The sequence below is a fragment of the Sphingobium sp. KKT206 genome (assembly GCF_055640555.1).
Genome location: NZ_CM145765.1, coordinates 1 through 57427, shown reverse-complemented (window position 1 = coordinate 57427; position 57427 = coordinate 1). Strand labels below are relative to the sequence as shown.

Below are 57427 nucleotides of genomic sequence, written 5' to 3'. Positions count from 1 at the left end.
GCGCGCTGGTCGAACATTCGCCCGTCATCTTCCTGTCGGGTCAGCGCGCCCGCGTCACTGAACAGCGCGTCCGCCGCGGCCGCATCCAGTTCGTCAAGCAAATGCCGCTGTTCGAAAATTCGGTGAAATATGCGGCATCGATCGAATATGCCGATCAGACCGACGAAGTGATCCGCGAAGGCATCCGCAAGGCGATGGGCGGCACCCCTGGCCCCGTCTATATCGAATATCCCAGCCACATCATTCTGGAAGAGCTGGACCTGCCCGCACCGCTGGTGCCGGAACGCTATCGCCTGGTCAATCAAGGCGCGGACATCGACCGGGTCCACGAAGCCGCCAAACTGATCCGCGAAGCCAAGAACCCGATCCTGCTGGTTGGCCATGGCGTCCACACGTCACGTACCGGCGCAGCGGTCAAGCAACTGGCCGATCTGATGAACTGCCCCGTCATCCAGACGTCGGGCGGCACCAGCTATATCAAGGGTCTCGAAGACCGCACCTTCCAATATGTCTTCTCCAAGGCCTCGATCGAGGCCGTCACCGAGTCCGACCTCGTGCTGGCGCTTGGCACTGAACTCGGCGAGCCGGTTCATTTCGGCAAATGGCGCTACTGGCAGAAGAATGAAGCGATCCGCAAATGGATCTATGTCGAACAGGATGCCTCGGCCATCGGCGTCAACCGCCCGATCGACGTGCCCTTGGTCGGCGATCTGCGCGGCGTCGTCCCGCAGCTTGTCGCCGCGCTCAAGGACACACCGCGCGTGCCGGCCCCGATGCTGGAAGCCTTCATGCGCGACGGCCAGGCGGAACTGGATGAACTGGCGGCGGAATCGCTGACCAAGAGCGATGGTACCGGCGATCTCGCCATCCATCCCGCGCGCCTCGCGGTCGAAGCGACGCAGGCCTTCCCCAAGGACGGCATTATGATCCGCGACGGCGGCGCGGGCGTCATCTTCCAATGGACCTATTCGCAGTGCAAGCCGCATGACGTGATCTGGAACCAGAATTTCGGTCATATCGGCACCGGCATCCCCTATGCCACCGGCGCGATGCTGGCGGACAAGGCGGCAACCGGCATATCGCGCCCGGCGATGCTGCTGACCTCGGACAGCAGCTTCCTCTTCCATATCGGCGAACTGGAAGTCGCCGCGCGCTGCAAGCTGCCGTTGGTCTGCGTCGTCGGCGTCGACAATGCCTGGGGTCTGGAAGTCGGCGTCTACAAGCGCACCTTTGGCCAGGGCACTGAAGAAACCGGCACCCACTGGAGCAAGGATGTTCGTTTCGACAAGATCGGCGAAGGCTTTGGCTGCCACGGCGAATATGTGACCCGCGCCGAAGACATCAAACCCGCGATCGAACGCGCCTACGCCAGCGGCAAGGTCGGCGTCGTCCATGTCGTCATCGACCCCAAAGCCAATTCGGAAGAGATGCCCAAATATGCCGAATTCCGCACCTGGTACGCGGAAGGCACACAGTAAGCCGGATAAATTCCTCCCCTTGCAGGGGAGGGGGACCGCCGCGTAGCGGTGGTGGAGGGGCGTCACCCTATCGAGAGCATGACACCCCTCCGTCAGGCCTTCGGCCTGCCACCTCCCCCGCCGGGGGAGGATCAATGACGGAGACACCCATGCGCGACCATCTACACTTCTACATTGACGGCCAGTGGGTAGACCCGGTCGCGCCCAAGACGGCCGAAGTCATCAACCCCGCAACCGAAACCGTCGCAGGCCATATCGCGCTTGGCTCCGCGGCGGACGTGGACAAAGCTGTCGCCGCCGCCCGCCGTGCTTTCCCCATCTGGTCGGAAACCACTCGCGAACAACGGCTCGACCTGCTCAAAGCCATCCAGGCTGAATATCAGCGCCGCATGGCGGACTTGGGCGAGGCGATCCGCGAGGAAATGGGCGCGCCATCGGGCCTCGCCAACGGCTTCCATGTCGGCCTCGGCGCAGGCCATCTCCAGACCGCCATCGAATTGCTGGAGACATTCCCGTTCGAGGAACTGCGCGGACCCACGCTGATCCGCCGTGAACCCATCGGCGTCTGCGGCCTCATCACGCCCTGGAACTGGCCGATGAACCAGACCTGCGTCAAGGTCTTCCCCGCGCTCGCCACCGGCTGCACCATGATCCTCAAACCCCCACAGCTCGCGCCTTTCTCTGCGCAGATCCTCGCCGAAATCATCGACGCAGCAGGCGTACCTGCGGGCGTGTTCAACATGATCCAGGGGCAGGGCAGCGTCATCGGCACCGCGCTTTCGACCCACGACGATGTCGACATGATCAGCTTCACCGGCTCCGAACCCGTCGGCGTCCAGATCCAAAAGGACGCCGCCACCACGGTCAAGCGCGTCGGCCTCGAACTCGGCGGCAAGAGCGCCTTCATCGTGCTGGATGACGCGGCGCTGGCTGAAAACGTCACCGGCGCGACCGCAGGCATGATGGGCAATAGCGGCCAGACCTGCAGCGCCGGATCGCGCCTGCTCGTCCCCGCATCCCGCCTCGACGAAGCGCTCGCCGCCGCCAAGGCTGCAGCACAAGCCGTCACCGTTGGCGACCCGGCAGGCGACGTCGCCATGGGGCCGGTCGTGTCGAAGGCGCAATATAATATCATTCAGGACTATATCGCCAAAGGCGCCGAAGAAGGCGCCACCCTCGTCGCAGGCGGCCCCGGCCGCCCCGAAGGCATCGAGAAGGGCTGGTTCGTTCGCCCCACCGTCTTCCTCGGCACCAACGACATGCTCATCGCCCGCGAAGAGATTTTCGGCCCCGTGCTGGTCATCATCCCCTATGACGACATCGACCATGCCGTCGCCATCGCCAATGACAGCCCCTTCGGCCTCGCGGGATACGTCAACGGTTTGGACACCGCCCAGGTCCACGCCGTGGCCCGTCGCCTGCGCACCGGCTGGGTCAGCATGAATGGCGGCTTCGATTTCCACGCCCCCTTCGGCGGTTACAAGCGCAGCGGCAATGGGCGCGAATGGGGCGAGTATGGCTTCCACGAATATCTCGAAGTCAAATCCATGCTCGGTTACGCCTGACATGGCCCAAGGCGCTTCTGCCCGCATCGCGCCCAGCGGCATGGCGGCGGCGGAAGGGTGGAGCCTCGAACGCCTCACACCCCCCAGCCGCCTCTACGGCGCGAACGGCCTCGCCACCGGCCCGGACGGCCGCCTCTATGTCGCCCAGGTCGGCGGCAGCCAGGTCAGCGCGATCGACGTCGATACAGGCACCATCTCGACCATCAGCCCGATGGGCGGCGCGATCGTCGCGCCCGACGATCTGGTGTTCGATGATGCTGGCAATCTCTACCTCACCGAAATCACCGAAGGCCGCGTGTCGATGCTCACGCCCGACGGGAAATCGCGCGTCCTCTATGGCGACATGCCCGTCGCCAACCCGATCACCTGGCATCAGGGCCGCCTGATCGCGGGCGAATGCCGCATGGGCGCGCGGATCATGGAACTGGACCGCGACGGCGGCGCGCCCCGCCTGATCCTCGACAATATCCCCATGGCCAACGCCTTTCAGGTCGGCCCTGACGGCAAACTCTATGTCCCCGTCATGGGCGCCAATGAAATCTGGCGCGTGGACCTGAAAACCGGCGCGCATGACGTCGTCGCAGGCGACCTTGGCGTGCCGGACTCGGTCAAGTTCGACAGCAAGGGGCGCATCGTCACCACCCAGGTCGCCAGCGGCCAGGTGCTGCGCATCGACCCGGTCAGCGGCACCCGCGAAATCCTTGCCGATCTTGGTCCCGGCCTCGACAATGTCAGCTTCATCGGCGACCGCATCTTCATCTCCAGCATCCCCGGCGAAATCACCGAATTGCTGGGCGATGGCAATATCCGCCCGGTCGTCCCCCGCGCGCTGCAATGGCCGCTCGGCCTCGCCATGGGTGCGGATGGCGCGCTGTTCGTCGCGGACGGCACGTTCGGCTACACGCTCCGCCCCGGCGGCGCGCCCCAACTGGCGGGCATGATCTTCCATCCCGGCTGTCCCGGCTATATGCGCGGCGTCGCAGCGGGATCGCAATCGGGCGAATGGATCATCACCACCGGCACCGGCGGCGTCGCACGCTATCGGCCGGGCGAGGGGGCCAGCGACTTCCTCTCCCACGGCCATGACCGCCTCATGGGCGTCGCGCTCGCCCCGGACGGCGCAGTCGTCTTCGCCGAACAGGGCAGCGGACGCCTATTATCGGCCAGCAACGGTTCGGTTGAAACGCTCACCGAAGGCCTGGACCAGCCGATGGGCGTCGCCATCGACGCCAACGGCATCCTGTACGCCTCGCAAACGGGCAAAGTGATCAAGCTGGTCGGCGGACGGATCGAAACAGTTGTCGACGGGCTGGAAAAACCCGAAGGCATCGCCATCATCGGCAACCGCTTGTTCGTGGTGGATACCGGCACCAAATCACTGATCGGTTGCACCCTGTCGGGCGGAGACCGGAACGTGCTGGCCACCAACTTGCCAGTCGGCGCGCCGATCGGCATCACGCCGCATTATCTCGGCCCGATCGGCGACATGGCTGGCCCGATGATCAATTTCTGCGGCCTGACCGCAGGACCGGACGGCACGCTCTACCTGTCGGGCGACGCCGAAGGCAGCGTCCTGGCCCTAAGGCTGACTGCATAAACCTCCGTTCGTTTCGAGCGAAGTCGAGAAACCTGCGCGCTCCGTTTCTCGACTTCGCTCGAAACGAACGGATATATATTACGCCCCACCCAATTGCCCCGACAAAGCCCCCGCCGCCTCCACCAGCGCTTCCTGCAACGCTCCCAAGTCGCGCCCCAGCGCCGCGCCGATTCCGATCGCCACCAGCGCATGAACTGGCCGCCCCGCGCCCTTCCACACCGGCGCGGATACGACCGTCACGCCCGCGATATATTGCCCCTCATCCACTGCAAAACCCTGCGCGCGGGTCTGGCGCAACTGCGCCATCCAATCATCGAACGCAGGCGGATCGTCCCATCGCAACTGGTCGAACCGCGCCTTCAACACCGCCTCAGGATAATCGCCGAACGCCGCGATGCAGCGCCCCGTCGCGCTGATCAGCGCAGGGAAGCGACTACCGACCTGGGTGCTGAGCTGAAACCCGCTGCCCGACTGCGCCATGGCGACGACGATCATATGATCCAGGCCCACGGCCTGCACCCCCAACATGGTCAGCCCAAAACGCTGCGCCAGCCGGTCGAGCAGCGGTTGCGCCAGATCATTGAACGGATCACGCCGCAACCAATGCCGCGCCAGCGTCAGCACGCCCGCCTCCAGCGCATAGCGTTTGGTGTCCGCGTCGAACGACACCAGTTCCTCCTCCGCCAGCGCGCGCAGGACATAGAGGCAGGTGGACGGCACCAGCCCCAATTCCTTGGCGATTGCCTGAACGCCCAAAGGCCGGTCGCTCCGTCCCAGCAGCCGCAGGATCGCCGCCGCGCGGGTTATCGCCGGAGCCTTACTATCCTTCACCGCCGCCGCGACCTTGCGGACGGGGGAGGGGGAACGCGCGCGGATCGGGTCATTCATGCAACAAGCCTCCATCGCTCCGGCGATGGAGCCAAATGTTCAATATATAGAACATCGTTCGTGATTTACAATGAATGAGTCGCCATGACATGCAGGGGTCATCATGACGAAGGCGGCTCTTCCGCCATTCGACAGAGTGAATGGACGGGACGGATGGCCAAACTCACCGACTATAGCAGCTATGCCGATGCGCAGGCGCATGCGACGTCCGACGCGCCCTGGGGTCTGTTCGACGGCGACCGCGATCATCTCAACATCGCGCATGAATGCATCACCCGCCACGCCGATGGCAGCGACCGCGCCGCCGTCCGCATCGCCCATGCCGATGGCCGCGATGAAATTCTCAGCTTCGACACGATCGCCGCCGGTGCCGCACGCTTCGCCTATTGGCTCGATGCAGAGGGCGTTCAACCCGGCGAACGCATCGCCTTCATGCTCGAACCCTCGCTGCCCTTTTATGTCTGCCTGTTCGGCGCGATGCAGACCGGTGCGATCTCGGTGCCGCTCTTCACCCTGTTCGGTCCCGATGCGCTGCGCTTGCGCGTCGATGACTGCAAGCCGACCATCCTGATCACCAATCTGGAAAAGGCCGACCTCGCCCGCAGCATGAACGGCCCCCGCGTCGTCATCGCCGACGACGGCCTGCTGGACGAAATCGAAAAATATTCCGCGACCTATACCCCCAAGACCAGGGCGAATGACCTGGCCGTATTCCAGTATACGTCCGGCACCACCCGCGAACTACCCGAAGCGGTCAAGCACAGCCACCGCGCGCTGGTGACGCTGATGTTCGCCGCGCTCTACGGCACCGGCATCCGGCCGGGCGACGAATTTTTCTGCCCCTCCTCGCCCGCTTGGGGGCATGGCCTGTGGCATGGGACGCTCGCCCCGCTGGGGCTGGGCGTGACCACCGGCACCTTTGCTGGTCGCTTCGATCCCGTCCGCCTCATGCAAGCGCTGGACGATTACCAGATCACCAACATGTCGGCCGCCGCAACCCATTACCGTATGATGAAGAATAGCGGCAAGGCGGAGGAATTTGCCTTCCACTTCAAGAAGCTATCCTACACCGGCGAACCGATCGACCCGGCGACGCTCGACTTCATCGAAACCTATTTCAAGGTTCCCGCCTGCTCCATGTACGGCACGACCGAAATCGGCGTCGTGCTGGTCAATTATCCGGGCGCAGACGATTTCACCGTCAAGCCTGGCTCGCTCGGCAAAGCCGTGCCAGGACAGAAATTGCAGGTCCAGCGCCCCGACGGCACACCGTCCGCCCCCGGCGAGATCGGCGAACTGATGCTTTGGCGGCGCGACAAGTGGGAAACTACCAAGGACCGCGCGAAAATCGACGAGGACGGCTATTTCTATCATTGCGGCCGTGCCGACGACGTCATCATTTCGGCCGGCTGGACGATGAGCGCGGTCGAGATCGAAAACACCCTGCTCAAACATCCCGTGGTGCTGGAATGCGCCGTGATCGGCGTGCCCGACCCGCAACGGGGACAAGTCGTCAAGGCCTTCGTCATCGCCAATGTCGACGGTAGCGATGCCTTGGTAAAGGAACTCCAGACCTTCACCCGCGAAAAGCTCGCCCAGCATGAATTTCCCCGCGTCGTGGAATTCGTAACCGACCTGCCCAAAACCCCGGCCGGCAAGGTCCACCGCAAAATCCTTCGAGAACGCGAGGCTGCGAAAGCGGCCGAACTCGTCAACTGACCTTTAGGAGAAAAGACATGGCAACATTGGCGGAAGCCCCCACCAATAAATTCCCCAAGATCACCGAAGAAGGCCTGGACGACCTGCGCAAGCGCATAGGCGTCAAGATCGAGAATACGGTCGAACCTTGGAATTATGAAGCGACCCGCGACGCGATCCGCCACTATGCCCACGGCATCGGCGACGATAATCCCTTGTGGTGCGATCCGGCCTATGCCGAAAAGACCAAGTACGGCGCGGTCGTCGCGCTACCCAGCTTCCTGTTCACGACCAGCCGGATCATTTCGGGCTATTGCGGTGGCCTGTCGGGCGTTCATGCCATGTGGGCGGGTGCCGACTGGACCTGGCACAAGCCGGTGCTGCGCAACGACACCATCCGCACCGAAGCTTATCTCAAGGATTTGGTCGAGCATAACACCAAGTTCGCCGGGCGCAGCTTTCAACAGATCTACCATGTCGACTTCTTCAACCAGTCGGGCGACAAGGTGGCCGAAGGCGATAGCTGGGTATTCCGCACCGATCGCGACGAAGCCCGCGAACGCGGCACCAAATATACCGAAGCACGTGGCCGCGTGGAGCAATATACCGAGGAAGAACTGGCCGAATTTACCCGCCTGTATCAGGAAGAGGAAATTCGTGGGTCAACGCCCCGCTATTGGGAAGACGTGAAGGTTGGCGACGAACTGCCGCGCATGATGAAGGGGCCGATGACGGTCACCGGCTTCATCTGCTACGCGCAGGGCTGGGGCGGCCTCTACATCCGCGCCAACAAGCTCGCCAACCAGATGCAGCAGGCGCATCCGGGCCTCGGCATCCGCAACCGCTTTAACGTGCCAGACTGCCCTGAGCGCGTTCACTGGGACGAAGCCTTCGCGCTCGAAGTCGGCGCACCGGGGGCCTATGATTATGGCCCGGAACGGTGCAGCTGGCTGACCCATCACATCACCAACTGGATCGGTGACGATGGCTTCCTCACGCGCAGCAAGTGCCAGATCCGCCGCCACAATCCCGATGGCGATGCGATCTACATCGACGGCAGCGTGATCCGCAAGTTCGAGGAGAACGGCAAGAAGTTCGTCGAGATCCAGCAGCAGGCGACCACCCATCGCGGCGAAGTTTCCGCCTTCGGCACCTCGATCGCCGAACTGCCCAGCAAGCCAGCCTAACCCCGCAAGCGGGTAGGAGACGAGGGCCGCCGCCGCAGCGATATGCGGCGGCGGCCCTTTTGCGTTGCGCCCGCATCGCTAGGATCGGCCGAGACGATAAGAGAGGACTGCAGAATGGATGAGATGCGCTTCGACGGCCGGGTCGCCGTTATCACCGGGGCAGGCCGGGGCTTGGGCCGCGCCTATGCGCTACTGCTGGCGTCGCGGGGCGCAAAGATTATCGTCAATGATCCCGGCGTATCGATGCAGGGGGAGGGCACCGACGCTGCGCCTGCCCAAGCACTGGTCGAAGAAATCCGCGCCGCCGGGGGAGATGCGATCGCCTCGACCGACAGCGTCGCAACGCCGCAGGGCGGCCAGGCGATCATCGACACCGCCATCACCCATTATGGCCGCATCGACATCCTTATCCACAATGCGGGCATCGTCCGGCGCGGATCGCTCAATGACCTCAGCTACGCCGATTTCGAGACGGTCCTCGACGTCCATATGCGCGGCGCCTTCCATGTCGTGCGCGCCGCCTTCCCGCACATGACCGCCGCCAACTATGGCCGCATCGTCCTCACCGGCTCCCTCAACGGCCTTTATGGCAATGCAGGCGTGGTCAATTATTCCATGGCAAAGGCCGCGATGACCGGCCTGTCCAACGTCGCCGCGATCGAAGGCGCAGCGCACAACATAAAGAGCAACATCATCCTGCCCGGTGCCGTCACCCGCATGGCCGATGGCCTCGACACCAGCGCCTACCCGCCGATGGACCCGGACCTTGTCGCGCCCACCGTCGGCTATCTCGCCCATGAAGAGTGCGCGGTGACCGGCGAAATGCTCATCGCCATGGCCGGCCGCGTCGCCCGCGCCTACACGATGGAAACCAAAGGCGCGTTCCGCCCCGACTGGACCATCGAACAGATCGCCGAAAATCTCGACACCATCCGCGCCACCGACAACGCCCTCCACTTCGCGCCAGTGCCGGACGGCCATATGGACCATCTCCGCTATTGTTTCGCCATGGCGCGAGCGGGGTAAACGCATCTTCGCTTTACGGAGGCGTTCGCCGATTCACCTCAATCCCTTCCTCCGTTCGCCCTGAGCTTGTCGAAGGGCCGCACTTCTTGAACAGAAGGGCAAGGCTTCGACAGGCTCAGCCCGAACGGGATAGATAGGACCGGTTATCTATGCTCGACACGCAATCCCGAACCGTTCCGTATAATCCCTGAAATGCGCGTGAACGCCCGCGCGATCCAGTCCGTAATCCGCCAGATCATAGCTATGCTTGCCATGTTTCCCCTGCGGATTGGCATCCAGCATCGCCTGCATCGCGGCTTCCGCCTCCGCCGTCAGCGCCGTATCGAACCGCGCATAGAGCCGCCGCATCTCGCCGATCGAGTCGCGCACCTGCGCGTCATAGTGAATGTCATGGATCGAATCCCAGCCATGCTTCTCCCGATAGGCCAGCATCCGTTCGATCATCAGGTCGAAGGTGCGCAGCTGCGACTTGCCGACCTCGACCGGATCGACGTCGTCGCTAAACATCTTGCGCACCTGATAAACAAGGCTGCACGCCGACGCGACGACATCGGCGGGATCGCGATGCGTCATCACCAATTGCGCATCGGGATAGACGGTCGTCAGATCATCCAGAAACAACGGATGCCAAGGATTTTTCAACGTCCATTGCCCGCCCTCATTCTCCTGCAACATCTGGAACAACCGCTTCTGATAGCGGAAGGAAGGCAGGTAGCTCGTGGAAAACAACCACTTCTGATAGCTCGGAATATTGAGCACCGAGTCATAATATTGTGCGCAGAAGGACGGTGCCATCGAAAATTGGCACTCGGTCGGGCTGTCCGCATCCTCATGGTGCATCGCCGAAATATGCGGCGCATATTTGAGCATCATGTCGAGCCGCGCCTGTTCCGTAACATAGCGCGGATCGCTGCTGAGCGCACCTTTGGCGACTGGCGGCACGCTGTTGAACGCTTCCCAGCGCAGGAAGCACCGTCGTGCCGGGTCAGCGTTCAGCAAATTGATCGTCAGCGTCGTGCCCGTGCGCGGCAGGCCGAAAACGAACAGCGGCTTGTCGACCGGCGCATCCAGCAACGCAGGATGCCGCGCCAGATAATCCTCGACCTGCAACCGGTTCGCCAGCGTAGCGGTGATCTGCTGCGCCCAGCGCCCCTGCGCCGCCTCGGTCAGCTTCGCCTCGCCGTTGATGGCGTCGACCAGGACATGCAGCCCTTCCAATATCGCCTCATCGCCCAAATCGGTCAGCCCCGTCTGTTCGCGCGCCGCGGCAATCAGCGCGTCAGCGTCCAGGCCTGCGGTGGTAGTGGTCATCATCCTTCTCCCTTTTCTGTTTGGCTGGCGAGGCGCTTCTCCGTCTCGGCGATCTCCGCCTTCAGCCACATGGTTTCCGACAGGTTCGTGCTGCCGCTCACCGCCAGCAATTGCGCCAGCGCCGCCTTGCGCACGCTCAATCCCGCTTTATGATCGGGCACGACAGCCAGCCCGATGTCCAACAAATGCAGCGCTTCCAATGGCCGCCCCGCCGCCACATGCCCATGCGCACGACCCACGATTGCGCCAGCCCCGCCCGCCAACTCGACCAGGTCGGCACTCACCGCCGAACGCGGCACGCCATAGAGCGCGGTCGTGCCATCGGCATAATGGAACCAGCCGCCATTTTCTTCCCAGATGGCGCGCACGACCCAGCTGGTCTTGCCATGAAATTCGCCGATCTTCAGGTCATCGGGCAATGCAATTTCGCGCATCAATTCCTGCACGGTCTTGCCCGCATTCATCCCCGCGATCGTCTCGCGCTCCAGATAGCTGACCGCCGCGTGCATCGCGTCCAGATCGGCGCGGATGCGCGCCGCCCCTCTGATCGGATCGCCATGGCCGCCAATCACCAGCTCCGCGCCCAGCGCCCGCACCTGCTCGACCGAGCGCAAGTAAGCGCGCACCAGCCGGGGCTTGTCGCCGCGCATCGTCACCAGATTGGGCATCGCCCGCCACACCGGGCCGAACAGATTGCCGGTAAAGACGGTCTTTTCCTGCGGCATCCACACGAACACCGAATCCAGGCTTTCACCCCCCGGCGTCTTGACCACCTCGAACGCGCGCCCGCCCTGCGCGAAGGCAAGGCTGGTCGCGACCTCCACATCCGGCACGATTACCGGCGGCTTGGGCGGCGGCCCGTCGCGCCGCGTCATCGACGCCCACAGCTTGCCCGACCGGCGGCCCAGAAAAGGGGCCAGCCGCTCGAAATAGTCCACCGTCTCGCCAAAGCCCGACCCGACAATGACTTGCGTGCCGTCCTCCATCTGGTCGGGCAGCGCGCCATAATGGTCGGCATGGGCCTGCGTCACGATAATGCGCTTGAGCGGCCCGTGGCGATGCGCGGCAAACAACGCCTTGTTGCGCGCGCCATTGCCCAGAAAGCCGGTATTGATGAGCAAATCCCCATCGCCCGTCGTCACCAGATAGGCGTTGGAAATATCCTTCACCATGAAGATGCCCTCGCCGATCCGCTCGGCGTCGGTCTGCCCCTGTCCGCCCATGACGAGCGCGCCAAGCGGCGTCTGCGGCGTGTCGCTCATGCCGCGTCGTCCGCAAATTCGATCATCACCTTGGCCGATTGCGGCTGTGCGGCAATATCCAGCCCCTCGATCACCCGATCGAACGGCAATCTATGGCTGATCAGCGCCGCAATCTTGTCCTGCAAACGCGGCATCGCCGCAATCACATCGGGCATTTCGGTCGGATAGCCAACAGCCGTCGTAATCGTCATCTCGGTGGTCAGCATCGGCCCGGCGGGCAGTTCGATGGGCTTCAAATAAGCCGCCGTAATCACATGCCGCGCATGCGTCTTGGCCAGCGTCACCACGTCGCGCAAGATCGACGGCGCACCCGCCGCATCGATATAGGCGTCGGTCAGCGCCTTCTCCCGCCCGAACACCATCACCGTGCCATGGATCGCCTTGATCCGCGCGATCGCATCCTCGCGCGCCGGATTGATGGTCTGCGCGCCCAGCGCCTGCGCCCGTTCCAGCCGCTCCTCCGCCAGATCGAGCGCGATCACGTCGCACCCCCGGTCCACCGCCCAGAGGATCATACCAAGGCCAATCGGCCCGCAGCCGAAGATCACGACCTTGTCGCCAGCCTTCGCCTGCGCCCGGTTGACCCCATGCAGCGCCACCGACAGCGGCTCGCACATCGCTGCCACTTCATAGGGTATGCCCTCAGGGATTGGCAGCAGACTGTCGCCCAGCCGCGCGTCGCGCACCAGCAATTCCTCGGTAAACGCCCCCTCCGGTCCGCCGCTCCCGATATAGCTGGGCGTCATCATCGGGTTGATGATCACGCTCTGCCCGACCGAAACGCCGGTCACGTCCGCGCCCACGAACAGCAACTCGCCCGCGCCTTCATGGCCCAGCGCCGTCCGCTTGCCCGGCGTCGGGATACCGCCATTTTTGATGTAGCTGAGGTCACTGCCGCAAATGCCGCAGGCCTTCATCTTGACGACCACATCCTTCGGCCCCGCTTCGGGCCGCTCATAGGGATCGAGCCGCACGTCATCAACGTCATGAATGGTGAGCAGGCGCATAGGGCGTCTCCCGATCAAAAGGCGTAGGGGGGATAGATCAGGCTGCCGCCATCGATCACGATCGTATCGCCGCTATGGAATCGCGATGCATCGGAACAGAGATAGGCACCGATCCCCTCAAAATCTTCGATCGCACCGGGCCGATGGATCGGCGTCTTGGCGGAAAAATGCGCGTCGACCGCCGCCATGCGCGCCTGCATCTCTTCGCTCATCTGGCCGTCACCGCCGATGCCGGTTTTGACGTAACCGGGCGCGATGCTGTTGGCGCGGATCTCATATTTGCCCAGTTCCGCCGCCATGCCGCGCACCACCGCGCCCATGCCGCCCTTGGACGCGGCATAATTATTGATGCCCGCAATCCCATGGAACATCGACAGGCTGCCGCAATAGACCAGGCTCCCGCCCGGCTCGCCCGCTTCGGCGCGCGCGACCATCGCCTTGGCGCCTTCGCGCAAGGTGAAGAAAGCCCCGTGCAGGTTCACCGCCAGCAAGTCATGCCATTCGGCCGCGTCCAGCGTCAGCACCGACCGGCTGCGCGACGCGCGGCCCGAATTAGCGAACACGCAATCGACCCGCCCGAAATCGGCCAATAACTGCGCATAGCCCGCAATGATCGCTTCCTCCGATGCCACATCGACCTGATAGGTTTCGACGCGGGCCGCGCCCGCCGCCAGCAAATCCGCCTTCGCCGCGTCATTCTTGTCCGCATTGCGCGCCCAGATGGCGATCTTGCCACCCATTTTCGCCACGCCGCGCGCAAAGCCCAGGCCAATGCCGCCATTGCCGCCGGTCACCAGCGTCACCTTGTCCGAACAGTCGAAAAGACCTGCCACCTATCGCTCTCCTATGAAATGTCGCCGCCCGACGGCGGTCCTTTGCTGGGCGCGATTGTCGATCAGCGCGAGACAGGCCGCAATTGACCTGTCTGTAGAGATCAGGCCATAACCGCTATATCGAGCCAAGACCTTTCAGCCTCCGGAGCGCCCGTGCCGCCAGCCGAAACCTATGCCGAATCGCTGTTCGAGGCGGAACTGATCGTGCCGTCCGCGCTGATACGGATCATGCGCCTGCATCTCGATCAGCCGACCGACCGGCTCTTCTACCGCACCGACCATTATTGGCTCGACCTGTGCCTGACCCCGCGTCCGGAAAAAGCGCGCGGCTGCTATCGCGACCGCTGGGGGCCGCATCGCTACGAACCATTGGGCGAAATCTTCCTCGTGCCGCCCGGCGAAGCAATCCATATCCGCAGCGAAACCGGCGGTCGGCAGGCTTCGGTCATCTGCGAAATTCCGGCCGCCGCGATCAATTGCTGGCTCAATGATGGCGGCATCGACTGGACCGACCGGCGGCTAGCGGCGGGCCTCGACATCACCCATCCGCACATGCGCGCCTGCCTGTTGCGGCTCGCCGACGAAGTCCGTCATCCAGGGTCCGGCAGCGCAATCCTCGCCGAACTCATCGCCCGGCAACTGGCGATCGAAGTGGCGCGCTATTGTCAGGCCATAGGCGAAGGACCGGTCAGTGGCGGCCTGTCCTCCTGGCAATTGCGCCGGATCGAAGAGCGGCTCCACGAACCAGGCGCACCGCCATCGCTGGCGGAACTGGCCGCGCTCTGCAACCTGTCGGCCCGGCAATTGACCCGTGGTTTCCGTGCGTCACGGGGCCATTCAATCGGCGATCATATCGCCCAGACCCGGATCGACATGGCCAAGCGCCATCTCGCCACCCCGCAAAGCATCAAGGAAATCGCCTTCGCGCTCGGCTTTGCCTCCCCCTCCAGCTTCGCCTACGCCTTCCGCCGCGCGACCGGCGCCACCCCCCGCCAATTTCGCCAGCGCCGTCTGTCGCCCCCATCCTCTGGCTGATTATCTATATAATGGCTTGATTAAGATAGTATCTGCCTTGAAAAAACCGCAATCCATTGTCCTAGTCGCTGTACGCATAATCAGAACGCATCAGCAGGAGAGGGCGGCAGGATGATCGTCGGACGCCATTATCAAAATGCCTATGTGACCCGAAATATCGACCAGGCCGTGGCACAGTTTAAGGAGCGGGCCGACATCCGCCTGCTTCTCGAAACCGAAATCTCGGTCACTCTCTGGACACCCCATGGCGAAGGCATCGGCACGCAGAAACTCGCCTTCCTCTGGATCGGCGACATGCAAATCGAATTGATCCAACCGGGGCAAGGCGACGTCCTCGCCCTCTATCGCGACGCGCTGCCAGCCGACGACCGGCTGCGCTTCCATCATGTCTGCCACCGCATCGATGACTGGGACGCTTTCCTGGCGCAGGTCGTCCGACAGCCCTTTCCCGTCGCGTTGAAAGGCGGAACGCCGGGCATGCTCCAGTTCCTCTATCTCGATACCCGCAAGTGGCTCGGCCACTATACCGAATATGTTTGGATGGTCCCCGAACGCTGGGCCGCCATGGGAGGACGCACCGCATGATCAGCCTGGCCCGCTTCGGCACCCGCGACTTGGATCGCGCCAAAAGTTTCTACGACGAACTGGCCGCCCTGCTGGGGGCCGTCCGCGCCTTCGACCGCCCAGACGTCGTGGCCTACAAGACCCCCGACAGCGGCATGCTCCTTATCGGCAAGCCCTTCGAAGGCGAAGCATCGCCCGGCAACGGCAACCAGGTCGGCATACAGGCCGCCAGCCGCGCGACCGTCGATGCTGTTCATGCCAGGGCACTCGCCCTTGGCGGCCAGTGCGAAGGCAAGCCCGGCATCCGGGGCGATGACCCCAACGGCTTCTATGGCGCCTATTTCCGCGACCTCGACGGCAACAAGCTCGTCATCTTCCGCTACGGGGCACCCGACACCTGACCGACCCATTGATCGACGCTCAACCCGCGACGATCAGGCCGGAATCGCGACGGCGATATATAAACACCCCTGTTGGTTAAGGGCTTCGCGCCACAGTCTAATCGGGCATAACGCGACTCACAAAAGGACAATGATGACCACGCCGTTCCCGGCCTTAGATCGGGTGAGGCGCCAAATTGGGGAGGATTTTCGGATGCGGAAGACAGCCTATTATAGCATGAGCGCCAGCCTGGCGGTTCTCACCCTGGCGATGCCCGCCATCGCGCAGGAAGCACCGCAGGAAAATGGCTTCGATGCGCCCACCATCATCGTGGAAGCGCGCCGTCGCGGCGAGGACGTTCAGGACGTTCCCGCCGTCGTCAACGCCGTGACTGCCCAGTCCATCGACAATCTCAACTTCCGCGAATTTACCGAAGTCAAATCGCTGGCACCCGGCCTTGAACTGACCTCCAACCCCAACGGTATCGGCGGCAATGCCCGCCTGCGCGGCGTCAATTTCGACGCCAGTGCGTCCGGCAACAACGGTACGGTTGAATTCTACTTCAATGACGCGCCAATCTCGCCGGGCGTGGTCATCCAGCAGATGTACGACATCGGCCAGATCGAAGTGCAGCGCGGGCCGCAGGGCACATTGCGCGGTCGCGCTTCGCCGTCCGGCTCGATCACCATCACGACGCGCAAGCCTGATCTCAACCAGTTTGGCGGCTATGCGGACTGGACCGCCAATGATATCGGCACCCTCAACTTCAAGGGCGCGCTGAACATCCCCGTCATCGAAGGCATTGCGGGCATCCGCGTGTCGGGCGTGTGGGATGAAAATGAAGTCGATCGCGTCCGTCCTCTGGTGCGCAGCGCCGGCGCACCGGACCCGCATTCGCGGACCAAGAGCTATCGCGTCGTCGGTCTCATCGAACCCGCGGACTGGATCAGGCTGGAAGGCACCTATCAATATATGGACCGCGACGCGCGGACTTATGATCAGTCGATTTCCTTCAGCGAAGCCAATCCGGCGGCCGCGCCCAGCCCAGTACTGATCACGGCGAAGGACCGTCTGTCAATCCAGGAACAGCCGCGCATCATCAATCAGCGGTTCGATATCTTCAATTGGCGCGCAGAACTGGCCCAGTGGGGCCAGCGGCTGATCTATCAGGGCCAGTATAGCAAGCAGGAATATCTGTCGACGGAAAATCTGGACCGCGGTAATTTCTTCATCGGTCGCGACATCAACCAGCTCACCGACACGGTCGCCAAGGGGACGTCGCATGAAATCCGGCTCCAGAATGAGGAGCGCGTTCTTGGCATATTCGACTATGTGATCGGCTTCTTCGACAGCAAGCTGGATTCGCCGACGGCCCTTAGCCAGTTGACGCCCGTGCGTTTGCCCACGGCTTTTGGGGGCGGGATCGCGTCGATCGTGACGACCAACATTTTGCGCGCCAACGACACGCATGAACAATCCTTCTTCGGCAACCTGACCGCCCAGATCGGCGACAAGACGGAAATCTCCGGAGGCCTGCGCCAGATCAAATATGAATCGCTCAGTCAGTTGGGCGTCAATGGCAACGTCATCGCCAACGATACCCAGGATCTTAAAAAGCTCATCTACAGCGCGTCGGTGAAGCATAATTTCTCCCCCGACTTCCTGGTCTATGCCGCCACCGGCAGCTCGATGCGGCCGGGCCTCAACGTCGTGGGCGACTTCAACATTGTGAAGTCGGCGCTGGAAAACAGCTTCCTCAACCTGCCGCCTGAAACCTCCAAATCCTATGAACTGGGCTTCAAAAGCACCCTGATGGGTGGTCGGGCACGTTTCAACATGACCGCCTATCATCAGACCTACAAGAATTTCCCGTTCCGCGTCCCCAACAATGGCGTCTATTATGTGAACACCGTCGCCGTCCGTAATGCTGCAGGCCAGGTCACCGGGACGGCGCAGCAGGTCGCGTCGTTCAACTTCGTCGGGGCCGTGCCAGTCGAAGTGAATGGCATCGAAAGCGAACTGAGCGTCGATGTCACGCGTAACCTTACCCTTGGCCTGACCGCCAGCTATTCGCTGGGGAAGATCAAGAATGGCAACATCCCTTGCAACGATCTGAACGCCGACGGCATACCCGACCTAGTGAGTGCGGCACCATCGCTTGCGGAACTGCAGGCGGCCGTTGGTGCGGACAATCTGTCCTCCTGCGCCGTGTCGCAACGTTCGTCCTTCATGCCCCCGGTAACGGCGACCTTGCAGGGCGAATATCATGTCGCCGTTTCCAGCAAGGTCGATGGTTTCCTACGCGGACTGGTCAATTATAACGGCAAGTCGCAAGGCGATCCGAGCAATAACTTTGATCAGGTCGGCGCCTATGCCCTCGCCAACCTCTATGCCGGCATCCGCGATCCCGATGGCGGCTGGGAAGTATCGCTCTTCGCCAAGAACCTGTTCGACACGACCAAGGTTCTGACCCGCACCACGCCATTGTTCACCAGCTATCAGCAGATCACTGGCTTCACCGCGACGGGTGCAACGACGGCGGCGCAGACCTTCACCAGCACCTATACCGGCGGCACGGTCACGCCACCGCGCGAATTCGGCATCAACGTGCGTTTCTACTTCGGATCGCGCTGAGATTTTGCGGGGCGGTCCGAACCTTCTACAGGATCGGTCGGATCGCCCCCGCAGTCTCTGCCAAGGACGCGCATCACCGGCGCTGGCGATGACGGCCCTTGCCTAATGGACAACACTGATGTTGATTTATGCCTTCTTATCCCAGGCGAGCCAGCCGGGCGGTCGTTCGGGCCGTTACGGCAAGCCGCCCGAACGACAAGAGAGGCATGCCCCATGACGCAAACGCGAACCAGACGCTCCCGCGATCCCGCAGCCACACGCGAAGTCATATTGGAAGCGGCGCGCGCGTTGCTGGCCAAGGACGGGCCGGAGGGGATCAGCCTGTCCGAAGTCGCAACGCTCGCCGGGGTCAATCGCGGCACCGCCTACCAGCATTTCGAAACCCGCGAGAAGCTGATTGCGGCGACCGCGGAGTGGGTGTCCGACCGCATGTTCCGCGCGGTATTCGGCGACCCTGAAACCATCGGCGAACGCCGGGTGGAGCAGGTCGATATCGCCGACACGACCGACCGCCTCGCCATCTTCGCGATGGAAAACCCGGAACTGTGCCGCATCTGGCTGCTCCAGCTATTGGCTTCGCCCGACCCCATGGCCGACCCCTTCTGGCGCGAATATGAAGGATCGCTCCAGCGCTTTGCCGAAACCGATCTGGCCGAAGACGGCATCGACGTCGAAGTGCTGTCGGTGATGATGCTGTCGGGCGCGTTTCTCTGGCCGGTCTGGGCGCAATCCCATGGCCGCCCGGATCAGGAGCGGCGCGACCTTGCCCGGCGCGTGGCGCAGGAATCGCTGCGCCTGTGCATGTATGGCTCGATGCGCGCCGATCGCTTCCCCGGCATCGCCGATCGCCTCCGCAAAGGACTGACACCAACGGCACCCTCTTCGTCTCCCAAAAAGGAATAGCCCCATGTTTTCAGCCATCATGATCGACAAGACCGACGACCAGCAGAGCGTCTCGCTCCAGCAGGTCGACGAAGCCCAATTGCCCGAAGGCGATGTCACGATCAACGTCGCCTATTCGACGCTCAATTATAAGGATGGCTTGGCCATCACCGGCAAGTCGCCGGTCGTCCGCAAATTCCCGATGGTCCCCGGCATCGACTTGGTCGGCACCGTGCGCACCTCCGATCATGCCGACTGGAAGCCGGGCGACAAGGTCGTGCTGAACGGCTGGGGCGTGGGCGAGGGGCATTGGGGTGGCCTGGCACAGGTTGCGCGGCTGAAGGGCGACTGGCTGGTGCCATTGCCCGCCGCCTTCACCGGCGCGCAGGCGATGGCGATCGGCACGGCCGGCTATACCGCCGCGCTCTGCGTCGAAGCGCTGGTCAAGGCTGGCGTCACTCCCGACCAGGGCGAAATCCTCGTCACCGGCGCAACCGGCGGCGTCGGTAGCGTCGCCGTTGCCCTGCTCAAAAAAGCAGGCTTCACCGTCATCGGTTCGACAGGCAAGGCGTCCGAAGCCGACTATCTGACGCAATTGGGCGCTGCGGGCGTCATCGACCGCGCAACCTTGTCGGAAAAGGGCAAGCCGCTGCAGAAGGAGCGTTGGGCCGGTGTCGTGGACTCGGTCGGCAGCTTCACCCTCGCCAATGCCTGTGCCCAGACCCGCTATGGCGGCGCGGTCGCCGCTTGTGGCCTGGCGCAGGGCGCGGATTTTCCTGCAACGGTCATGCCCTTCATCCTGCGCGGCGTGCGCCTGCTCGGCGTCGACAGCGTGATGGCGCCCAAGGCACCACGCCTTGCGGCGTGGGAAAGGCTGGCGCGCGATCTCGACCCTGCTCTGTTGGACGTGATTGCCACCGAAATCAGCCTGTCGGAAGCCGTTACGGCGGCCACCGACCTGATGGATGGCAAGGTGCGCGGGCGCATCATCGTCGACGTGAACCGCTGAACCTTACCCCAAGGACGCATCATGACCGACCAGCCGCTTTCGATCGTCGCCGGTCCTCCGCTCAGTGAAGAACAGGGGCTGGGGGCGCTGACCTTGAGCGGCTGGTTGCGCGAAGTCACGACGCGCTCCGGCCCGGCCGAAGCGCTGGTGATGTACGAAGGGGATAGCGTCACCCGCTGGACCTATGACGATCTGTGGGCGCGCGCGAATGAAGTCGCGCGCGCGCTCATCGCCTGCGGCGTGGGCAAGGGGACCCGCGTTGGTATCCTGATGACCAACCGCCCCGAATTTCTGGCGGCGGCCTTCGGCACCGCGCTGGCGGGCGGTGTCGCCGCGACGCTCAGCACCTTTTCGACGCCTGCCGAACTGGACCATCTGCTCCAGTCGTCCGCCTGCCACGTCCTGCTGATGGAGCGCACCGTCCTCAAAAAGGACTTTGCCGCGATCCTGACCGATCTGGAACCGGGCATCTCGACGGCCATCCCCGGTGCGCTGGCCTCGCCCCATTTCCCCTTCCTCCGCCACATCGCCTCGCTCGGCGGTGGCGAGGGCATGATCGAGCCGTGGGACGCTTTCCTGAGGCGCGGCGATAGCGTCGATCAGGCGCTGGTCGATGCGACCGCCGCCACCGTTACCCCCGCCGACCCCGGCGTCCTCTTCTTCTCTTCCGGCTCCACCGCCAAGCCCAAGGGCATCCTCTCGATGCACCGCGGCGTCACACTGCAACTGTGGCGCTGGAAACGCTTTCTCGCCGCCAAAGAGGATGCCCGCGCCTGGTCGGCCAATGGCTTCTTCTGGTCGGGCAATTTCGCCATGGCGATAGGCGGCGCGCTCTCGTCGGGTGGCAGCCTGATCCTGCAAGCGACCTTCCAGCCCGAAGAGGCGCTGACCCTCATGGCGCGCGAACGGGCGACCATGGCCTTCGCCTGGCCCCACCAATGGGCGCAACTGGAAGGGGCCGCCAACTGGAACGACGTGGACCTGTCCGCGCTCCACTATGTGGGGCAGAACACGCCGCTCGGCCGTCATCCGACCGTCAGCACCGACTGGCAGGAGCCGATGGCCGCCTATGGCAATACCGAAACCTTCACCATCAGCACCATCTTCGATTCCGGCACGCCCGACGATCGGATCGCGGGCACCCATGGCATCCCCTTGCCGGGCAATATCTTCAAGATCCTTGATCCGCTGACCGGTGCCGTCGTGCCGCTTGGTGAGCGCGGCGAGATCGCGGTCAAGGGACCGACGCTGATGCTGGGCTATGTCGGCGTGCCACTGGACGAGAGCGTGGACGCCGACGGCTTCTTCCATACAGGCGATGGCGGCTGGTTCGATGCGGAAGGACGGCTGCATTGGGAAGGGCGCCTCAATGACATCATCAAGACCGGCGGCGCCAATGTCTCGCCGATCGAGATCGACACCGTCATCAAATCCTGCCCCGGCGTAAAGGTCACCCAGACCGTCGGCGTGCCCCATGAAACCTTGGGCGAACTGGTCGTCACCTGCATTGTCCCCCATGTCGGCGCACCGCTGGACGAAGACGCCATCCGCGCCTTCGCCAAGGCGCAACTCGCCAGCTATAAAGTACCACGTCGCGTCCTCTTCTTCAGCGAAGATGACCTCTCGCTGACCGGCAGCGCCAAGATCAAGACGGCGGACTTGAAAGCCTTGGTGGTCAAACAGCTCGCGACCGAACCGGCATGAGCGACGGCGCGGAGCAGGCGCTGGCGATCGCCAATCTCAAGGCCCGCTATTGCGCTACCGCCGATCTCGCCGCCAGCGACCCGGATCAGGCCCGCACAACTTTCGCGACCATCTTCGCGCCGGATTTCGTCGGCTACTATGGCATGGGTCGATTGATCGGCGCGCAGGCGATCACCGACTTCCTCTGCACTGCCATTGCGGGCAACAGCCTATGGCTGCTGCACATGCTCCATTCGCCACGAATCCTGATCGACGGCGATCGCGCGACCGGCGACTGGACGGTCCTGGTCAAGCTCAAGCGCCGCAGTTCCGGCGCAATCGACACGGTGATGGGCCGCTACAGCGACGTCTTTCGCCGCACACCCTTGGGGTGGCGGATTGCGCAAGTGACCTTCACCCGCATGGACCAAGCATAAAGGATAGCAGGATCATGGCCCATCGTTTCAGCGGCAAGACCGTGCTGGTCACCGGATCGGCAGGCGGCCTCGGTCGCGCCCACGCACTGGCCTTTGCAGGGGAGGGCGCGCATCTCATCCTCGCCGATATCAACGAAGCGGGCCTGATGGAAAGCCAGGCGCTGATCGAAGCGGGCGGTGGCAGTGCGTCCATCCACCGCGTCGATATGGGCCAGGAATCCGACATTCAGGCGTTCGCCGCAACGATCCTGTCGGCGCATGACCGGCTCGACGTCCTCATCAACAATGCGGGCCTGCATGCAGGCGAAATCGCGCGCGGCTTTTTCGGCCTCGGCATGGCCAAGTGGCAGCATTTTTTCGCCGTCAACACCTTTGGCCCTCTGCTGCTCGCCGAAGCGCTGCGTCCCGCGCTGGCAAAGGCCAAGGGCGTCATTATCAACAAATGTTCGATGGCCAGCTATAATCCCGCCACCGCTTACGGCATCACCAAAGCGTCGCTCACCGTCTTCACCCACGCCATGGCCCAGCAATTCGGCGTCGACGACATTCGCTGCGTCGGCATCGCGCCTGGCCTCATGGAAACCGAAGCAGCGCTCCAAGGCGTCGATGCCGCCAATTGGGAACGGCTCAAAGCCATGCAGTCGGTCAAACGGCAGGGGACGGCAACCGACATATCCAACCTCGCTTTGTTCCTCGCGTCGGAAGAAGGCAGTTTCGTCAACGGCCAGGTCATCTTGTGCGACGGCGGCAACCAGATGCGCGGGTTCCGCTTCTGATGCCCGCGCCCGATTTTGCCGACTGGCTCGCCATCACTGAATTGAAGGCGCGCTACTGCCGCCTGCTCGACACCAAGGATTGGGACGGCTGGGCCGCCCTCTTCACGCCCGACTTCCTGCTCGATGCGACGGGATCGGGCGGTCCCCGCATGGAAGGGCGCGATGATGCCGTTGCCAGCGTGCGACGCTCACTGGAAACCGCCAAAACCGTCCATCATGTCCATATGCCTGAACTCACCCTATCAGGCGACGCCGCCACCGGCATCTGGCCGATGCAGGATCATCTTGTCTGGGCGGATGGACGCACAATGACCGGCTATGGCCATTATCACGACCGCTATATCCGCATCGACGGGGCATGGCGGATCGCTCAATCGCGCCTCACTCGCCTACATATCGCCATGCAGTCGCCGCCGCCTTCGGCCTGATCGCCATTGCCCCGGCGATCAATTGATCAGGCCCGCCCAATCCTCTGGCGCACCGTCGCCGTCCATGCTGAATTGGCGCCTGACAAGCGTTTAAGCGCGCGCAGCCAGAGGGCAGAGGAATGAGCCTGCATACCACCATCCACCTCCATAACGTTCCGGCCGGACGGGAAGCGGACTATGCCGCCTGGTTTGACGGTCCCCATCGCGACGATCTTGCCCGCCTGCGCGGCTTCCGCTCGGCCGACCGCTATGCCATTACGCCGCAGCAGATCATGCCCGATATCCCCCAGCCATGGCGGTATCTGAGCGTCTACGAGCATGACACCGCCACCCCGGAAATCGACCTGCCCGCGCTCGCCCCACTCCTGGCCCAGGCGCGCGACGCCGGGCTGATCGACGATAGCGACGAAAGCGAGCGCATCCATAGCTATGCCATGTATGCTGACTGGGCCTTCAGCCCCAACCACCGCGCCGATCACCCCTTCTCCGGGGTGAGCATCATCCTCGCCAATTTCGTCGCCGGGCGCGAAGCCGAATATCATCACTGGTATGACACGGTCCATGCGCCCGAAGTGACCCGCGTCCCCGGCAAGGTCGGCATGAAGCGCGGTCGCCTGTCGCCGGTGCAGCTCGAACCCAAACGCTATTGCCCCGGCAGCGACCTGGTCCTCTGCGCGCAGCAGACCGACGACCTGCTCTTCACCGTCAAGGATTTCAGCGCCCGCGCCCGCGGCGTCAGCCCCAGCGGCGTCGCCTTTGCCCCGCGCTCCGCCTCCGGCTCGGTCGCGCGCACGGTCCATTATTTCGGCAAAGTCAGCGGCCCGGCCTTTTGGCCCGGCGGCATCGCCTATGATGGCGATCTCTCGGTCTACCCCGCCGATTTCGCGCGGCCGGCTGCCAGCGCCTGAACAGCCATCGCGCGCGCGATGGCCGTCCCCCTTGCCGTGCGCGCGCCAGTGCGGAATGGGATGAAGCAACAAGAGTTGAAGGATGGAGCAGGACATGGGCAAGACGATCATCATCACCGGCGCGGGCGACGGCCTCGGCCGCGCCCTGGCGCGGCGTTTCGCGCGTGACGGCGAAACCGTCATCCTGCTCGGCCGCACCTTGTCGAAGCTGGAAGCCGTAGCCGCCGAACTGGGCGAGGGGCATTTGGCCCTGCAATGCGATGTCGGCGATCCCGACTCCGTCCGCGCCGCCTTCGCGCAGATCGCCACGCGCCATCCCAAGGTGGACGTCCTCATCAACAACGCCGCCATCTATGAGCCGTTCACCCTCGCTGACGTGCGCGACGACCAGATCCAGTCATCCCTCGCCATCAATGTCGCCGGGCCGATCTATTGCGCCCGTGAAGCGCTGCCGCTGCTGCGGGGTGGCGGGCATATCATCAATGTCAGCAGCGAATCCGTCGCGATCAAGATGGCGATGCTCTGGCTCTATGCCGGCGGCAAGGCAGGGCTGGAACTGATGTCGGACATGTGGGGACGGGAACTGGCGGCGGACGATGTGCGCGTCACCGTGGTCCAGGCTGGGCAGATGATGGACGAAACCAAGACTGGCACCAATTGGCCGATGGATGTCGCCATGCGCTTTATGCAGGACAATGCCAAAATCGGCCTCAACCCGCGCGAGCGGCCCATCACCCACTATGATTCCGTTACCGACGCCTTCCGCGCCGTCATCGACATGCCCGCCGACCTGCACATCGGCACGGTCGCGCTGACGGCGCGCCGCCGCTGATCACCCTATCTCCGCATATCGACAGAAAGACCCTAGCCATGGCCACTCTCCCCGACGCCAAACTCACCATCGACGGCGTGCTGCGCGACGCGCAGGGCGGCAAAACCTTCGATGTCATCAGCCCCTGGACCGGCCAGCCGGTCGGCAAGGCCGCCGATGCTTCGGCCGCCGATGTGGATGAAGCCATCGCCGCCGCGCGCCGCGCCTTCGACACGACCGACTGGTCCACCAATGTCGAAAAGCGCGTCGACCTGGTCACCAAATTGCGTGCCCTGTTCGAAGCGAACCGCGAACGCCTGTCCGACCTCGCGCGCGACGAAGCCGGTGCCGCGATGGGCGCGGTCGGCCGCGCCCATGTGGACATGGCGCTCGACGGCTGGGACGATTATCTGCGCCTCTTTCCGCAATTGAAATGGGACAAGGATTATGGCGGCCGCACCGGCTATGGCTTCGAAACGCAGCGCAAGGCGGTCTATGAACCGGTCGGCGTCGTCGGCGCCATCACGCCCTGGAACGTCCCGCTTTATGTGAATGTGGGCAAGGTCGTCGCCGCGCTGCTCGCCGGTTGCACCGTTATCCTCAAACCCGCGCCCAACACGCCGGGCATGGGCGCAATCTTCGGCGAACTGGCCCAGGAAGCGGGCTTCCCCGCCGGTGTCCTCAACGTCATCTTCGGCAGCGATCCGGCTCTGGCGGGGGAAATGCTGGTGACCGATCCGCGCGTCGATCTCATCTCCTTCACCGGCTCCACCAATGTCGGCAAGCGCATCATGGAACAGGGCGCGGCCACATTGAAGCGCGTCTTCCTCGAACTGGGCGGCAAGTCCGCCAAGATCATATTGGAGGACAGCGCCAATTTCGCGATGGACGTCGCCCAGTCGATGCTGGTCTTCCACGCGGGTCAGGGCTGCGCCGTCCATTCGCGCCTGCTGGTGCCGCGCAGCCGCTATGAGGAAGCCAAGGCGGTCCTCAAACATGCCTATGCCAGCTTCGGCGACAATTGGGGCGACTATGATAATCCTGCGTACATCATGGGACCGGTCGTGTCGCAGCGGCAGATGGAACGGGTCTTGTCCTATATCGATATCGGCCAGGCCGAAGGCGCGACACTGCTGGCGGGTGGCAAGGCACGGCCCGACAAGGGCAGCGGCTATTTCATCGAACCGACCTGCTTTGTCGATGTCACCAACGACATGCGCATCGCCCAGGAGGAAATTTTCGGCCCCGTGCTGGTCGTCATCCCGTTCGAGGATGATGACGACGCCGTCCGCATCGCCAATGAAAGCGACTATGGCCTGTGCGGCGGGGTCTATTCGGCCGATCTCGATCGCGCCATCGCGGTGGCAAAGCGGATACGCACCGGCTCCGTCAGCGTGAATGGCGGCATGTGCATCGCCGGGGACTTGCCTTTTGGCGGTTACAAGGCCAGTGGAATCGGCCGCGAATGGGGTCTTGAGGGAATCGAGGAGTTTCTCGAAACCAAATTGATCGCATGGCGCGCATGACGGGATAGCAAGGATCGGCTCTTGAGCGCAAAGGCGGACATGAAGGCAGGGCAGGGGGCAGGCAAATCGCCACGCTCGCGCCCGTCCACCGCGACCAAGACGCTCAGCCATAATCTCAACGGACAACGGCTGGGGCGCAAGGGGCGGGATACGCGCGACCGCATCCTGGCCGCCACCAACGAACTGCTCGCCGGTCCCGCCGATGTCGAACTCTCGCTCAGTGCGGTCGCGCGTCAGACTTCGCTCGGCATGACGTCGCTCTACAATTATTTCAACGACCTGACCGAATTGCTGCTGGCCGTGCTGGAGCCGGTCATGGCGACCGCCGAAGAGGAATATGTCCGCCTGCTGCGCACGCGCTGGGACGATGCTTCGCTCGGCGACCATACTCTTGCCCTGGTGACGGCCTATCACGGCTTCTGGGTCAAAAATTCCCGTCTGCTTCATCTGCGCAACCGCATGGCCGACGCGCAGAATGAGCGGATGATGCTGCATCGTATCCGCGCGGCCCAGCCGGTCATGCGCCTGATGGTCGAACAGATGGATGGCGACCTCACCAAGCCGCAATCACCGGTGTTCAGCATGGCGACAGCGCTGATGACCGGGCTTGAACGTATCGTCACTGTGACGACTGACGCCACTCTGCAAAATACACTCCACGCCCCCAATCCCTTGGGCCGCACCCATTTGCTGCGCGCGGAGGCACGGCTGCTGGAACTCGGCATCCGCGACTATCGGATGCTCGCGGCATCAGGTGACTGAGGGCTTTCCCATCAATCACATTGATGGAGATTAAGGACCGATATTTGTTTGCGACTTTCCCGGTCGCTCGTCGTTGAAGGGGGTATCCGGTTGCCAATGGCGCCGGTTTTCATCTTTCAAGACGGGAACCATCATGTCCGACAACAGCCACGATATTTCGACCCTCAACGGTTTGATTGCCACCACGATCGACAGCGCCGATGGCTATACCGAAGCCGCCAAGGACAGCGAAGGCGGTCGCTTCGTGACGCTCTTTACCAGCCGCGCCGCCGAACGCCGCGAAGTCGCCACCCGCCTGCAGCAGGAAGTGACCCGTCTGGGCGGCAATCCTGAAGACGACGGCACCGTCCTTGCAGGCGCGCATCGCATGTTCCTCAACCTCAAGGCGATGATGACGGGTCATGACGACAAGGCGATCGTCAACGAAGTCGAAGCTGGCGAAGATCATATCAAGGCCAAGTTCGAAGATGCGCTGGGCGACACGAAACTCTCGCCCGCCGTCCGCAGCGTGATCGAAGGTTGCTATACCTCGGTCAAGGCAGGCCATGACGAAATGCGCGACATCAAGCACTCGATGCAGCACTAAGAAAAACAACGGATCGGCGGGGGCAACTCCGCCGATTTTTTGTCCGAATGGGCTACTCGGAACCTATGACCCGCGCCGCATCGACCTCCGCCATGGTAGGCATGCGCAACAGGCTGATCGCATCGCCCTCACGCGCGAGCAATCCCGCCTTCTCGAAGGCGGCCAGCCAGCCTTCCATAGGCCATATTCCCCATTTCTGGCGAAACAGCCGCGCATTGCGCACGATGTCGGCCAGATGCTGCAGCGGCGGGTCGATCACATCATGATATTGATGAAACGCGCCCGTGCCCCCCAGGAATAGCAGGGGCAAGCCTGCCTCCCGCGCGCGAAAGCCGAAATCGGTATCTTCCGCGCCATAGCCGGTAAACGCCTCATCGAACCCGCCCAGTTCGACGAACCGCTCACGTCGAATGCCGAAGATCAACGACCAGAACAGTCCGGCATTATGTTCTTCGCGCAAGCCCGCCGCTGGAAAAGGACGAACCGGGTGCGGCTTCGCGCATTGCATCAAAGCCGCCTCGTCCCACGCGCCGCGCGCGTCCTTGGGGCCAAGATAGAGCGCTTCGGCGCAGATCAGCGCATCCTGCTCCGTCAACGCTTGCGCCATCGCCGCCGTCAGGCCCCGCATCGGAATGCAGTCGACATCCAGAAACAACAGCATGTCGCCCCGCGCAGCCTGCGCCGCCGCATTGCGCGCCGCCGCGAGCGGCAGCCCCGGCTGATCGAGCCGCACGATATGCAGCGGAAAGCCCGTCGCCTCCACCGCGACGGGCGGCTCGCTGCCCATATCGACGATCACCAGTTCGTCAGGCTGCGCCTCGCACCGCCGCAACCCTTCGATCAATTGCGCCAGATGCCCCGGCCGGTTCTTGACGATCGTCAGGACGCTCATCGTCATGCCGACATGCGCCACAGATCGAGCCGATATTGGTCGCGGCGTTCCGCTGTGACGACTTCAACAGGTCGCGGCATTGCCGCGCGAAACTTCTCCACCGCCTCGTCGCCGCTTTGCGGATAGTCCGTCTCGCCCGTCCAGTGGACCAGCAATAGGTCGCCGCCGGGCGCGCCATGCGTGCCCGCCCATTCAGCCGCGCGCCTAATGTCGGCATCGTCCCAATAATAGATGACTTCGGACAGGATGATCAGATCGAACGGCCCACCCAGCGGCATTTGCGCGGGAAAGGTCATCCGGTTGAACGAGACATGATCGAATACGGCACAACGCTCGCGCGCGCCGCCGAGCGCCGTTTCGCTGACATCGATCGCGACCAGCGCCCGGCAATGTTCGGCCAATCGCCGCGTCAACATGCCCTTCGCGCAACCGATCTCGAAACCCAGTTCATAGCGACGATCGCCCAGCGCCTCGATGCTATGGGCATATTTAGCTTGCTCATAGGCGCTGGTTTCCAGCGACCAGGGATCATCTGTTCCCTGGAACATCTGCTCGAAATATTGGGGGTCCAGGCTGCTAACATGCCGGGTCATGGCCGTCTCCGCACATAGAGTATATCGCGCGCGCCCATGCGTCGCTGTTCGGGCGACAGGCGAAAGCCGGGGCCATGCGCGGCGGTCAACTGGCTGCGATGCGCCGCCAGCGCCAAGCGCCGTTGTCCCATAGCCATCGGGGCTGTCTGGATCGCGCGCCGGATCTTCCGGTCGGGCCTGTTCGCCCAGACCAGATATTCCGCCACGATTAAATTGCGCATCGCCCGTGCATGCACCGCATAAGCCAGCGCGGCCGCGGCAGCATGGTCGCAATGCGGCTCATGCCCGGCCGTGACTGCCAGCGCATCGACCCGCCAGCGCCGGCACAGCGCCGCCAGATAACGCGCCGTCCGCTCGAACAGCGGATCGCCGGGGCGTGCCGGGGCCGCATCCTTCCAGTCCAGATGCACGGGCCGCCGCGCCCCTCCGCCCGCCAATCGCTGCACTGCCCTGGTCGCCTCGCGCCGCCGAGCCGCCGCCAGCCTTTGCGCCGCCTCATGCGATCCCGCGCCATCGGTCAGATAGACAAGGCCCGCTAACCGCCCCGCCTTGGCCGTCTGCGCGATCAGCGCGCCCGCGCCCAACGTCTCGTCATCAGGGTGCGGTGCCAGCACCAGCCAACGCATATCGCGCCACTGGCGCGAGGACAGCGCAGCCGTCACCATAACAAATCCTCCGCGCCCCAGGCATCATGATCCAACCAGGCCAATGCCGCCTGATCCCGCGCATAATCGGGACCACCCTGGCGCAGATAGAGGCTTAAGTCGCGGCTGATCTTGTCGATCCGCTGCCCGTCCATCGCGCTGCGCGTGCCCACGATCCGCGCCGCAAGTTCCATGACATCCAAAGCCGCGCGCTCCACCACGCCGCGCGTCATCCGCGCGAACGCCGGACCATCGGCATCGTCTCGCGCCGCGCGCAGCGCCGCCTCGCGCACCCACAGATAAGCGGTGCGTGTGGCCGCCACCGCATCGGCGAATTTCGCGCGCTGCACCGGATCGTGGCGCGCCACATCCGAGATCGCCTTGCGCGTCTCGATCAACAGCGCTTCGATGCCGCCCAGTTGCACCGCCGTAAACCGCCAGGCCCCGGTGGTGAACAGCGGTTCGCGATCATAATCGCCCGGCGCGCCCAACATGTCTTCGGGCGCAACCACCATCCCGGTCAGATCATACAGCCCGCTGCCCGTCGCGCGCATCCCCCGCACCCGCCATTGCGACAAATTAGCCCGCGCCGCATCGTCCGCTGCAACCACGACCAATTGCCGCGCGCCGTCCTCCGGCTGTACAGTGATAATCGCATGCGCCAGCCCACCCGCACCCGTGGCGAAGGACTTGGCCCCTTGCAGCGTCCGACCAACCATCTTCACACCCGGCGGCGGCTCGGTCGCCCACATGCCGTAAAAGGCCCCCGCATCCAGCCTCTGGCCGAGACCATGCTGTTGCGCGGTCGTCGCGAAATGATCGAACAGGATCATCGCATTGACATGCCCTTCATACAGCCGCCCAACGCTCAGGTCCGCGCGACCGATAACCCGCAGGACATCGAACAGGCATAGATGCCAAGCCTCCTCGTCGCCGCCAAAATCAAGCCCGCCACTTGCGACCGGCGCAAAGCAGCGATGCAGGCCCGCCGCCGCCAGGCACTGCATACTGTCGATCGGAAAGACCGGCGCGGCGTCATAGCGCGCCCCCAATTCCATCAGCCTTGGCGCAACGGCGGCAGCCCGCGCCGTCGGATGCGCGTCGTCCGCGATAGGGAAGGGCGCTACGCTCATGCCGCTGCCGCCTGTTCGCTAAGCCAGATCGCCGCCGTTCGCGCGCCTTGCGGATCGTGCAACCGCCTCCTCGCTTGCGGAGACAAAGCCTTCGCCTGCGCCAGCAAGGACGGCCATGTCGCTGCCTCCGGCCAATCTTGCAGCACCACCGCCGCACCCAGACGCGCCAGACCGCTGGCCGTAGCCTGCTGCTCACCAAAAGGCCGCGCTTCGGGCATGCAGATGAACGGCCGATCCGCGACCAATACCGCGCCGACCAGTCCTTCACCCGCTCCGCCGATCACCACATCGGCCGCCGCGATCTCCCGCGCCGCATCCTCGACCCAACCCGCAATATCCAGATTGGGCGGGCAATCGCCGACCGCCGACACCGGCCCGATCACCCGCCATTGCACATCCGGGCACGCCCGCGCCGCCTGCGCCAAACGCGCGCCATCGCCCGGCGCACCGCCGCGGCCGATGACTACCAATATACGGCCGGACGGCGGCACCGCCCCCGCCACGGCGGTCGTAATGCCTGGCAGATAGCGCGTCCGCTCGCGCACCCACGCCGGCGTCGACTCCAACTCCAGATCGGCATGAAAGGGGGCCAGCAACCCCGCTGCCCCCCGAAAAGCCTCCAGATGCGGCACATCGCTGCGCGCACCATTCAACCGGACACAGATGGTCGGCACCGATGCCAGCCGCGCCAGCATGGCCATCTCCACCGACACATCCACCACCATCAGCGCTGGCCGTTCAGTCGCGATCCATTGCGCCACCCGCGCCACGCGCAACCGTACGCCTTCATGGTCGATCGGCGCATAATGGAGCGCTGCGGGCCGCCCTTCGCTGCCATCTACGCCATCGAACCGACCCGACAAAGGCCGATCGTCGGGCAGATCGATCCCGGCCTCGCCAACCCCAGTCCCCAGCAATATGATCGGCCAGTCACTCGCGGCGGCAATCGCCCGTGCCCGTGCCCTGTGTCCCGCACCATGATGATGGACATAATAGCCGATCGGTCGCCGCGTCATGCGCTTATCTCCAGCGGCATATCATGCGGCATCGGCGGCAATAATGGCTCGCGTCGCGCGATCAGCGCATGGCCATCTACCCGCGCGCGCAACCGCCTGCGCCATAGCGCCCGCTCGCGCCAATGGTCGAAGGCAGGCGCCATGGGCTGACAACCTTCTTCCGCGTCCCGGTAAAGCTGCTGCATGGCACTCGCCATGCCACCCTCCGCACGCCCCTCCAGGCGCGGCGATACGGCGATACGCACGTTAGCCGGATGGGCGAGCCGCGCGCCACGCGCCAATGCCGCCGTCACCAAGGCCCGGTCCTCCCCCGTCGCGAGCAACGGCACCCCACCACAGGCCCGATAAACTGAGGCACGGATCGCCAGTGAAGCCCCCGTATGGTCGCCATGGCGCGGCGCAACATCCCAGGGCAGGGGATCGATCGCATCCTCGATCGCGCGCACCGCCGCCCAATAGGCATCCCATGCCGAACGCAGCGCCGAAACAGCCGGGGGCAGGGGTTCCTGGCTATCGATATCGATCCGGCCACCCACCATATCCGCGCCCCGGTTCAGAGCCTGGGCGATATTGCGCAGCCAATCGACCGGCGGCCGACTATCGGCGTCGGTACTGACCAGCACGCCATCCTTCGCCCTCGCAATCCGCCGCAGCCCCGCATCCATCGCCAACTTGCGCGCCGATCCGGCATGCGCCAGCTCCGGCGCGAAATCGGCAACGACCACCGCAATATCCAGCCGCGCGCCATATCGCCGTTGCGCCCTGCCAATCACGTCTAGACTATCGTCCGTTGTATTATTGACGCCGATCGACACCATCACCGAACCCGGCCAATCCTGCGCCGCCAATGCCGCAAGCAGCACCGGCAACCTTTCGGCCTCGTTCCGTGCCGGCACACAGACGCAAAAATTGATCGTCGGCTCAACCATGGAGCATCGCACGCAAGGATTCCGGCGAGGACGGCGGCACCAGATGCATGGCCGCCCGGCCATCGCGCGGCACCGGCCTGCCCAGGTCGATCTGCTGCCGATAGAGCGCTTCATAGCTTTCCACCATGCGGTTAGCGTCGCACATCTGCTCCGCCCGCGCGCGACAGGCCCGCCGATCCAGCGCCAGCGCCGCGCGCCCCGCCTGCGCCAGCGACCCGACATCATCGGGCGTGGCCAGAACCCCACAACTAAAATCAAGAATTTCCGGTATCGCACCCCGCGCAAAGGCAGCCACCGGCACGCCGCAGGCCAATGCCTCGGCCACGACCAGCCCATAAGGCTCGTCCCACAAGGGCGTACACAGAAACGCGCTGGCCCCGGCCACCAGTTGCGCCAATTCCCTATGGGCCAAATGGCCGACATGGATGATGTCCTCACCCAGCGTCGGCGCAATCACCGTCCGATAATAATCCTCGTCCAACACCGGCCCGGCTATGCGCAACGGCAAGCCGATAAGGCGCGCCGCCTCGATCGCCAGATGCAACCCCTTTTCCGGCACGATGCGGCCATACCAGACCAGATAGGGCGCGCTGTCGGCCTGCGCGCGAAAGACGAATTTCCGCAAGTCGATCCCGTTGAGGATGACGGCATCGGCGGGCGCCACATGGCTCCACTGCGCCGCGACCGACTGCGACACCGCCACCAGCGCATGATTGGGCGCTTCGCACAGGCGAATGCCGCTTTCCAGCCAGCAGAAGGGCGGCGTGTGCAGCGTCGTGACCATCGGCATGGGTAGACTGTCGGCCATGGTCAGCGGCAGATAATGGAGCGCATTATTGTGAATGATGTCGAAATCCCGGTTCCGCAAACCGGTCATCAGGCTGAGGTAAGCGTGATGCTCGCGAAAGAAGGCGATGTCGCTCGCTTCCGTGGTCCCGACGGACGTTATCGCCGTCTCGGTACAAATCGCCTCCAGCCCCAATGAGGGTTCGGAACGCGATGACGCAAAGACGGTCACCGCATGACCACGATCCCGCAAGGACCGGGCCAGAAGATGCGTATGCATCTCCAAACCGCCCGCAAACGGTTCCGCAATAGGATGCTTGAGATGGGCGATAATGCCAATCCGCATCAACGATATCCTTTGGACAAGAAGAGGGCCGGAGGCGAAAACGCATTCGCCCCCGGTTGATCGAAGATCGAGATCAGGCGTCGGGCACGGCGTCCAGATCCACGGTCATTTCCCGTGGCCAATGGCGCAGCCCGCGACAGGCGGTCAGCAGGCTCGTGGCGTCTTTCGCTGTAGCAAGCGGCAGGCAGCCCTCGTCCAGATCGTCGGCGATACCCGCCTTTTCGAACAAGATCTGTGCCTCTGCCGTAAGCCCCATGAACTTGCAATGGGCAAAGGCATCGGTGACGAAGTGCTTGGCCGCTGCATCCATCGCCAGCAACGCCGCCCCATCCGCGGACGCGACCACCGCAACCGCATCATAGAGAACCGATGGTCCGCCATCGATCTTCTGCTTGGCCGCAACCGCCGTCCCATCGGACAGGGTGACGCCGCCGATCTTGGGCGCAATCACTTCATAGACCGCGCCTTCCTTGTCCACCGCCTTGACTAGCGCGTCGAACATTTTGGCATCGGCCCCATCGGTCAAAAGGATGCCGAGCTTGCGGCCCTTGAAATTGTCCGGGCCGTTCTTGACGATGCTCAGCGCATCGGACGGCGGCAAGTCCATGATCGTGGCGCGCGCCGCCTTTGCAGGCTCCGGCAGGGCCATGCCCAAACCATCGGCCACCGTCGCCGCCAGTTCCTCATCGATATTAAGCAGATGCGATACCGTCCGCGAACGAATGTCGGGCCGCTCGACCTTGCTCAGTTCGAACACGATCGCATCGCCGATATGCTTCTGCTCGATCGGCATCTGGCTGATATAGAATTGCCGCGCCTGGCTATAGTGATCGGCAAAACTCTCCGACCGGACCCGTTGCTTGGGACCGTCCTCGACCGTGGCGACACTGACGAAACCCTTGGCCGGGTCTTCGCGCGGACCACCCTGTTCGGCGCCCCAGCTATTGGGCTCGTAATTGGCCCGACCCTTGGGATTGCGCATCGCCATATGCCCGTCCTGCTGGAAATGGGCCATCGGGCATTTGGGCGCATTGATGGGGATATGGGTAAAGTTGGGGCCGCCCAACCGCTTGAGCTGGGTATCGAGATAGGAGAAATTCCGACCCTGCAGCAGCGGGTCGTTGCTGAAGTCGATGCCGGGCGGCACATTCTGCGTGCAGAAGGCGACCTGTTCGGTCTCGGCAAAGAAATTGTCGACCACCCGATCAAGCACGAGTCGTCCGACGATCCGCACCGGGATCAATTCTTCGGGGATCAGCTTGGTCGCGTCGAGAACATCGAAATCGAAACTGTCGGCGAACGCATCGTCAAACAACTGCACGCCCAATTCCCATTCGGGGAAATCGCCCGCATTGATCGCGTCCCACAGGTCGCGGCGATGGAAATCCGGGTCGGCCCCGTTGATCTTGACCGCCTCGTTCCAGGCGACCGACTGCAAACCTTGCTTGGGCTTCCAATGGAATTTGACGAAGGTCGACTTGCCCTCGGCATCGACCAGGCGGAAAGTATGGACGCCAAACCCTTCCATAGTGCGCAGCGAGCGCGGGATCGCCCGGTCGGACATCGTCCACATCACCATATGCATGGCTTCGGGCGACAGGCTGATGAAATCCCAGAAATTGTCATGCGCGGTCTGCGCCTGTGGGAAATCCCGATCCGGCTCAGGCTTGGCGGCATGCACCAGATCGGGAAATTTGATCGCATCCTGAATGAAAAAGACCGGGATGTTATTGCCGACCAGATCCCAATTGCCTTCCTGCGTATAGAGCTTGACCGCAAAGCCGCGCACATCGCGGGCAAGGTCGGCTGACCCCTTCGATCCGGCAACAGTCGAAAAGCGCACGAACGCAGGCACCTTCTCGCCCACCCGCTGCAGCACATCGGCGCGCGTCACATCGCTCAGCGATTCCGTCAGCTCAAAATAGCCATGCGCGCCATAGCCGCGGGCATGAACGACGCGCTCCGGGATGCGCTCATGATCGAAATGAAACATCTTCTCGCGAAAATGCATATCTTCCAGCAGCGTCGGCCCGCGCGCGCCCTGTTTCAGCGAATTTTGGTTGTCCGCGACGGGAATGCCCTGGGCGGTCGTCAAGGTCGCAACGTCACCGCCTGCAATCTGATGGGTCTCGCCGCCATCCGCCTGCGGTTCGGCATAAACATCGGACACGCCATCGGCGGGCGGCGGGGGCGGGGCCATGCGGGCCGATTGCTCGGCGATCTTGCCGGATGCGCTGGCGGGTTTGTCTGACTTGGCCATGAGAATTCCTCAACTGGAGAGCGCGCACATAGGCGAACAAAGGCAATGCCATGCTCAGCGACATGCGCAGGGACGGTCTGCAGAAATGCTACGTCACGGAAACACTCGGCAACGTTGCAAGTTGCCGCGGTCTGGCAAATACTAATCTGCGTCATAACGTTTTGTGGCCATGGCTCGGATATACTGGCGCAGCGGGCCGTTTGGACTGTCACGGGCGATCGGGGCAAAGATCGCCATTATAGGTGAAGGACGATATATTGTTCACGGATCGGTTTTTGAAAGGACGTCGGGGCGTCCAACTGGGCGCGGAAGAACGCGCTGTATTGGAAGGTGCCATATCCGAAGTCCGCAGCATCGACGCGCGCGCTACCATCGTCAGCGCTGGCGACCCGTTATCCAACAGCACATTGCTGATCGACGGCTTCATGTGCCGCTATCTCGATGACCGGGAAGGCATGCGCCAACTTGTCGCGGTGCAAGTGCCGGGCGATTTCGTCGATCTCCACGCCTATCCGCTCAAGACGCTCGACCATGATGTCGCCACCCTGACCGCGGCCACCGTCGCGATCGTCCCCCACCGCGCCTTGGACGGCATCAACGCGACCATGCCGGAACTGACCCGAAAATTATGGTTCTCGACCCTGCTCGATGCCGCCATCCACCGGGCCTGGCTGTTCCGGCTCGGTCGGTTGGACGCAGTCGGCCGCGTCGCCCATTTTCTCAGCGAAACGAACGCCCGCCTCCTGCCCGTGGGCCTGAGCGACGGAAGCCGCTTTGCGCTGGGCATCACCCAGAATGATATCGCCGAAATATGCGGCATCACCAATGTCCACGCCAATCGCGTCCTGCGTCAGTTGCGGGAGGAGGGGCTCTGCGTCTTCCGCTCCTCACTCGTCGATATTCTCGACGTCCGGGGTCTCGCCAGGCGGGGGCAATTCAATCCCGATTATCTCTACATCGATGCCGATCCTACCAAACCCAACGAAAGCCAAGCCTCATGAGGTCTCCCCCTCCCATCGCCGGTACGCAGACGCGGCCCGGCATAGCCAGCGCGGAAGCCGGGCTGGTATTGCTCGACGGTCCTGACGGTATCGCCGTAACCATGACCGCTTACGCCGCATCGGAAACGGGCAAGAGCCTGATCGAAGCCGCCCGACGCGCCGAACATTGGACCGAGCCAGAGGTGTAGGAATATGCTGCGTTGCGGCAGAATGAAGAAAATTATCCTCACATCTCCATGAAGATAAGGGGGATAGGCATCATATTCCATTGTGCGATGCAGCAACTATCTGGGCGGTTCAGCCATTATAGCATAATATAGGCGCAAGCCGCACCGGAGACCCCATGATGACCCGTCTAAGTTCCACCATTACCCAACTCGCCAAATTCCGGGCGATGGCGCACGGCGCGTCGGCCGACCCGGTCAAGGATCGCCTGGACGACCTGATCGCCTTCGGCAGCAACCCCGGTACCCTGCGCGCCAGAATCTATGTGCCTGCAAATCTGGCCAAAGGCGCGGCGCTGGTCGTCGTTCTTCATGGCTGCACCCAGAATGCGGCGGGCTATGATCACGCCGCTGGCTGGTCACAACTCGCCGACGAACAGGGCTTTGCGCTGCTCTTCCCCGAACAGCAGCGGTCGAACAATCCCAACCTCTGCTTCAACTGGTTCTCACCCATCGATTCCCGGCGCGATTCCGGCGAAGCTCTCTCGATCCGCCAGATGATCGATACCATGGTTGCCACCCATGACATCGACCAAAGCCGCATCTTCGTGACCGGCCTGTCCGCGGGCGGCGCCATGACGTCAATCATGCTGGCCTGCTACCCCGAACTGTTTGCAGGCGGTGCAATCATCGCGGGCCTTCCCTTCGGTTGCGCGGCCTCGGTCAACGACGCCTTCGCCCGCATGCGGGGCGAGGGCTATCCCGCTGACGACCGTCTGCCCGAACTGGTCAAGGCAGCGTCCGGCCATCAGGGACCATGGCCAACCATTTCCGTCTGGCAGGGCAGCGCCGACCAGACAGTCGCCCCCTCCAATGCCGACCGCATCCTCGTCCAGTGGCAAGCGTTACACGGCGTCGATACCTCGCCCACCGAGCAGGCGATCATCGACGGCAGCCCACGCCGCACCTGGCGCGACAAAAAGGGCAGGGCGGTCATAGAGTCCTATGAGATTGTCGGCATGGGCCATGGCACGCCACTCAACACCGTCGGCCCGGACGGCCATGGCAACGCCGCGCCCTATATGCTGGAGGCAGGCATTTCCTCGACCGGACAGATCGCTCAGGCTTGGGGGCTGATGACCGCCACACCCTCCCGCAAATCCGCCCCCACGCCCGGCGAACGCATCCGGCCGCAACCCATGCACGCCAGAAAACCAACCCCAAAGCCAGCGCACAAGGCGACCGGCGTCAGCGCCATCATCGAAGACGCGCTGCGCAAAGCCGGGCTGATGCGATGATCGGATAGAGGGGCCGCGCCGGGAGGCGGTCCTCTCGGCAGATAGTTGACTGTAACAGGTGTTTGGTGTAGTTCTCGACTACGCCAATAGGAGAGGCCTGATGTACAGCTACGTCCCCCCGATCGACGATTACCGCTTCCTGCTGACGCACGTCCTGCGCTTCGATGAAGCGATGGCCGACGTCGGCAAGGATGTGGACGCGGACCTCGCAGTCGCCGTACTGGAAGAGGCGGGCCGTATGTGCGCCGACCGGCTCCAACCTCTCAACCGCGAAGGCGACGAACAGGGCAGCCGCCTTGTAGACGGGGCCGTCGTCACCCCGCCCGGCTTTGCCGACGCCTATCGCGAATTCGTGGCGGCTGGCTGGCCCGCGCTCGCCGCGTCGCCGGACCATGGCGGGCAGGGGCTGCCCTTCATCCTCCAACTTTGGCTCGACGAAATGCTGTCGGCCACCAACCTGTCCTTCGGCCTTTTCCCCGGCCTGACGCGCGGCGCGGTGGAGGCGATCATCGCTCATGCCAGCGAAGACTTGAAAGCCGCCTATCTCGCCCCGCTGGTCAGCGGCGAATGGACCGGCGCAATGGCGCTGACCGAAAGCGGCGCAGGCACCGATCTGGCGCTGCTCAAGACCAAGGCCGTGCCGCTGGGCGATGGCCGCCACGCCGTGACCGGCCAGAAAATCTTCATCTCGTCGGGCGATCATGATTTTGGCGGCAATATCATCCACCTCGTCCTGGCGCGCCTCCCCGACGCCCCGCCCGGCGTCAAGGGGATCAGCCTCTTCCTCGTCCCCAAATTCCTGCCCGATACCGATGGCGGCTTCACCATCCGCAACAGCATGTCGGTCGGCGCGCTCGAAAAGAAGATGGGCATCCACGCCCAGCCCACCTGCGTCATGAATTATGACGAGGCGACCGGCTGGCTGGTCGGCGAACCGCATCGCGGCCTCGCCGCCATGTTCACGATGATGAACGCCGAACGGCTGATGGTCGGCATCCAGGGGTTGGGCATTGCCGGCGCCGCCTATGGCCAGGCGGCAAGCTATGCCAAGGAACGGCTACAGGGCCGCAGCGCCGATGGCAGCCGCAACCCCGTGGCGATCATCGAACATGCCGATGTCCGTCGCATGCTGCTCACCATCCGCGCCTTTGTCGAGGCTGGCCGCGCATTGGCAGGCTGGACCGCGCTCCAGCTTGATCGCGCCCACGCCCATCCCGATGCGGCTGAGCGCGCCAAGGCCGACGCGCTGGTTGCGTTGCTGACCCCGGTGGTCAAAGCGGCCTTCACCGACATGGGCTTTGAAAGCGCGGTGCAGGCGCAGCAGGTTTTTGGCGGCCATGGCTACATCCGCGAATGGGGCATGGAACAATATGTCCGCGACGCCCGCATCGCCCAGATTTACGAAGGCACCAACGGCGTGCAGGCGATGGATCTGGTCGCGCGCAAACTGCCGCTGTCGGGCGGCGCGGTGGTCGAAGGCTTTTTCGACCTGATCGGCGCCGATCTCGACGCCACAGACCTGCCAATCGCAACCCGCACCCGCGAGGCGCTCGGCAAATTGCGCGATGTCACCGCCTCGCTACGCGGCGCATCGGTCGATGCGTCGGGCGCGGCCGCGGTCGACTATCTGCGCCTCTTCGCCCTCGTCGCCATGGGCTGGATGTGGACCCGCATGGCCGCCGCTGCGCAGGACGACACACCGCTCCACAACGCCAAGCAGTCCGTCGCCACTTTCTTCGCGCAACGCATGCTGCCCCAGGCCGACGCCCTGGCCGCCAGCATCATGGCCGGCGAAACCACGCTTATGGCGCTGGAAGCAGACGCTTTCTAACCCGCGCTTATACCAGAATATACAGAGGACGACCCATGGACATTGTTCCCCGGCGAAGGCCGGGGTCCAGTTCGGAGCGTGGAACTGGACCCCGGCCTTCGCCGGGGAACATGACCTATAGGTTCCAATCCACGTCCGCTTGCTATTACCCCTTGCCCCGGCGTGGCCGCAACGCATCGCGCATCGCAATGTTGGAATTGATCCGCGTCACGCCGGGCAGGCGGGACAATATCTCGCTGTGGATGCGCTCATAGGCGTCCACGCTGTCCGCCTCGACGCGCAGCCAATAATCGACCGCGCCGGTCATCAGGAAACATTCGCGGATTTCCGGGCATTGCCGCACCGCATGTTCGAACCGCGCGAGATAATCCTCGGTCTGCCGATCCAGCGTCACCTGCACCACGACATTGACCAGCGGGCTGTCATCGCGCCCGCCCGCGACGATCGTATAGCCGCGAATGACGCCCTGCGCTTGCAATTGCCGGATGCGCCGATGGCAGGCGGACGCGGACAGGCCGACCTCCGCCGCAATCTCGGCATTGGACCGGCGCGCATTGAGCTTGAGCAGGCGCAGGATCGAGCGGTCGGTAGTATCGAAGGAAATGGCCATATCTACGGATCCGTTGTGATAATCGGCTAATATACAGCAGAAAATGCAATATTCTTCGATCATTCGCCATCTCATTTCGAAGAAACGTGATCTACAGTGCGGCAAGATGAGAAGGGGAAGCGACATGGATTTGCAGATGGCAGGCACTTTGCGCATCGACCTTGCCGCGCTGGTCGCCAACTACCGGCTGATCGTGGCGCAGGTCGCCCCCGCCAGCGTCGCGGGCGTGGTCAAGGCCAATGCCTATGGCCTCGGCGCAGCCGAAGTATCACGCGCACTGCTCGATGCAGGTTGCCGCCACTTCTTCGTCGCCCATTTGTGCGAAGCCACGGCTCTGCATCCGCATCTGCCGACCGACGCGACGCTCTATATCCTCAACGGCGTGCAACCCGGCGCAGAGGCGGCTTGCGCGGCGATCGGCGCGCTGCCCGTCCTCAATTCGCTCGAACAGATCGACGCCTGGGCGGCGACGGCCCGCACGCTGGGTCGCGCGCTCCCGGCCGTGATCCAGGTCGATAGCGGCATGTCGCGCCTCGGCCTCGCATCCACCGAACTCACGACCCTGCGCGATCAGCCGGATCGGCTGACAGGCATCGACCTGCGGCTGGTCATGACCCATCTCGCCTGCGCCGACCATCCCGAAGACAGCTTCAACCCGCATCAGCGCGCCACCTTTGACGCGATAGCCCGGCAATTCCCCGGCGTGCCCCGCTCGATCGACAATTCGGGCGGTGCCATGACGTCGGGCGTTGCCCATGGCGACATTGTCCGCGCCGGGATCGCCCTTTATGGCGGCGCGCCCCATGGCGAGCCCAACCCCATGCACGCCGTTGTCGCGCTCGACGCCTATATCGTCCAACTACGCACTGTCGATGCCGGGGCAGGGGTCGGCTATGGCCTCACTCATCGCTTCGACCGCCCTTCGCACATCGCCACCGTCTCAGTCGGCTATGCCGATGGCTGGCCACGGCATCTGAGCAACCGGGGCTTTGCCTATATCGGTGGCATGCGCGCGCCGATCGTCGGCCGCGTCTCGATGGACAGCCTCGCGCTCGATGTCACCGACGTCCCCGACTATCTCCTCTATCCTGCAGCAGCGGTCGAACTCATCGGCCCGCACCAGTCGATCGATGATGTCGCGGCACAAGCGGACACGATATCCTACGAGATTTTGACCCGGCTCGGCCCCCGCTACGCGCGCACCTATCTGCCCACGCCCGCCGCCACCATTCAGGAGCAATAAGCCATGAAGATCGTCATTCTGGGCGGCGGCGTCGTCGGCGTCACTTCCGCCTGGTATCTGTCGCAGGCCGGCCATGAAGTCGTCGTCATCGACCGCCAGAGCGGCGTCTCGCAGGAAACCAGCTTCGCCAATGCGGGCGAAATCTCGCCCGGCTACGCCTCCCCCTGGGCCGCACCCGGCATCCCGGCCAAGGCGCTGCGCTGGCTGTTCATGCAACATGCCCCGCTGATCCTGCGGCCCAATGTCGATATGGCCATGATCCGCTGGATGATCGCCATGCTCGGCAATTGCAACGCAGCCGACTATCGCATCAACAAGGGGCGGATGGTACGCCTCGCCGAATATAGCCGCGACCAGTTGATCGCGCTGCGCGTCGCGACCGGCATCCGCTATGACGAACGCACCCAGGGCACGCTGCAACTGTTCCGCGAACAAAAGCAGTTGGACGGCATCGCCAAGGATATCGAGGTGCTGCGCGCCGACAATGTGCCGTTCGAAGTCCTCGACCGCGCTGGTTGCATCGCCGCCGAACCGGGCCTCGCCGCCAGCGCATCGCCGATCGCGGGCGGGCTTCGTTTGCCCAATGACGAAACCGGCGACTGTTTCAAATTCACCAATAGTCTCGCCGACATGGCCCGCGCACGCGGCGTCCAGTTCCTGATGGGCCGCACCATCCAGGGTCTGGCGCGCGAAGCCGGACGGATTAGCCATGTCGTCACTAGCGACGGCCCCGTCACCGGCGACGCCTATCTGGTCGCCATGGGCAGTTTCTCGCCGCTGCTCCTCGCCCCGCTCGGCCTGCGTCTGCCCGTCTATCCGGTGAAGGGCTATTCCATCACCGTGCCCATCGTGCAGGAAGACGCCGCCCCAGTCTCGACCTTGCTCGATGAAAGCTACAAGGTCGCGATCACGCGCTTGGGCGATCGCATCCGGGTCGGCGGCATGGCCGAACTATCAGGCTATACCAATGATCTGCCGCAAGCGCGGCGCGACACGCTCGACCATAGTGTCGGCACGCTCTTCCCCGGCGCAGGGGACTTGTCGCAGGCGACCTTCTGGAGCGGGCTGCGACCCATGACTCCCGATTCCACCCCGGTTATCGGCGCGACGCCGCTCGACAATCTGTTCCTCAACACCGGCCATGGCACGCTGGGCTGGACCATGGCGTGCGGATCAGGCCAGGTGATCGCCGACATCATCGGCGGCCGTCCCCCCGCGATCGAAACCGCTGATCTTGGTCTCGCCCGCTACCGCCGCTGACTTTTCAAGGAGAAGAATCATGACCATCACCCGCATCGAAACCGGCCCGCGTATGAGCGAAGCGGTCATCCATGGCGACACCGTCTATCTCGCGGGCCAGGTCGGCACGCCGGGCGAGAGCGTCACCAACCAGACGCAGGAAACGCTCGCCGAGATCGAGCGCTTGCTGGCGCTGGCGGGCAGCAGCAAAGCGAACATCCTGCGCGCCACCATCTGGCTCGCCGACATGGCCGATTTCACGGAAATGAACGCCGTCTGGGACGCCTGGATCGCGGACGTTCCCGCACCAACGCGTGCAACCGGCGAGGCGAAGCTCGCCGACCCAGGCTATAAGGTCGAAATCATAATCACCGCCGCCCGCGCCTGATGGACAAGGCTGTCCAACAGCGGGGCAGCGCCCTTGTGCCACCGGTAGCATAGCTGCTACGCCGCCATCTATGGACCAACTCCCTGCCGCGACCCGCATTGCCGCAACCGACAATGTCGCCATCGCTCTGCGCGACCTCGACGCGGGCGAGACGGTGTCAATTTGTGAAACCAGTGTCCGGGTCGCTGTACGAATTGCGCGCGGCCATAAGGTCGCACTTCGCCCCATCGCGGCGGGGGAAGCCGTGCTGCGCTATGGCTGGCCCATCGGTACGGCGACGCAACCCGTCGCGCCGGGTGATCATGTCCACAGCCATAACCTCACCACCAACCTGAAGGCGGAAGAACCCTACACCTTCGTCCCCGTCCCATCGGCCGCCGCCGCTCCGACCTCCCGCTGGACCTTCCAGGGCTATCGTCGCGCCGACGGCTCGGTCGGCACCCGCAATGAAATATGGGTCATCCCGACCGTCGGCTGCGTCGCCCGCACTGCCGATCGCGTCGCACAGCAGGCCGCCATCCGCCACGCCGGGCGCGTCGATGCCATCCTTGCCTTCCCCCATCCGCTGGGCTGCTCGCAACTGGGCGATGATCTTGACGCCACCGCGCGCCTGCTCGCAGCGCTCGCTTGCAATCCCAATGCCGCCGGCGTCCTGCTCATCGGGCTGGGCTGTGAAGAAAACCAGCTTGCCGCCCTGTTGCAACGCATCCCGCCAGACCGCCGAGACCGCATCCGCAGCGTCGGTGCACAGATCAGCGCCGACGAATATGCCGACGCCGCCACCGCCATCGACGCCCTGGTCGAAACCGCCGCGCAGGACGAGCGCGAGGAAGTCGGCATCGACGCCTTGCGCCTTGGCCTCAAATGCGGCGGCTCGGACGGCCTCTCTGGCCTGACCGCCAACCCCCTAATCGGTCGCGCCGCCGATGTCGTGACCGGCGCAGGCGGGCAAGCGATACTCACCGAAATCCCGGAAATATTCGGCGCCGAACGGCTGTTGATGCAGCGCGCCGCCGATGCCGACATCTTCGATGCGCTGGTTGCCTTGGTCAATCGCTTCAAGCGCTATTTCATCGACCATGGCGAGCCGATCTCGGAAAATCCCAGCCCCGGCAATGTCGCAGGCGGCATCACCACGCTGGAGGAAAAATCGCTGGGCGCGGTGCAGAAGGGCGGCCATGCCTCCGTCACCGACATCCTCGCTTATGGCGAAACCCTGCGCCGCCCCGGCCTCACCATCCTCGAAGCCCCCGGCAATGATGCCGTCTCCACGACGGCACTGGCAGCGGCGGGCGCGACCATCACGCTCTTCTCGACCGGACGCGGCACCCCGCTGGGCAGCCCGATCCCCACACTCAAACTCGCGACCAACCATGACCTCGCCCGCCGCAAACCCGGCTGGATCGACTTCGACGCGGCTATCGTGCTGGACGAGGGAATGGACGTCGCGACCGATTCACTCATGACCCGGATCTGCGCCATCGCGTCGGGCGAACCCGCCCGCAACGAAATCAACGGCGAACGCGACATCGCCATCTGGAAGCGCGGCGTGACGCTGTAACCGACCCGATCAGATCGGCCAGACCTCGCGCCGATAGGCCGAATCCCAGAACATCCACTCATAGCGCGTCGCCACCCGGAACGCCTGGGCCATGGCGTCACGCACGGCCGGACTCGCCGCCTCCGCCGCGGCATCCACCAACGCCCGCACACGATCTGTCGCTTCGCCAAATTCAGGCGCGGCATAGGTGTCGATCCACGGCGCATAGGGGTTGGGGCTGACCGCCTGCGGTCTGATAGCGCAGCCCACTTCCCAGTAGACCCAGAAGCAGGGCAATATCCCCGCGATCAGTTCCTCATAGGTCCGCGTCGCGGCCAGACTGGTCAGATAGCCGGTATAGCCCCGGCACGCCGGGCTGGGCTCGACCGCCGCCGCCATGTCGCCGCTTACCCCGAACTGCGCGAAAAAGGCCTGGTGCAAACCTTCCTCGACCTGCACCGCCACCTTGGCCCCATCGGAAAATTCCAGCCGCCCGGCCGCACTCGGCGCGCGCGCCGCTGCGATCGCCAGCACCCGCGCATATTCGGCGAGGTAGAGGCTATCCTGCAAGATATAGTGCTGGAAACTGGCCGACGGCAATGTGCCCGCCGCCAGTTCGGTCAGGAAAGGATGGGCCAAGATGGCTTGCCGCAACGGCGCGACCTCGTCCCAAATCTCTGCGCAAAAGCTCATCATCTCGTCTCCTGTCAGAACTTGACTGCGGCGCTCGCCCCGAACTGGCGGCCGGTATTGATCGTGAAACTGTCGAACGGTCCATTGGGACCAAGGCCCAGCAGCAGCGGCAATTGCTGCTGACCAAAGGCGGAGATCGCCCAACGCTTGTCGAACAGATTTTTCGCCCAGATATCGAACGTCCAAGCGCCCTGCGTCACCCCGACCCGTCCATCGACCGACGTATAGCCCGGCGTATACAGGATATTGTCGATCTCGAAATCCACTCGCGATACATAGGCAACGCTCAGCCGCGCATTGACCAACGCCGGTCCCGCCGCGCCTTGCCAGCCGATCCCGCCATTGACCGTCCAGTCGGGCGCATTGGGCGTCCGCTTGCCGCTCATGTCCACGATCGCCGGTTCGCCCGGTTCGGGGGTCGGATTGGGGGTGAGGTAGCGCCCCGTGCGGCTATGCGTCCAGGCGATCCCGCCATCGACGCGGAACCCAGCACCCAGCGCCACATCGCCCGATGCCTCCAGCCCATGGACATCGACCTGCGGCACGGACAACACCACCGAATTGCCCAGGAACACCGTATTCTGGAAATTGCTGTAATCGGTGACGAAGCCCGCGATCGATCCACGCACCCGGCCATCGCTGCTCTGCGCCTTGACGCCGACCTCGACCGACTTGGTCGTCTCGCCGGGGAACACGGCTTGCCACACATCCGTCGCGCCGGGCAGGGGATTGAACCCGCCCGCCTTGAAACCAACCGCGCCGGTCACATAAGCGGTCAGGTTCGCATTGGGCCGCCACGCCAGCGAAACCTTGGGCTGCCATTTGTCAAACGTCCGCGCCCGCTGCGCCACCAGCGCGCCGCTTGTCGAGCCGACCGTATCTTCCTTGCGCCGATCGCGGTCGTAGCGCAGCGCGGCGGTCAGTTCGACCTGCGGCGCAATGTCGTAGCTCGCCTGAGCGAAGACACCGATCTGGTTCGAGCGTGTCTCCGCGCGTAACGCTTCCGCGCCGAACAGCAAAGGCCCGAAATCGTCGGTCCGGTCGCGCTCCAGCCGCTGGAAAAACAGCCCGATATGCCAACGTAGCGGGCCATCGGTCATCGACGTGAGCCGCAATTCGCTGGTCCATGCCAGAATATCAACGGGTTGAGAGATAGGCTGGATACCATCTGGGAAGAGCGGAATGCCGCCCAGCGTGATTGGCGTGTCGTTGCGGAAATCCAGTTCCTCGACAAAATCCTTATGATATTCGTCATAGCCGCCGGTCCAGCTCAAGCTCAGGGCATCGCCCAGCAGTTTCTCATAAGTCGCTTGAATGCCCCAATAATTTCGGTCCGAACGCCCCTCGAAATCGCCGAACGGATCGGTCAGCGCTTTGCCTGCAAGCCGTCCGCCATAGAGGCCGGTCACATTACCCGACGAGATATAGGCCGCGCCGCCCTCCTCGTCAGCCCAACTCGCGCGCAGCTTGAGCATTGCGGTTTCGCTCAGCGCCACTGTTGCTTTTAACCGCAGATTGCGGCTGATCTGGCCATCGACCTTCTTGTCGAGGAAGCTGTTGCGGATGAACCCCTCGCTGTTGCGATAGGAACCCGCCAATCGCACCTGCACCCGGTCGGACAGGGGCGCATTGACCACGCCATCGGCAGTCCAGCTAAGCCCGTTGCCGATCCCGACCGCTGCCTCGCCGCCCCAATCCGGGCCTGGCTCATTCGTTGCCACCGCAATCGCGCCGCCCGATGCCGAGCGCCCGAACAGCGCGCCCTGCGGTCCCTTCAATATCTCGACCCGCGCGACATCATAGGTCCGCAGGGTGAAGAGTTCGGAATCGGCCAGCGCCAAACCATCAACGATATAAGCGATAGAAGGCGACTGGCTGCGATTGGTCGATACGCCGCGTACCGATATCAAATTCGTACCTGGATCCTGATCATTGATGATGAAGATGCCCGGCGTCGCCGCGATGAAATCATCGATCGTCGTCATCTTGCGCGCGGCAATAGCGGCGGGACCATAGACGATCACCGTATCGGGCACACCGATCTCCGCTTCCTCGCGCCCCCGCGCCGTGACGATGATGCGATCCGCCTCGCTCCCTTCGGCCGCCCGCGCCGCATTGGAAAATGCGAATGCGAAGGGTAGGGTGGACAGACAGGTAAACGAGATGATGGCGTAACGACGCATAGTCCCTATTCCTCCGCCGGTATGAGCCGGATCAGGTTCGCGGGTTTGCGGACTAGGCACCCCTTGCGCCCGATCCGCGTCTCAGCCCTGACAGCGCCAGGACACCCCGTGGGTGAATATGTGCCTGCGACTATGCGCAGAATGTGCGAACGTCAAACGCTTCCGTGATTGTGAGGGGACGGATGGTTTATGCTGCGGCTAGATCCATCGAAAAGCCGCAAACGAGGCGGTTTCGATTTGAAGCGCGACATCCATGGGATGCGTAGCATTTCATCCAGGGTGGGGCGAGCCCCACCCTGGATGGCAAATCTACCGAGCGTTGAGGAGGGTGATTTGCTCTCCCAGAACGTCATGCGGGGTGCGATAGTTCAGGCACTTGCGAGGGGTGCTGTTGATGCGATCAGCAACGGCCTGGATTTCCTTATCCGATAGCAACGCCAGGTCCGTGTCAGACGGCAGGAAGCGCCGTATGCGACCGTTGCTGTTTTCCACGCTGCCCTTTTGCCAGGGTGCCGATGGCAGGCAGAAATAGCTCGTCATCGCGAGTTTCTTCTGGAGTGTCACAAAGGCAGCAAATTCCGTTCCCCGGTCAAAGGTGATGCTCTGACGCAGGGAAGGGGGCAGCATGTGCAAGTGGTGCTGGATTCCCGACATGACGCCGGCGGAATGCCGACTGGGATTGCGGGCGAGGATAGTAAACCGGCTGCGGCGCTCGACCAGCGAGGTGAGGTTGGCTTTGCCATATTCCAACCTGAAGATCATCAGGTCGCCTTCCCAATGACCAAAGCTGCTGCGATTACCGATTTCGGAAGGGCGTTTGCCAATGGTGTTGGCCAAAGGGATATGCAGACCGCGGGGCTTGCGCGCATAGCGCTGCCGTCGAGATCGACGGGCAACAGGCAGAAGGCGCCACAGGCCCTGGCTTCGTCCGTCCGGCCCATAGACGAACTGGTAGATGGTCTCGTGACAGACGGCTTCACGATTACCGCGATGGCGTCGAAGGTATCCCGCAATCTGCTCCGGCGACCAGGCTGCTGACAAGCGGTCGGCGATATAGGCGGCAAGCTCGGGCTTTCGGGCGATTTTGCCGCCACGCACCCGGCGCCTGTCCGCCATCGTTTGTGCGGCCGTTGGAAAATAGCCACGAAACACCGGCTCGTCATCGAGATGCTGATTACGTTTGAGCTCGCGATAGATGGTCGAACGATGTCGCTGCAGCGACGCTGCTATCTGATGCACGGACCGCCCGGTTGCAGCCAGTTGATAGATCTGTCGCCGCTCATCCAAACCCAGATGCTGGTAGCCGTTCATCATGTGCCTTCCTGGAAAGGGGATCAAACCCCTATAAATCCTAGGATTTCGCACTTCGATCTAGAATCCACCCGAACATCGCAAAATAATCGATAATATATATTATGTTAAAGCGCCTTTCTATTCAGGCTGACACGTCGCCCGTCGATCGCCCGCCCACCGCACCGCATTTTCCAACAACCGTACATGATGCACGTCAACGTAGGTTTCCGGGCGATGGCCAATAGCGCTGTACGACATGCGCCCTTTGCCAATACAGCGCGTCCAGGCAATGGGATGATCACCCATCGTCAACGGTTCGCCGGGCTTGTAGCTGCCTTCGTCCAACGTCGCGATGATCGTCGCCCCGGTCCCACGCGGATTGCTTTTGAAGGAATACCATTCGTCATTCATGACCCACGCCTTGGGCAGACCCTGATTGACAGGATGACTTGTATTTTCGACCACGACCCGCGCATCCTGAAATTGCGGTTCCATCGGATGCCCGGCAAAGCGCGCGCCGATCAGCGTATCGACATACCAGTCCCAAAACGTCGCCGGATCGCCGGCCGATCCATGCACCCCTACGAAACCGCCGCCGCCCTCGACATAGTCGCGAAAGGCCTTGCGCTGGGACAGGGTCAATACGTCTCCGCTGACGTTGTTCCAGATGACGACATCGAACTGCGCCAGGGTCGCGGGATTCATCGCACCGCCCTTGTCGGTCACGACGATCGCCCAGCCTTCACGCTGTGCCATGGCCAGAAAGGCAGCCTTTGCCGCTTCGACCGACGGCCCATCCCGGAAACCGGTCATCTTCTCGAACAGCAAGACCGCCAGCTTCTTATCAGGCAGCGTAAAGTTCGGACGATCATCATCATAACGGGCGCACCGTGCCGCCCGGTCCGCATCCGTCACCGGGATTGCCCGCAAACGCTGGTCGATAGCGGCCAGCGCTTCTGGCGTCATGGCCTTTTCCCCCATCGTCCGTACCGTCAAAATAGCCGCGAATGTCGGCGCCTTCGTCGAGGTAAAGCTGGGAGGCAGAGCCTTGAAGAGATCGGGAGCCTGGGTGCCCAGCACGCTTTTCGCCACCGGGTTGAGCAACAGATCAACCAAGGGTGACTCGATCGAAAACGGTGCATCGCGAAGCGGGCAGTCTAGCAGCGTCCGCGCCGTGACCGGGCTGCTGGTTAGGCTTGCCAGCAACAGTCCAGCCAGTATCGCCCCCATCCGTTTCATCACCGCTCTCCCATCATCTTGTGTAACATAAGGCTATAGCAGTGCGACAGCGATGAAAAGGCGAGCCGTGGCCGACCCGCCCTCTCCGTCAGCCCATCGTCGGGATGACGAAGCTCTGATCCATCACAGCACCGCCGCTCGGCCAACGCTGGGTGATCGTCTTGACCCGCGTATAGAAACGCACGCCATCCATGCCATATTGATTCATGTCGCCAAAGCCCGACCGCTTCCAGCCGCCAAAGCTGTGATAGCTGACCGGCACCGGGATCGGGACGTTGATGCCCACCATGCCGACCTCGACATTGGCGCAGAATTTCCGCGCATAATCGCCATTGCGGGTGAAGATCGCCACGCCGTTGCCATATTGATGCTTGGTCGGATAGCTCAGCGCCTCCTCGAACGTGTCGGCTCGCACCATCTGCAACACCGGCCCGAAAATCTCTTCATTATAGCTTTTCATGTCCGGTTTCACATGGTCGAGCAGCGTCGGCGCCAGGAAAAACCCCTCCTCATACCCCTGCAACGCAAAGCCGCGCCCATCGATCACCAGTTCAGACCCTTCATCAACCGCCATCTGAATATAGTTTTCAATCCGTGCCTTATGCGCCGCACTGACCACCGGACCATAATGAGCGTCAGGATCGCTCGGCACGCCGACGCGCAATCCCGCTATCCCGGTTTCGAGCTTGGCCCGCAGCGCCACCGCCGTCGCTTCGCCCACCGGCACCACTACCGGCAACGCCATGCAGCGTTCGCCCGCCGACCCGTATGCCGCGCCAAGAATATCCGCGACCGCCTGGTCCAGATCGGCGTCGGGCATGACGATGCCATGATTTTTCGCGCCGCCCATGCACTGCATCCGCTTGCCGTTCGACGCGCCGCGACCATAGACATATTGGGCGATATCGGACGAGCCGACAAAGCTGACGGCGCGGATCGCCGGATTATCGAGGATCGCGTCCACCACCTGCTTGTCGCCATGAACGACGTTCAGGATGCCTGCGGGCAGCCCCGCCTCCATCGCCAGCTCCGCCAGCCGCATCGGCACCGACGGGTTCCGTTCGGAGGGCTTGAGGATAAACGCATTGCCACACGCGATCGCTGGCGCGAACATCCACATCGGAATCATCGCCGGGAAATTGAACGGCGTAATCCCCGCCGCGATGCCGATCGGCTGGCGCATTGAATAGACGTCGATCCCCGGTCCTGCGCCTTCGCTATATTCGCCCTTCAACAGATGCGGAATGCCGCAGGCGAATTCCACCACGTCCAGCCCGCGCTGGATATCGCCCTTGGAATCCGAATGCACTTTGCCATGTTCGGCCGACAGCATTTCGGCCAGCTCATCCATATGCGTTTCGATGAGCGCCTTGAGGTTGAACATCACCCGCGCCCGCCGCTGCGGGTTCATCGCCGCCCATGCGGGCTGCGCCGCCTGCGCATTGGCGACGGCCGCGTCCAGTTCGGTGGGATCGGACAGGCGGACCTGCGCCTGCACCTTGCCGGTCGCCGGATCGAACACGTCGCCCAGTCGAGCGGATGTCGATGCCTGATGACTGCCGCCGATGAAATTGTCGATAATGCGCATGATGCCCTCGCGATAAATGCCTGACGCGGCGATTAGCCTATGGCGCCCTGCGCAAAAATGATCATATGTGCGCATCTGTTGTGCATGGATATATATGCTGCATTGGGATGATCTTCGCCTGTTCCTTGCCGTCGCGCGTGCTGGCCGCCTGACCAGCGCGGGGCAGGCGCTGGGCGTCAACCACACCACCGTTGCCCGCCGCCTGACCGCGCTGGAGGACGCACTGGGCGCGCGCCTGTTCGATCGCACTTCGCGCGGCGTGGTGATGACCGCGGCGGGCGCGCTGCTGCTCGACCATGCCGAACGGGTCGAGCGTGAGTTCGAAGCCGCCGCCGCCACGCTGTCGGGCCGGGCCGAAGCCATCGCAGGCGAAGTTCGCCTCGCCACGCCCGAAGCCTTCGGCACCTATATCATTGCTCCCAACATCGCCGATTTTCACGATCGCTACCCTGACCTGCTGCTGGAATTGATGCCCGAATCCCGCGCCGTCAGCCTCGCCAACCGTGAAGCCGACATCGCCATCACCGTCGATCGCCCGCCGCGCGGTAAGTTGGTCGTGCGCAAACTGTGCGACTATCAACTCGGCCTCTATGCATCCGCCGACTATCTCGCCCGTCATCCGCCGATCCGCAGCGCGCAGGATGTCGCCGCGCAGCCTTTCGTGGCCTATATCGACCAGATGATCGACATGCGTGGCCTGCGCTATTTGTCCGAAGTCGCGGGCGAAGCCCGCCCCGTATTCCGCTCCAGCTCGATCGTCGCCCAGCAAAAGGCGGTGGCGTCAGGCGTCGGCCTTGGCCTGCTCCATCGTTTTTCGGCCGACAGCGAGCCCGGCCTGGTCCGCATCCTACCCGACGAGGTCGAAATCACGCGCAGCTACTGGCTGGTCCTGCGCCCCGAACATCAAAAATCCCCCCACACCCGCGCCGTCATTGCTTTCATCGACGATCTGCTCGCGCGCTACCGGGCGTTGCTCTGACCGTCCATCGCCAGAGCGCTGGATTGCTGCGCGGCTTGCCCGTGCCGTACAACTCCCGCATTTCTGCGTCATGTCCGACATAGCTTCGCTCCGGCGCACGACGCCTACCGGTTGGTCCGTCCGCCGTGATGACACCTTCGCGGCGCAGGCCTATAAGGATGGCTGGTGGCAGGCGGATACCGCCGCCGATGCGCTGGTGCGGGCCGCGCGCGAAACGCCCGACCGCATCCTGCTGATCGACTGCGTCACCAGCCTGACCGCCGCCGCCCTCCACGCGCAGGCCTCCCGTCTGGCACAAGCCATGCTCGCCCGCTTCGCACCGGGCAGCGCCATCTCCTTCATGCTACCCAACTGGCACGAAGCCGCGATCATCTACATGGGCGCGACACTGGCAGGCATGGTCGCCAACCCTATCCTGCCCTCGCTGCGCGACCATGATCTGCGCTTCACCCTCGCCGACCTGAACAGTGCGATGATCTTCATCCCCGCCAGCTTTCGCGGGCATGACTATGCCGCCATGCTCGCGCGCGTCACCCCGGCGCTGGACAGCCCGCCCGCCGTCGTCGTCTTGCGCGGCGAGGCAGGCCCGCACATCGCCTTTGCCGACCTGCTGGCAGAAGTCGCCGACGCGCCGCTCCCAACCGTCGATCCCGACGATGTTCGCATGGTCATGTATACCAGCGGCACCACCGGACGGCCAAAGGGCGTTCTCCACAGCCATAACAGCATCAACGCGCTGATCCGCCAAATCGGCCGCCATTGGCTGGTCGAACGGGGCGACCGCTTTCTGGTGCCGTCCCCCATCAGCCATATTGGCGGATCGATCTACGCCTTCGAAACGCCGCTGCTGTTGGGGGCGACCGCGATCCTGATGGAACATTGGAACCCAGATGAAGCCGTCGCCATCATGAGCGCCCAGCGCTGCACCCATATGGCGGGTGCCACGCCATTTCTACAGCATCTGCTGGCCTCGGCGCGCGCAGCCGGGACGCGCCTGCCCGACCTTAAACTCTTCATCTGCGGCGGCGCATCGGTTCCGCCCAGCCTGATCCGCGACGCTGCCACCTATTTCGACAAGGCGATCGTCAGCCGCGTCTATGGCTCCACCGAATTGCCCGTCACCACTGTCGGCGTGATCGACCCGGCCGATCGCGATCATGCCGCCGATACCGATGGCCGCCCCGGCATCGCCACCATCCGCATCGCGCCCGATGGTGAAATCCGTGCGCGCGGACCGCAGATGATGGTCGGCTATCTCCACCGGGAGGATGAGGAAACCAGCTTCGACGCCGACGGCTATTATCGCACCGGCGACCAGGGTGCATGGATCGAAGGCGACCATCTGGTCGTCACTGGGCGGATCAAGGATATCATCATTCGCAATGGCGAGAATATCGCGCCGAAGGAGATTGAGGATCTGTTGATCGCCCATCCCGACATCGCCGAAATTGTGATCGTCGGCATTCCCGATTCGCGCACAGGGGAAAAGGCGGTTGCCGTCATCGTCCCGCGCAACGGCGCAAAACCCGACATAGCCTCTTTGGCTGACTTTCTCGCCAGCCAAGGCGTTGCCCGCTTCAAATATCCCGAAAGTGTCTTGTGGGTCGATGCTTTGCCCAAGAATGACGCCGGCAAGATACTCAAGGCCGCGATCCGCACGAGCCTGACGACCGCCTGATCAAAGCGCTTGAAACCGGAAATTGCGGAACCGCGCCTCCCCCGGACCAGCCGCAAACAAGCCCGGTCGGAGCATCAGGAACCCGCCGCGCACATTATGATGATAGCCCGACACTTCCATGCCCCGGTCGAAGCGGCGCCATGTCCGCCCGCCATCACCGCTCAGATGATAGGAAACGATATGGTGACGGTTGGTCACCTTCATCGTCAGCTTGCGGCCGTGGGGATTGGCGGGGCGGCCCCGTTCCATGCCATATTGGTGGGTGACGAAGCGGTTCTCGTCAAACCCCAGCCCGCAATAGAGCCTGTCGTCATAGAAAAGCAGCAGCCCCGCTGTCCCGCCCGGCGCGATCTCGATATCGCACTGAAATTCATAGGCCGGGTCACCCGCAATCAGCAGCAGCGGCGATGAATTGGCTGGCGCGGTCCCCCGCCCCTTCAAGAACAATATGTTGTCTTCCACCCGTGCCCTGTCTGCTTCGTCGGGCGTCGGCTTGAAGAAATTCCACTTCGCGCCGAGGTTCAGCGTCGCGAAATCATCCGACAGCGCCATGCCGTGCGGCAGTGCTGGGCCACCGCGCGGCTTGGCAATGGGCTGCGACAAATCGCCGCCGGTCATGCGGAACCAGCCATCCGCCGTCCATTCGACCGGATCGAGCAGCGTTTGCCGACCCAATGTCCAAAGACCATTTTCATAGCCATGATAGACCGCCCACCAGCTTTTATCGGGCGCTTCCACTAGGCTGGCATGGCCGCGCGACCACCAGCGTTCGGCCAGGCTTTCGGTCCGGACCAGCGGATTGCCCGGATGCTGCTCCCAGGGACCATGAATGGAGCGGGATCGCGCTGCGATCACCATATGCCCGGTCGGCGGCCCCGCTGTCCCGCCCACCGCGGTCAGCATGTAAAACCACCCGCCATGGCGATGGATCTTCGGCCCTTCCGGTGAAAATCCTTCCACATCCCACGTGTCGGGGTAGCGCCAGGGATCATAGACATGCTCGACCGTGCCGACCGTGGACAGTCCGTCATCGCTCAATCTTATCCGGTCGCCGCCCGACAGGAACAGCCAGCGGCTGCCATCCTCGCCAACCACATGGCAGGGGTCGATATGGTCATGCAGTTTGAGGTCAATGGGGTCGCTCCATGGCCCGTCGATCGTGTCGGCATGGATCACGAAGATGCTGTTGGGGGCCGCCTTCACCGGAATGTAGAGGAAATAGCGCCCGCCATGCTTTCCCAGGCTGACCGCCCATACCGACCCGATATTCTTGTGCAATGCCGCTCCGCGCGGCTGCCAGTTGATCAGGTCGCGGCTATGCCAGATCGTAACGCCGGGATAGCTGTCGAATGTGGAGAAGGTCATGTAATAATCCGCGCCATCTTTGAGGATGGCCGGATCAGGGCGGTCGCCCGAAATCAGCGGATTGAGGAAGCGCCCGTCGCCCAAATCGGCGATACGCTGATTGTCGAAACCCCGTTTCCAGTCCGTCGCGGCCATGGGTGCTGTGGCAGCCTCCACGCGCCCAAACGCCAGCGTGCTTCCCGCCAATACACCCGTCATCGCGTCGCGCCGACTGATCGCCAT

Annotated in this window: 51 protein-coding genes and 1 riboswitch (1 of these 52 cut by a window edge); of the genes, 31 read left to right on the top strand and 20 right to left on the bottom strand. The window is 63.4% G+C overall.

The window, feature by feature from the left end:
- The 3 genes from ACZ2HM_RS18205 to ACZ2HM_RS18195 form a co-directional block, all read left to right on the top strand.
- Positions 1–1478, top strand: partial view of a thiamine pyrophosphate-binding protein gene (locus ACZ2HM_RS18205; RefSeq protein WP_470427140.1) — the 3' portion only. Its footprint begins 307 nt before the window's first position; the window shows 1478 of its 1785 coding nt (coding positions 308–1785); its start codon lies off the left edge, out of view; it ends in the stop codon at positions 1476–1478.
- 149 nt (positions 1479–1627) lie between these two features.
- Positions 1628–3043: an aldehyde dehydrogenase family protein gene (locus ACZ2HM_RS18200; protein ID WP_470427139.1), complete on the top strand. Its 1416-nt coding sequence runs from the start codon at positions 1628–1630 to the stop codon at positions 3041–3043.
- A 1-nt stretch (position 3044) separates the two neighbouring features.
- Positions 3045–4640 (top strand): SMP-30/gluconolactonase/LRE family protein, encoded by a 1596-nt coding sequence (locus ACZ2HM_RS18195; protein WP_470427138.1) that lies wholly within the window; start codon positions 3045–3047, stop codon positions 4638–4640.
- Between the two features lie 78 nt (positions 4641–4718).
- Here ACZ2HM_RS18195 and ACZ2HM_RS18190 read toward each other — a convergent pair whose 3' ends face one another.
- On the bottom strand, positions 4719–5528 hold the full coding sequence (locus ACZ2HM_RS18190; protein WP_069064269.1) for an IclR family transcriptional regulator: 810 nt from the start codon (positions 5526–5528) through the stop codon (positions 4719–4721).
- A gap of 153 nt (positions 5529–5681) precedes the next feature.
- Between ACZ2HM_RS18190 and ACZ2HM_RS18185 the strand changes: the two genes are divergently transcribed.
- From ACZ2HM_RS18185 to ACZ2HM_RS18175, 3 genes are all read left to right on the top strand, one after another.
- The gene (locus ACZ2HM_RS18185) at positions 5682–7247 is read left to right on the top strand and encodes an acyl-CoA synthetase (protein WP_470427137.1); all 1566 of its coding nucleotides are present in this window, start codon (positions 5682–5684) and stop codon (positions 7245–7247) included.
- A gap of 17 nt (positions 7248–7264) precedes the next feature.
- A complete protein-coding gene (locus ACZ2HM_RS18180; RefSeq protein ID WP_069064271.1) occupies positions 7265–8413 on the top strand; it encodes an FAS1-like dehydratase domain-containing protein in 1149 nt (382 codons plus the stop codon).
- A 114-nt stretch (positions 8414–8527) separates the two neighbouring features.
- Positions 8528–9439 (top strand): SDR family NAD(P)-dependent oxidoreductase, encoded by a 912-nt coding sequence (locus ACZ2HM_RS18175; protein ID WP_069064272.1) that lies wholly within the window; start codon positions 8528–8530, stop codon positions 9437–9439.
- Positions 9440–9586: 147 nt separating this feature from the next.
- Here ACZ2HM_RS18175 and ACZ2HM_RS18170 read toward each other — a convergent pair whose 3' ends face one another.
- Genes ACZ2HM_RS18170 through ACZ2HM_RS18155 form a run of 4 tightly spaced genes read right to left on the bottom strand, consistent with a single transcriptional unit; the run spans position 9587 to position 13852 of the window.
- Complete coding sequence (locus tag ACZ2HM_RS18170; RefSeq protein WP_470427136.1) at positions 9587–10750, bottom strand: sulfotransferase family protein; 1164 nt, start codon at positions 10748–10750, stop codon at positions 9587–9589.
- Positions 10750–12012: an MBL fold metallo-hydrolase gene (locus ACZ2HM_RS18165; protein ID WP_470427135.1), complete on the bottom strand. Its 1263-nt coding sequence runs from the start codon at positions 12010–12012 to the stop codon at positions 10750–10752. The genes ACZ2HM_RS18170 and ACZ2HM_RS18165 overlap by 1 nt, the downstream gene beginning before the upstream one ends.
- A complete protein-coding gene (locus ACZ2HM_RS18160; protein ID WP_470427134.1) occupies positions 12009–13019 on the bottom strand; it encodes a zinc-dependent alcohol dehydrogenase in 1011 nt (336 codons plus the stop codon). Before ACZ2HM_RS18160 ends, ACZ2HM_RS18165 begins: the two co-directional genes overlap by 4 nt.
- 14 nt (positions 13020–13033) lie before the next feature.
- A complete protein-coding gene (locus ACZ2HM_RS18155) occupies positions 13034–13852 on the bottom strand; it encodes an SDR family NAD(P)-dependent oxidoreductase (RefSeq protein ID WP_470427133.1) in 819 nt (272 codons plus the stop codon).
- Between the two features lie 153 nt (positions 13853–14005).
- On the opposite strand from ACZ2HM_RS18155, the gene ACZ2HM_RS18150 reads away from it, so the two are divergent.
- From ACZ2HM_RS18150 to ACZ2HM_RS18080, 15 genes are all read left to right on the top strand, one after another.
- Positions 14006–14887 carry a helix-turn-helix transcriptional regulator gene (locus tag ACZ2HM_RS18150; protein WP_470427132.1) on the top strand — a complete coding sequence of 294 codons (882 nt, stop codon included), beginning with the start codon at positions 14006–14008 and terminating at the stop codon, positions 14885–14887.
- A 111-nt stretch (positions 14888–14998) separates the two neighbouring features.
- Entirely contained in the window at positions 14999–15472 is a 474-nt protein-coding gene (locus ACZ2HM_RS18145) for a VOC family protein (RefSeq protein ID WP_470427131.1), read from the top strand.
- Positions 15469–15852, top strand: coding sequence for a VOC family protein (locus ACZ2HM_RS18140; protein WP_470427130.1), 384 nt, complete (start codon positions 15469–15471; stop codon positions 15850–15852). Before ACZ2HM_RS18145 ends, ACZ2HM_RS18140 begins: the two co-directional genes overlap by 4 nt.
- Before the next feature lie 193 nt (positions 15853–16045).
- Positions 16046–18466: a TonB-dependent receptor gene (locus ACZ2HM_RS18135; protein WP_470427129.1), complete on the top strand. Its 2421-nt coding sequence runs from the start codon at positions 16046–16048 to the stop codon at positions 18464–18466.
- A gap of 213 nt (positions 18467–18679) precedes the next feature.
- The gene (locus tag ACZ2HM_RS18130; protein ID WP_310227530.1) at positions 18680–19369 is read left to right on the top strand and encodes a TetR/AcrR family transcriptional regulator; all 690 of its coding nucleotides are present in this window, start codon (positions 18680–18682) and stop codon (positions 19367–19369) included.
- Between the two features lie 4 nt (positions 19370–19373).
- Positions 19374–20357, top strand: coding sequence for an acrylyl-CoA reductase (NADPH) (gene acuI, locus ACZ2HM_RS18125; protein ID WP_470427128.1), 984 nt, complete (start codon positions 19374–19376; stop codon positions 20355–20357).
- A 21-nt stretch (positions 20358–20378) separates the two neighbouring features.
- Positions 20379–22061 (top strand): class I adenylate-forming enzyme family protein, encoded by a 1683-nt coding sequence (locus ACZ2HM_RS18120; protein ID WP_470427127.1) that lies wholly within the window; start codon positions 20379–20381, stop codon positions 22059–22061.
- Positions 22058–22477 (top strand): nuclear transport factor 2 family protein, encoded by a 420-nt coding sequence (locus tag ACZ2HM_RS18115; RefSeq protein ID WP_096061788.1) that lies wholly within the window; start codon positions 22058–22060, stop codon positions 22475–22477. Before ACZ2HM_RS18120 ends, ACZ2HM_RS18115 begins: the two co-directional genes overlap by 4 nt.
- A 14-nt stretch (positions 22478–22491) precedes the next feature.
- Positions 22492–23253: an SDR family NAD(P)-dependent oxidoreductase gene (locus tag ACZ2HM_RS18110; RefSeq protein ID WP_096061789.1), complete on the top strand. Its 762-nt coding sequence runs from the start codon at positions 22492–22494 to the stop codon at positions 23251–23253.
- Positions 23253–23681, top strand: coding sequence for a nuclear transport factor 2 family protein (locus ACZ2HM_RS18105; protein ID WP_069064282.1), 429 nt, complete (start codon positions 23253–23255; stop codon positions 23679–23681). The genes ACZ2HM_RS18110 and ACZ2HM_RS18105 overlap by 1 nt, the downstream gene beginning before the upstream one ends.
- Before the next feature lie 119 nt (positions 23682–23800).
- A complete protein-coding gene (locus ACZ2HM_RS18100) occupies positions 23801–24589 on the top strand; it encodes a hypothetical protein (protein WP_470427126.1) in 789 nt (262 codons plus the stop codon).
- An 82-nt stretch (positions 24590–24671) separates the two neighbouring features.
- The gene (locus ACZ2HM_RS18095) at positions 24672–25421 is read left to right on the top strand and encodes an SDR family oxidoreductase (protein ID WP_470427125.1); all 750 of its coding nucleotides are present in this window, start codon (positions 24672–24674) and stop codon (positions 25419–25421) included.
- A 38-nt stretch (positions 25422–25459) separates the two neighbouring features.
- A complete protein-coding gene (locus ACZ2HM_RS18090) occupies positions 25460–26926 on the top strand; it encodes an aldehyde dehydrogenase family protein (protein ID WP_470427124.1) in 1467 nt (488 codons plus the stop codon).
- Positions 26927–26947: 21 nt separating this feature from the next.
- Entirely contained in the window at positions 26948–27688 is a 741-nt protein-coding gene (locus ACZ2HM_RS18085) for a TetR/AcrR family transcriptional regulator (protein ID WP_470427123.1), read from the top strand.
- Positions 27689–27821: 133 nt separating this feature from the next.
- On the top strand, positions 27822–28274 hold the full coding sequence (locus tag ACZ2HM_RS18080) for a PA2169 family four-helix-bundle protein (protein WP_470427122.1): 453 nt from the start codon (positions 27822–27824) through the stop codon (positions 28272–28274).
- 52 nt (positions 28275–28326) lie between these two features.
- Here the strand turns inward: ACZ2HM_RS18080 and ACZ2HM_RS18075 are convergent, their stop codons facing one another.
- The 8 genes from ACZ2HM_RS18075 to katE all read right to left on the bottom strand — a co-directional run bounded on the left by ACZ2HM_RS18075 (position 28327) and on the right by katE (position 36813).
- Positions 28327–29172, bottom strand: a complete 846-nt coding sequence (locus ACZ2HM_RS18075) for a glycosyltransferase family 2 protein (RefSeq protein WP_470427121.1) — start codon at positions 29170–29172, stop codon at positions 28327–28329.
- Entirely contained in the window at positions 29169–29759 is a 591-nt protein-coding gene (locus tag ACZ2HM_RS18070) for an SAM-dependent methyltransferase (protein WP_069064288.1), read from the bottom strand. Before ACZ2HM_RS18070 ends, ACZ2HM_RS18075 begins: the two co-directional genes overlap by 4 nt.
- Positions 29756–30424 (bottom strand): PIG-L deacetylase family protein, encoded by a 669-nt coding sequence (locus ACZ2HM_RS18065; RefSeq protein ID WP_083216998.1) that lies wholly within the window; start codon positions 30422–30424, stop codon positions 29756–29758. The genes ACZ2HM_RS18070 and ACZ2HM_RS18065 overlap by 4 nt, the downstream gene beginning before the upstream one ends.
- A complete protein-coding gene (locus tag ACZ2HM_RS18060; RefSeq protein ID WP_470427120.1) occupies positions 30418–31536 on the bottom strand; it encodes an acyl-CoA dehydrogenase family protein in 1119 nt (372 codons plus the stop codon). Before ACZ2HM_RS18060 ends, ACZ2HM_RS18065 begins: the two co-directional genes overlap by 7 nt.
- Positions 31533–32552: a glycosyltransferase gene (locus ACZ2HM_RS18055; RefSeq protein ID WP_470427119.1), complete on the bottom strand. Its 1020-nt coding sequence runs from the start codon at positions 32550–32552 to the stop codon at positions 31533–31535. The genes ACZ2HM_RS18060 and ACZ2HM_RS18055 overlap by 4 nt, the downstream gene beginning before the upstream one ends.
- A complete protein-coding gene (locus ACZ2HM_RS18050; RefSeq protein WP_470427118.1) occupies positions 32549–33481 on the bottom strand; it encodes a glycosyltransferase family 2 protein in 933 nt (310 codons plus the stop codon). Before ACZ2HM_RS18050 ends, ACZ2HM_RS18055 begins: the two co-directional genes overlap by 4 nt.
- Positions 33474–34613 carry a glycosyltransferase family 4 protein gene (locus ACZ2HM_RS18045; protein ID WP_470427117.1) on the bottom strand — a complete coding sequence of 380 codons (1140 nt, stop codon included), beginning with the start codon at positions 34611–34613 and terminating at the stop codon, positions 33474–33476. Before ACZ2HM_RS18045 ends, ACZ2HM_RS18050 begins: the two co-directional genes overlap by 8 nt.
- A 73-nt stretch (positions 34614–34686) precedes the next feature.
- Positions 34687–36813, bottom strand: a complete 2127-nt coding sequence (katE, locus tag ACZ2HM_RS18040) for a catalase (protein ID WP_470427319.1) — start codon at positions 36811–36813, stop codon at positions 34687–34689.
- Positions 36814–37130: 317 nt separating this feature from the next.
- On the opposite strand from katE, the gene ACZ2HM_RS18035 reads away from it, so the two are divergent.
- The 4 genes from ACZ2HM_RS18035 to ACZ2HM_RS18020 all read left to right on the top strand — a co-directional run bounded on the left by ACZ2HM_RS18035 (position 37131) and on the right by ACZ2HM_RS18020 (position 41167).
- Positions 37131–37874 (top strand): Crp/Fnr family transcriptional regulator, encoded by a 744-nt coding sequence (locus ACZ2HM_RS18035; RefSeq protein WP_193378899.1) that lies wholly within the window; start codon positions 37131–37133, stop codon positions 37872–37874.
- Entirely contained in the window at positions 37871–38062 is a 192-nt protein-coding gene (locus ACZ2HM_RS18030) for a hypothetical protein (protein ID WP_470427116.1), read from the top strand. The genes ACZ2HM_RS18035 and ACZ2HM_RS18030 overlap by 4 nt, the downstream gene beginning before the upstream one ends.
- Before the next feature lie 155 nt (positions 38063–38217).
- Positions 38218–39336 carry an extracellular catalytic domain type 1 short-chain-length polyhydroxyalkanoate depolymerase gene (locus tag ACZ2HM_RS18025; protein ID WP_470427115.1) on the top strand — a complete coding sequence of 373 codons (1119 nt, stop codon included), beginning with the start codon at positions 38218–38220 and terminating at the stop codon, positions 39334–39336.
- A gap of 100 nt (positions 39337–39436) precedes the next feature.
- Entirely contained in the window at positions 39437–41167 is a 1731-nt protein-coding gene (locus ACZ2HM_RS18020) for an acyl-CoA dehydrogenase C-terminal domain-containing protein (protein ID WP_470427114.1), read from the top strand.
- A gap of 145 nt (positions 41168–41312) precedes the next feature.
- Here the strand turns inward: ACZ2HM_RS18020 and ACZ2HM_RS18015 are convergent, their stop codons facing one another.
- Positions 41313–41777, bottom strand: coding sequence for an Lrp/AsnC family transcriptional regulator (locus tag ACZ2HM_RS18015; RefSeq protein WP_470427113.1), 465 nt, complete (start codon positions 41775–41777; stop codon positions 41313–41315).
- Positions 41778–41901: 124 nt separating this feature from the next.
- On the opposite strand from ACZ2HM_RS18015, the gene alr reads away from it, so the two are divergent.
- From alr to ACZ2HM_RS17995, 4 genes are all read left to right on the top strand, one after another.
- The gene (gene alr / locus ACZ2HM_RS18010) at positions 41902–43020 is read left to right on the top strand and encodes an alanine racemase (protein ID WP_470427112.1); all 1119 of its coding nucleotides are present in this window, start codon (positions 41902–41904) and stop codon (positions 43018–43020) included.
- 3 nt (positions 43021–43023) lie between these two features.
- Positions 43024–44280 carry a D-amino acid dehydrogenase gene (locus tag ACZ2HM_RS18005; protein WP_470427111.1) on the top strand — a complete coding sequence of 419 codons (1257 nt, stop codon included), beginning with the start codon at positions 43024–43026 and terminating at the stop codon, positions 44278–44280.
- Positions 44281–44299: 19 nt separating this feature from the next.
- Entirely contained in the window at positions 44300–44647 is a 348-nt protein-coding gene (locus ACZ2HM_RS18000) for a RidA family protein (RefSeq protein WP_037477371.1), read from the top strand.
- 70 nt (positions 44648–44717) lie between these two features.
- Positions 44718–46208 carry a UxaA family hydrolase gene (locus ACZ2HM_RS17995; RefSeq protein WP_470427110.1) on the top strand — a complete coding sequence of 497 codons (1491 nt, stop codon included), beginning with the start codon at positions 44718–44720 and terminating at the stop codon, positions 46206–46208.
- Between the two features lie 9 nt (positions 46209–46217).
- Here the strand turns inward: ACZ2HM_RS17995 and tenA are convergent, their stop codons facing one another.
- The 5 genes from tenA to ACZ2HM_RS17970 all read right to left on the bottom strand — a co-directional run bounded on the left by tenA (position 46218) and on the right by ACZ2HM_RS17970 (position 53183).
- Positions 46218–46883 (bottom strand): thiaminase II, encoded by a 666-nt coding sequence (gene tenA / locus ACZ2HM_RS17990; RefSeq protein ID WP_470427109.1) that lies wholly within the window; start codon positions 46881–46883, stop codon positions 46218–46220.
- Positions 46884–46894: 11 nt separating this feature from the next.
- A complete protein-coding gene (locus ACZ2HM_RS17985) occupies positions 46895–49063 on the bottom strand; it encodes a TonB-dependent receptor (RefSeq protein WP_470427108.1) in 2169 nt (722 codons plus the stop codon).
- Positions 49055–49182, bottom strand: a riboswitch (TPP riboswitch). It overlaps the preceding gene by 9 nt.
- 190 nt (positions 49183–49372) lie before the next feature.
- A complete protein-coding gene (locus ACZ2HM_RS17980) occupies positions 49373–50377 on the bottom strand; it encodes an IS30 family transposase (protein WP_069064301.1) in 1005 nt (334 codons plus the stop codon).
- Between the two features lie 117 nt (positions 50378–50494).
- On the bottom strand, positions 50495–51595 hold the full coding sequence (locus ACZ2HM_RS17975) for a ThuA domain-containing protein (RefSeq protein WP_052027611.1): 1101 nt from the start codon (positions 51593–51595) through the stop codon (positions 50495–50497).
- Positions 51596–51683: 88 nt separating this feature from the next.
- On the bottom strand, positions 51684–53183 hold the full coding sequence (locus ACZ2HM_RS17970) for a CoA-acylating methylmalonate-semialdehyde dehydrogenase (RefSeq protein WP_069064505.1): 1500 nt from the start codon (positions 53181–53183) through the stop codon (positions 51684–51686).
- Positions 53184–53277: 94 nt separating this feature from the next.
- Here ACZ2HM_RS17970 and ACZ2HM_RS17965 point away from each other — a divergent pair, with 94 nt between their 5' ends.
- Positions 53278–54162, top strand: a complete 885-nt coding sequence (locus ACZ2HM_RS17965) for a LysR family transcriptional regulator (RefSeq protein ID WP_069064303.1) — start codon at positions 53278–53280, stop codon at positions 54160–54162.
- A gap of 70 nt (positions 54163–54232) precedes the next feature.
- Positions 54233–55840 (top strand): AMP-binding protein, encoded by a 1608-nt coding sequence (locus ACZ2HM_RS17960; RefSeq protein ID WP_470427107.1) that lies wholly within the window; start codon positions 54233–54235, stop codon positions 55838–55840.
- Here ACZ2HM_RS17960 and ACZ2HM_RS17955 read toward each other — a convergent pair whose 3' ends face one another.
- Entirely contained in the window at positions 55841–57427 is a 1587-nt protein-coding gene (locus tag ACZ2HM_RS17955) for a family 43 glycosylhydrolase (protein ID WP_037476819.1), read from the bottom strand.

What these genes read in the sequence shown, in the direction of transcription:
- ACZ2HM_RS18200 (WP_470427139.1), top strand. Translation starts at nt 1,628, where the DNA reads ATGCGCGACCATCTACACTTCTACATTGACGGCCAGTGGGTAGACCCG.
- ACZ2HM_RS18195 (WP_470427138.1), top strand. Translation starts at nt 3,045, where the DNA reads ATGGCCCAAGGCGCTTCTGCCCGCATCGCGCCCAGCGGCATGGCGGCG.
- ACZ2HM_RS18190 (WP_069064269.1), bottom strand. Translation starts at nt 5,528, where the DNA reads ATGAATGACCCGATCCGCGCGCGTTCCCCCTCCCCCGTCCGCAAGGTC.
- ACZ2HM_RS18185 (WP_470427137.1), top strand. Translation starts at nt 5,682, where the DNA reads ATGGCCAAACTCACCGACTATAGCAGCTATGCCGATGCGCAGGCGCAT.
- ACZ2HM_RS18180 (WP_069064271.1), top strand. Translation starts at nt 7,265, where the DNA reads ATGGCAACATTGGCGGAAGCCCCCACCAATAAATTCCCCAAGATCACC.
- ACZ2HM_RS18175 (WP_069064272.1), top strand. Translation starts at nt 8,528, where the DNA reads ATGGATGAGATGCGCTTCGACGGCCGGGTCGCCGTTATCACCGGGGCA.
- ACZ2HM_RS18170 (WP_470427136.1), bottom strand. Translation starts at nt 10,750, where the DNA reads ATGACCACTACCACCGCAGGCCTGGACGCTGACGCGCTGATTGCCGCG.
- ACZ2HM_RS18165 (WP_470427135.1), bottom strand. Translation starts at nt 12,012, where the DNA reads ATGAGCGACACGCCGCAGACGCCGCTTGGCGCGCTCGTCATGGGCGGA.
- ACZ2HM_RS18160 (WP_470427134.1), bottom strand. Translation starts at nt 13,019, where the DNA reads ATGCGCCTGCTCACCATTCATGACGTTGATGACGTGCGGCTCGATCCC.
- ACZ2HM_RS18145 (WP_470427131.1), top strand. Translation starts at nt 14,999, where the DNA reads ATGATCGTCGGACGCCATTATCAAAATGCCTATGTGACCCGAAATATC.
- ACZ2HM_RS18140 (WP_470427130.1), top strand. Translation starts at nt 15,469, where the DNA reads ATGATCAGCCTGGCCCGCTTCGGCACCCGCGACTTGGATCGCGCCAAA.
- ACZ2HM_RS18135 (WP_470427129.1), top strand. Translation starts at nt 16,046, where the DNA reads ATGCGGAAGACAGCCTATTATAGCATGAGCGCCAGCCTGGCGGTTCTC.
- ACZ2HM_RS18130 (WP_310227530.1), top strand. Translation starts at nt 18,680, where the DNA reads ATGACGCAAACGCGAACCAGACGCTCCCGCGATCCCGCAGCCACACGC.
- acuI (WP_470427128.1), top strand. Translation starts at nt 19,374, where the DNA reads ATGTTTTCAGCCATCATGATCGACAAGACCGACGACCAGCAGAGCGTC.
- ACZ2HM_RS18120 (WP_470427127.1), top strand. Translation starts at nt 20,379, where the DNA reads ATGACCGACCAGCCGCTTTCGATCGTCGCCGGTCCTCCGCTCAGTGAA.
- ACZ2HM_RS18115 (WP_096061788.1), top strand. Translation starts at nt 22,058, where the DNA reads ATGAGCGACGGCGCGGAGCAGGCGCTGGCGATCGCCAATCTCAAGGCC.
- ACZ2HM_RS18110 (WP_096061789.1), top strand. Translation starts at nt 22,492, where the DNA reads ATGGCCCATCGTTTCAGCGGCAAGACCGTGCTGGTCACCGGATCGGCA.
- ACZ2HM_RS18105 (WP_069064282.1), top strand. Translation starts at nt 23,253, where the DNA reads ATGCCCGCGCCCGATTTTGCCGACTGGCTCGCCATCACTGAATTGAAG.
- ACZ2HM_RS18100 (WP_470427126.1), top strand. Translation starts at nt 23,801, where the DNA reads ATGAGCCTGCATACCACCATCCACCTCCATAACGTTCCGGCCGGACGG.
- ACZ2HM_RS18095 (WP_470427125.1), top strand. Translation starts at nt 24,672, where the DNA reads ATGGAGCAGGACATGGGCAAGACGATCATCATCACCGGCGCGGGCGAC.
- ACZ2HM_RS18090 (WP_470427124.1), top strand. Translation starts at nt 25,460, where the DNA reads ATGGCCACTCTCCCCGACGCCAAACTCACCATCGACGGCGTGCTGCGC.
- ACZ2HM_RS18080 (WP_470427122.1), top strand. Translation starts at nt 27,822, where the DNA reads ATGTCCGACAACAGCCACGATATTTCGACCCTCAACGGTTTGATTGCC.
- ACZ2HM_RS18075 (WP_470427121.1), bottom strand. Translation starts at nt 29,172, where the DNA reads ATGACGATGAGCGTCCTGACGATCGTCAAGAACCGGCCGGGGCATCTG.
- ACZ2HM_RS18070 (WP_069064288.1), bottom strand. Translation starts at nt 29,759, where the DNA reads ATGACCCGGCATGTTAGCAGCCTGGACCCCCAATATTTCGAGCAGATG.
- ACZ2HM_RS18065 (WP_083216998.1), bottom strand. Translation starts at nt 30,424, where the DNA reads ATGGTGACGGCTGCGCTGTCCTCGCGCCAGTGGCGCGATATGCGTTGG.
- ACZ2HM_RS18060 (WP_470427120.1), bottom strand. Translation starts at nt 31,536, where the DNA reads ATGAGCGTAGCGCCCTTCCCTATCGCGGACGACGCGCATCCGACGGCG.
- ACZ2HM_RS18055 (WP_470427119.1), bottom strand. Translation starts at nt 32,552, where the DNA reads ATGACGCGGCGACCGATCGGCTATTATGTCCATCATCATGGTGCGGGA.
- ACZ2HM_RS18050 (WP_470427118.1), bottom strand. Translation starts at nt 33,481, where the DNA reads ATGGTTGAGCCGACGATCAATTTTTGCGTCTGTGTGCCGGCACGGAAC.
- ACZ2HM_RS18045 (WP_470427117.1), bottom strand. Translation starts at nt 34,613, where the DNA reads ATGCGGATTGGCATTATCGCCCATCTCAAGCATCCTATTGCGGAACCG.
- katE (WP_470427319.1), bottom strand. Translation starts at nt 36,813, where the DNA reads ATGGCCCCGCCCCCGCCGCCCGCCGATGGCGTGTCCGATGTTTATGCC.
- ACZ2HM_RS18030 (WP_470427116.1), top strand. Translation starts at nt 37,871, where the DNA reads ATGAGGTCTCCCCCTCCCATCGCCGGTACGCAGACGCGGCCCGGCATA.
- ACZ2HM_RS18025 (WP_470427115.1), top strand. Translation starts at nt 38,218, where the DNA reads ATGATGACCCGTCTAAGTTCCACCATTACCCAACTCGCCAAATTCCGG.
- ACZ2HM_RS18020 (WP_470427114.1), top strand. Translation starts at nt 39,437, where the DNA reads ATGTACAGCTACGTCCCCCCGATCGACGATTACCGCTTCCTGCTGACG.
- ACZ2HM_RS18015 (WP_470427113.1), bottom strand. Translation starts at nt 41,777, where the DNA reads ATGGCCATTTCCTTCGATACTACCGACCGCTCGATCCTGCGCCTGCTC.
- alr (WP_470427112.1), top strand. Translation starts at nt 41,902, where the DNA reads ATGGATTTGCAGATGGCAGGCACTTTGCGCATCGACCTTGCCGCGCTG.
- ACZ2HM_RS18005 (WP_470427111.1), top strand. Translation starts at nt 43,024, where the DNA reads ATGAAGATCGTCATTCTGGGCGGCGGCGTCGTCGGCGTCACTTCCGCC.
- ACZ2HM_RS18000 (WP_037477371.1), top strand. Translation starts at nt 44,300, where the DNA reads ATGACCATCACCCGCATCGAAACCGGCCCGCGTATGAGCGAAGCGGTC.
- ACZ2HM_RS17995 (WP_470427110.1), top strand. Translation starts at nt 44,718, where the DNA reads ATGGACCAACTCCCTGCCGCGACCCGCATTGCCGCAACCGACAATGTC.
- tenA (WP_470427109.1), bottom strand. Translation starts at nt 46,883, where the DNA reads ATGATGAGCTTTTGCGCAGAGATTTGGGACGAGGTCGCGCCGTTGCGG.
- ACZ2HM_RS17985 (WP_470427108.1), bottom strand. Translation starts at nt 49,063, where the DNA reads ATGCGTCGTTACGCCATCATCTCGTTTACCTGTCTGTCCACCCTACCC.
- ACZ2HM_RS17980 (WP_069064301.1), bottom strand. Translation starts at nt 50,377, where the DNA reads ATGATGAACGGCTACCAGCATCTGGGTTTGGATGAGCGGCGACAGATC.
- ACZ2HM_RS17975 (WP_052027611.1), bottom strand. Translation starts at nt 51,595, where the DNA reads ATGAAACGGATGGGGGCGATACTGGCTGGACTGTTGCTGGCAAGCCTA.
- ACZ2HM_RS17970 (WP_069064505.1), bottom strand. Translation starts at nt 53,183, where the DNA reads ATGCGCATTATCGACAATTTCATCGGCGGCAGTCATCAGGCATCGACA.
- ACZ2HM_RS17965 (WP_069064303.1), top strand. Translation starts at nt 53,278, where the DNA reads ATGCTGCATTGGGATGATCTTCGCCTGTTCCTTGCCGTCGCGCGTGCT.
- ACZ2HM_RS17960 (WP_470427107.1), top strand. Translation starts at nt 54,233, where the DNA reads ATGTCCGACATAGCTTCGCTCCGGCGCACGACGCCTACCGGTTGGTCC.
- ACZ2HM_RS17955 (WP_037476819.1), bottom strand. Translation starts at nt 57,427, where the DNA reads ATGGCGATCAGTCGGCGCGACGCGATGACGGGTGTATTGGCGGGAAGC.